Annotated in this window: 59 protein-coding genes and 1 tRNA gene (1 of these 60 only partly in view); 30 read left to right on the forward strand and 30 right to left on the reverse strand. The window is 70.3% G+C overall.

Annotated features, from left to right (window positions below; all coding sequences use genetic code 11):
* Positions 1-75: 75 nt before the first annotated feature.
* Together ASF25_RS18595 and ASF25_RS18600 are read right to left on the reverse strand one after the other, a co-directional pair.
* Positions 76-576, reverse strand: coding sequence for a hypothetical protein (locus tag ASF25_RS18595; RefSeq protein ID WP_156369069.1), 501 nt, complete (start codon positions 574-576; stop codon positions 76-78).
* A 425-nt stretch (positions 577-1,001) separates the two neighbouring features.
* Positions 1,002-3,542: a TonB-dependent receptor gene (locus ASF25_RS18600; RefSeq protein ID WP_056306417.1), complete on the reverse strand. Its 2,541-nt coding sequence runs from the start codon at positions 3,540-3,542 to the stop codon at positions 1,002-1,004.
* A gap of 465 nt (positions 3,543-4,007) precedes the next feature.
* Between ASF25_RS18600 and ASF25_RS18605 the strand changes: the two genes are divergently transcribed.
* The 5 genes from ASF25_RS18605 (at position 4,008) to ASF25_RS18625 (ending at position 8,419) form a co-directional block, all read left to right on the forward strand.
* Positions 4,008-5,033, forward strand: coding sequence for a helix-turn-helix transcriptional regulator (locus ASF25_RS18605; RefSeq protein ID WP_056306418.1), 1,026 nt, complete (start codon positions 4,008-4,010; stop codon positions 5,031-5,033).
* 61 nt (positions 5,034-5,094) lie between these two features.
* Entirely contained in the window at positions 5,095-6,093 is a 999-nt protein-coding gene (locus ASF25_RS18610; protein ID WP_156369083.1) for an iron ABC transporter substrate-binding protein, read from the forward strand.
* Positions 6,094-6,104: 11 nt separating this feature from the next.
* Positions 6,105-7,142: an iron ABC transporter permease gene (locus tag ASF25_RS18615; protein ID WP_082502979.1), complete on the forward strand. Its 1,038-nt coding sequence runs from the start codon at positions 6,105-6,107 to the stop codon at positions 7,140-7,142.
* A gap of 2 nt (positions 7,143-7,144) precedes the next feature.
* Positions 7,145-7,915, forward strand: a complete 771-nt coding sequence (locus tag ASF25_RS18620) for an ABC transporter ATP-binding protein (RefSeq protein ID WP_056306420.1) — start codon at positions 7,145-7,147, stop codon at positions 7,913-7,915.
* An 18-nt stretch (positions 7,916-7,933) separates the two neighbouring features.
* Entirely contained in the window at positions 7,934-8,419 is a 486-nt protein-coding gene (locus ASF25_RS18625) for an SAM-dependent methyltransferase (RefSeq protein WP_056306421.1), read from the forward strand.
* A 22-nt stretch (positions 8,420-8,441) separates the two neighbouring features.
* Here the strand turns inward: ASF25_RS18625 and ASF25_RS18630 are convergent, their stop codons facing one another.
* The gene (locus ASF25_RS18630) at positions 8,442-8,651 is read right to left on the reverse strand and encodes a molybdopterin-binding protein (RefSeq protein WP_056166023.1); all 210 of its coding nucleotides are present in this window, start codon (positions 8,649-8,651) and stop codon (positions 8,442-8,444) included.
* An 8-nt stretch (positions 8,652-8,659) separates the two neighbouring features.
* Positions 8,660-9,445 (reverse strand): molybdate ABC transporter substrate-binding protein, encoded by a 786-nt coding sequence (gene modA, locus ASF25_RS18635; protein ID WP_056306422.1) that lies wholly within the window; start codon positions 9,443-9,445, stop codon positions 8,660-8,662.
* 168 nt (positions 9,446-9,613) lie between these two features.
* Here modA and ASF25_RS18640 point away from each other — a divergent pair, with 168 nt between their 5' ends.
* Complete coding sequence (locus ASF25_RS18640; protein WP_056265050.1) at positions 9,614-9,955, forward strand: LysR family transcriptional regulator; 342 nt, start codon at positions 9,614-9,616, stop codon at positions 9,953-9,955.
* Between the two features lie 68 nt (positions 9,956-10,023).
* Positions 10,024-10,794 (forward strand): glucose 1-dehydrogenase, encoded by a 771-nt coding sequence (locus tag ASF25_RS18645; protein WP_056306423.1) that lies wholly within the window; start codon positions 10,024-10,026, stop codon positions 10,792-10,794.
* 80 nt (positions 10,795-10,874) lie between these two features.
* Here ASF25_RS18645 and ASF25_RS18650 read toward each other — a convergent pair whose 3' ends face one another.
* From ASF25_RS18650 to ASF25_RS18660, 3 genes are all read right to left on the reverse strand, one after another.
* Positions 10,875-11,546 carry a haloacid dehalogenase type II gene (locus tag ASF25_RS18650; RefSeq protein WP_056265244.1) on the reverse strand — a complete coding sequence of 224 codons (672 nt, stop codon included), beginning with the start codon at positions 11,544-11,546 and terminating at the stop codon, positions 10,875-10,877.
* A gap of 33 nt (positions 11,547-11,579) precedes the next feature.
* Positions 11,580-12,689 carry a catalase family protein gene (locus ASF25_RS18655; protein ID WP_056306424.1) on the reverse strand — a complete coding sequence of 370 codons (1,110 nt, stop codon included), beginning with the start codon at positions 12,687-12,689 and terminating at the stop codon, positions 11,580-11,582.
* A gap of 288 nt (positions 12,690-12,977) precedes the next feature.
* Positions 12,978-14,375: a TAXI family TRAP transporter solute-binding subunit gene (locus ASF25_RS18660; RefSeq protein ID WP_156369070.1), complete on the reverse strand. Its 1,398-nt coding sequence runs from the start codon at positions 14,373-14,375 to the stop codon at positions 12,978-12,980.
* 144 nt (positions 14,376-14,519) lie between these two features.
* Between ASF25_RS18660 and ASF25_RS18665 the strand changes: the two genes are divergently transcribed.
* Together ASF25_RS18665 and ASF25_RS18670 are read left to right on the forward strand one after the other, a co-directional pair.
* Positions 14,520-14,873, forward strand: coding sequence for a hypothetical protein (locus ASF25_RS18665; RefSeq protein WP_056166004.1), 354 nt, complete (start codon positions 14,520-14,522; stop codon positions 14,871-14,873).
* 108 nt (positions 14,874-14,981) lie between these two features.
* Positions 14,982-15,431 carry a hypothetical protein gene (locus ASF25_RS18670; RefSeq protein WP_056306426.1) on the forward strand — a complete coding sequence of 150 codons (450 nt, stop codon included), beginning with the start codon at positions 14,982-14,984 and terminating at the stop codon, positions 15,429-15,431.
* A 34-nt stretch (positions 15,432-15,465) separates the two neighbouring features.
* Here ASF25_RS18670 and ASF25_RS23300 read toward each other — a convergent pair whose 3' ends face one another.
* The 6 genes from ASF25_RS23300 to ASF25_RS18695 all read right to left on the reverse strand — a co-directional run bounded on the left by ASF25_RS23300 (position 15,466) and on the right by ASF25_RS18695 (position 19,554).
* Positions 15,466-15,639: a hypothetical protein gene (locus ASF25_RS23300; RefSeq protein WP_200918676.1), complete on the reverse strand. Its 174-nt coding sequence runs from the start codon at positions 15,637-15,639 to the stop codon at positions 15,466-15,468.
* A 42-nt stretch (positions 15,640-15,681) separates the two neighbouring features.
* Positions 15,682-16,188, reverse strand: coding sequence for a dUTP diphosphatase (gene dut, locus ASF25_RS18675; protein ID WP_156369071.1), 507 nt, complete (start codon positions 16,186-16,188; stop codon positions 15,682-15,684).
* Entirely contained in the window at positions 16,185-17,072 is an 888-nt protein-coding gene (locus tag ASF25_RS18680) for a CoA ester lyase (protein WP_056306561.1), read from the reverse strand. The genes dut and ASF25_RS18680 overlap by 4 nt, the downstream gene beginning before the upstream one ends.
* A gap of 99 nt (positions 17,073-17,171) precedes the next feature.
* Entirely contained in the window at positions 17,172-17,564 is a 393-nt protein-coding gene (locus ASF25_RS18685; RefSeq protein ID WP_162239281.1) for a phage holin family protein, read from the reverse strand.
* 89 nt (positions 17,565-17,653) lie between these two features.
* Complete coding sequence (locus ASF25_RS18690; protein ID WP_056306428.1) at positions 17,654-19,285, reverse strand: DEAD/DEAH box helicase; 1,632 nt, start codon at positions 19,283-19,285, stop codon at positions 17,654-17,656.
* A gap of 59 nt (positions 19,286-19,344) precedes the next feature.
* Positions 19,345-19,554, reverse strand: coding sequence for a hypothetical protein (locus ASF25_RS18695; RefSeq protein ID WP_056165982.1), 210 nt, complete (start codon positions 19,552-19,554; stop codon positions 19,345-19,347).
* 142 nt (positions 19,555-19,696) lie between these two features.
* On the opposite strand from ASF25_RS18695, the gene ASF25_RS18700 reads away from it, so the two are divergent.
* On the forward strand, positions 19,697-20,017 hold the full coding sequence (locus ASF25_RS18700) for a hypothetical protein (RefSeq protein ID WP_056306429.1): 321 nt from the start codon (positions 19,697-19,699) through the stop codon (positions 20,015-20,017).
* A 7-nt stretch (positions 20,018-20,024) separates the two neighbouring features.
* On the opposite strand, the gene ASF25_RS18705 is transcribed toward ASF25_RS18700, so the two are convergent.
* From ASF25_RS18705 to ASF25_RS18715, 3 genes are all read right to left on the reverse strand, one after another.
* The gene (locus ASF25_RS18705; RefSeq protein ID WP_056306430.1) at positions 20,025-21,467 is read right to left on the reverse strand and encodes a UdgX family uracil-DNA binding protein; all 1,443 of its coding nucleotides are present in this window, start codon (positions 21,465-21,467) and stop codon (positions 20,025-20,027) included.
* A 2-nt stretch (positions 21,468-21,469) separates the two neighbouring features.
* Positions 21,470-22,684 (reverse strand): putative DNA modification/repair radical SAM protein, encoded by a 1,215-nt coding sequence (locus tag ASF25_RS18710; RefSeq protein WP_056265020.1) that lies wholly within the window; start codon positions 22,682-22,684, stop codon positions 21,470-21,472.
* A gap of 85 nt (positions 22,685-22,769) precedes the next feature.
* Positions 22,770-23,300, reverse strand: a complete 531-nt coding sequence (locus tag ASF25_RS18715) for a RecX family transcriptional regulator (protein WP_056265241.1) — start codon at positions 23,298-23,300, stop codon at positions 22,770-22,772.
* A 278-nt stretch (positions 23,301-23,578) separates the two neighbouring features.
* Between ASF25_RS18715 and ASF25_RS18720 the strand changes: the two genes are divergently transcribed.
* Positions 23,579-25,009, forward strand: a complete 1,431-nt coding sequence (locus ASF25_RS18720) for a TAXI family TRAP transporter solute-binding subunit (RefSeq protein ID WP_056265018.1) — start codon at positions 23,579-23,581, stop codon at positions 25,007-25,009.
* A gap of 66 nt (positions 25,010-25,075) precedes the next feature.
* Here the strand turns inward: ASF25_RS18720 and ASF25_RS18725 are convergent, their stop codons facing one another.
* On the reverse strand, positions 25,076-25,321 hold the full coding sequence (locus ASF25_RS18725) for a hypothetical protein (RefSeq protein ID WP_056306431.1): 246 nt from the start codon (positions 25,319-25,321) through the stop codon (positions 25,076-25,078).
* A 117-nt stretch (positions 25,322-25,438) separates the two neighbouring features.
* Between ASF25_RS18725 and ASF25_RS18730 the strand changes: the two genes are divergently transcribed.
* The gene (locus tag ASF25_RS18730; RefSeq protein WP_056306432.1) at positions 25,439-25,984 is read left to right on the forward strand and encodes a PAS domain-containing protein; all 546 of its coding nucleotides are present in this window, start codon (positions 25,439-25,441) and stop codon (positions 25,982-25,984) included.
* Positions 25,985-26,069: 85 nt separating this feature from the next.
* On the opposite strand, the gene ASF25_RS18735 is transcribed toward ASF25_RS18730, so the two are convergent.
* The 5 genes from ASF25_RS18735 to ASF25_RS18755 form a co-directional block, all read right to left on the reverse strand.
* Entirely contained in the window at positions 26,070-27,482 is a 1,413-nt protein-coding gene (locus tag ASF25_RS18735; protein ID WP_244473111.1) for a carbohydrate porin, read from the reverse strand.
* Positions 27,483-27,630: 148 nt separating this feature from the next.
* On the reverse strand, positions 27,631-28,938 hold the full coding sequence (locus tag ASF25_RS18740; protein ID WP_056306434.1) for a Gfo/Idh/MocA family oxidoreductase: 1,308 nt from the start codon (positions 28,936-28,938) through the stop codon (positions 27,631-27,633).
* Positions 28,939-29,030: 92 nt separating this feature from the next.
* The gene (locus ASF25_RS18745; protein ID WP_156369072.1) at positions 29,031-29,399 is read right to left on the reverse strand and encodes a hypothetical protein; all 369 of its coding nucleotides are present in this window, start codon (positions 29,397-29,399) and stop codon (positions 29,031-29,033) included.
* Between the two features lie 84 nt (positions 29,400-29,483).
* Complete coding sequence (locus ASF25_RS18750; protein ID WP_056165954.1) at positions 29,484-30,248, reverse strand: phosphatase PAP2 family protein; 765 nt, start codon at positions 30,246-30,248, stop codon at positions 29,484-29,486.
* A gap of 22 nt (positions 30,249-30,270) precedes the next feature.
* A complete protein-coding gene (locus ASF25_RS18755; RefSeq protein ID WP_056306436.1) occupies positions 30,271-30,801 on the reverse strand; it encodes a 2'-5' RNA ligase family protein in 531 nt (176 codons plus the stop codon).
* Positions 30,802-30,882: 81 nt separating this feature from the next.
* Between ASF25_RS18755 and ASF25_RS18760 the strand changes: the two genes are divergently transcribed.
* From ASF25_RS18760 to ASF25_RS18790, 7 genes are all read left to right on the forward strand, one after another.
* A complete protein-coding gene (locus ASF25_RS18760; protein ID WP_056165948.1) occupies positions 30,883-31,815 on the forward strand; it encodes a hypothetical protein in 933 nt (310 codons plus the stop codon).
* Positions 31,816-31,891: 76 nt separating this feature from the next.
* Complete coding sequence (locus tag ASF25_RS18765) at positions 31,892-32,365, forward strand: hypothetical protein (protein WP_056306437.1); 474 nt, start codon at positions 31,892-31,894, stop codon at positions 32,363-32,365.
* 115 nt (positions 32,366-32,480) lie between these two features.
* Positions 32,481-33,374 (forward strand): thioredoxin, encoded by an 894-nt coding sequence (gene trxA / locus ASF25_RS18770; RefSeq protein ID WP_056306438.1) that lies wholly within the window; start codon positions 32,481-32,483, stop codon positions 33,372-33,374.
* Between the two features lie 79 nt (positions 33,375-33,453).
* Positions 33,454-34,122, forward strand: coding sequence for an LON peptidase substrate-binding domain-containing protein (locus tag ASF25_RS18775; protein ID WP_056306439.1), 669 nt, complete (start codon positions 33,454-33,456; stop codon positions 34,120-34,122).
* A 25-nt stretch (positions 34,123-34,147) separates the two neighbouring features.
* Positions 34,148-34,354: a Trm112 family protein gene (locus ASF25_RS18780; protein WP_056165938.1), complete on the forward strand. Its 207-nt coding sequence runs from the start codon at positions 34,148-34,150 to the stop codon at positions 34,352-34,354.
* Positions 34,355-34,451: 97 nt separating this feature from the next.
* Complete coding sequence (locus tag ASF25_RS18785) at positions 34,452-35,447, forward strand: asparaginase (RefSeq protein ID WP_156369084.1); 996 nt, start codon at positions 34,452-34,454, stop codon at positions 35,445-35,447.
* A gap of 278 nt (positions 35,448-35,725) precedes the next feature.
* Positions 35,726-36,118, forward strand: coding sequence for a hypothetical protein (locus tag ASF25_RS18790; RefSeq protein ID WP_056165932.1), 393 nt, complete (start codon positions 35,726-35,728; stop codon positions 36,116-36,118).
* Between the two features lie 3 nt (positions 36,119-36,121).
* On the opposite strand, the gene ASF25_RS18795 is transcribed toward ASF25_RS18790, so the two are convergent.
* Both ASF25_RS18795 and ASF25_RS18800 read right to left on the reverse strand, forming a co-directional pair.
* Positions 36,122-36,481 carry an STAS/SEC14 domain-containing protein gene (locus ASF25_RS18795; RefSeq protein ID WP_056166902.1) on the reverse strand — a complete coding sequence of 120 codons (360 nt, stop codon included), beginning with the start codon at positions 36,479-36,481 and terminating at the stop codon, positions 36,122-36,124.
* A gap of 54 nt (positions 36,482-36,535) precedes the next feature.
* A complete protein-coding gene (locus ASF25_RS18800; protein WP_056306440.1) occupies positions 36,536-38,827 on the reverse strand; it encodes a primosomal protein N' in 2,292 nt (763 codons plus the stop codon).
* A gap of 132 nt (positions 38,828-38,959) precedes the next feature.
* Between ASF25_RS18800 and ASF25_RS18805 the strand changes: the two genes are divergently transcribed.
* The 5 genes from ASF25_RS18805 to ASF25_RS18825 all read left to right on the forward strand — a co-directional run bounded on the left by ASF25_RS18805 (position 38,960) and on the right by ASF25_RS18825 (position 43,882).
* Complete coding sequence (locus ASF25_RS18805; RefSeq protein WP_056306441.1) at positions 38,960-39,673, forward strand: alpha/beta fold hydrolase; 714 nt, start codon at positions 38,960-38,962, stop codon at positions 39,671-39,673.
* Positions 39,670-40,731, forward strand: a complete 1,062-nt coding sequence (locus ASF25_RS18810) for an ABC transporter ATP-binding protein (protein WP_056306442.1) — start codon at positions 39,670-39,672, stop codon at positions 40,729-40,731. The genes ASF25_RS18805 and ASF25_RS18810 overlap by 4 nt, the downstream gene beginning before the upstream one ends.
* Before the next feature lie 150 nt (positions 40,732-40,881).
* Positions 40,882-41,904, forward strand: coding sequence for an extracellular solute-binding protein (locus tag ASF25_RS18815; RefSeq protein WP_056306443.1), 1,023 nt, complete (start codon positions 40,882-40,884; stop codon positions 41,902-41,904).
* Positions 41,905-41,929: 25 nt separating this feature from the next.
* Positions 41,930-43,654 carry an iron ABC transporter permease gene (locus tag ASF25_RS18820; RefSeq protein WP_082502943.1) on the forward strand — a complete coding sequence of 575 codons (1,725 nt, stop codon included), beginning with the start codon at positions 41,930-41,932 and terminating at the stop codon, positions 43,652-43,654.
* A 153-nt stretch (positions 43,655-43,807) separates the two neighbouring features.
* Positions 43,808-43,882: transfer RNA gene (locus ASF25_RS18825), tRNA-Val, on the forward strand.
* A gap of 145 nt (positions 43,883-44,027) precedes the next feature.
* Here the strand turns inward: ASF25_RS18825 and ASF25_RS18830 are convergent.
* A complete protein-coding gene (locus ASF25_RS18830; protein WP_056306444.1) occupies positions 44,028-44,735 on the reverse strand; it encodes an HAD family hydrolase in 708 nt (235 codons plus the stop codon).
* Positions 44,736-44,920: 185 nt separating this feature from the next.
* Here ASF25_RS18830 and ASF25_RS18835 point away from each other — a divergent pair, with 185 nt between their 5' ends.
* The 4 genes from ASF25_RS18835 (at position 44,921) to ASF25_RS18850 (ending at position 48,199) form a co-directional block, all read left to right on the forward strand.
* Positions 44,921-45,412 carry a hypothetical protein gene (locus ASF25_RS18835; protein ID WP_082478766.1) on the forward strand — a complete coding sequence of 164 codons (492 nt, stop codon included), beginning with the start codon at positions 44,921-44,923 and terminating at the stop codon, positions 45,410-45,412.
* 142 nt (positions 45,413-45,554) lie between these two features.
* Positions 45,555-46,265, forward strand: a complete 711-nt coding sequence (gene rpiA / locus ASF25_RS18840) for a ribose-5-phosphate isomerase RpiA (RefSeq protein WP_056306445.1) — start codon at positions 45,555-45,557, stop codon at positions 46,263-46,265.
* A 69-nt stretch (positions 46,266-46,334) separates the two neighbouring features.
* On the forward strand, positions 46,335-46,940 hold the full coding sequence (locus tag ASF25_RS18845; protein ID WP_056264992.1) for a DUF2059 domain-containing protein: 606 nt from the start codon (positions 46,335-46,337) through the stop codon (positions 46,938-46,940).
* A 41-nt stretch (positions 46,941-46,981) separates the two neighbouring features.
* Positions 46,982-48,199 carry an O-antigen ligase family protein gene (locus ASF25_RS18850; protein WP_056306446.1) on the forward strand — a complete coding sequence of 406 codons (1,218 nt, stop codon included), beginning with the start codon at positions 46,982-46,984 and terminating at the stop codon, positions 48,197-48,199.
* A 3-nt stretch (positions 48,200-48,202) separates the two neighbouring features.
* On the opposite strand, the gene ASF25_RS18855 is transcribed toward ASF25_RS18850, so the two are convergent.
* Positions 48,203-49,576 carry a PleD family two-component system response regulator gene (locus tag ASF25_RS18855; protein WP_056165909.1) on the reverse strand — a complete coding sequence of 458 codons (1,374 nt, stop codon included), beginning with the start codon at positions 49,574-49,576 and terminating at the stop codon, positions 48,203-48,205.
* Positions 49,577-49,632: 56 nt separating this feature from the next.
* Entirely contained in the window at positions 49,633-50,013 is a 381-nt protein-coding gene (locus ASF25_RS18860; RefSeq protein ID WP_056165906.1) for a response regulator, read from the reverse strand.
* Positions 50,014-50,088: 75 nt separating this feature from the next.
* Between ASF25_RS18860 and ASF25_RS18865 the strand changes: the two genes are divergently transcribed.
* Complete coding sequence (locus ASF25_RS18865) at positions 50,089-50,421, forward strand: DUF3572 domain-containing protein (protein ID WP_056165903.1); 333 nt, start codon at positions 50,089-50,091, stop codon at positions 50,419-50,421.
* A 247-nt stretch (positions 50,422-50,668) separates the two neighbouring features.
* Here the strand turns inward: ASF25_RS18865 and ASF25_RS18870 are convergent, their stop codons facing one another.
* A complete protein-coding gene (locus ASF25_RS18870; RefSeq protein ID WP_056165900.1) occupies positions 50,669-51,544 on the reverse strand; it encodes a cell envelope integrity EipB family protein in 876 nt (291 codons plus the stop codon).
* 400 nt (positions 51,545-51,944) lie between these two features.
* On the opposite strand from ASF25_RS18870, the gene ASF25_RS18875 reads away from it, so the two are divergent.
* Entirely contained in the window at positions 51,945-52,586 is a 642-nt protein-coding gene (locus ASF25_RS18875; RefSeq protein WP_056306447.1) for a GcrA family cell cycle regulator, read from the forward strand.
* A 66-nt stretch (positions 52,587-52,652) separates the two neighbouring features.
* Here ASF25_RS18875 and phoB read toward each other — a convergent pair whose 3' ends face one another.
* Together phoB and phoU are read right to left on the reverse strand one after the other, a co-directional pair.
* Positions 52,653-53,354 carry a phosphate regulon transcriptional regulator PhoB gene (gene phoB, locus ASF25_RS18880; protein WP_056165894.1) on the reverse strand — a complete coding sequence of 234 codons (702 nt, stop codon included), beginning with the start codon at positions 53,352-53,354 and terminating at the stop codon, positions 52,653-52,655.
* Between the two features lie 100 nt (positions 53,355-53,454).
* Positions 53,455-53,835, reverse strand: partial view of a phosphate signaling complex protein PhoU gene (gene phoU / locus ASF25_RS18885; protein WP_056165889.1) — the 3' portion only. The gene runs 360 nt beyond the window's last position; the window shows 381 of its 741 coding nt (coding positions 361-741); its start codon lies off the right edge, out of view — the gene reads right to left on this strand; the stop codon is at positions 53,455-53,457.

A 53,835-nucleotide genomic window follows, 5' to 3' on the forward strand; every position in this document is an offset into this window, starting at 1 on the left:
CTTAGCGACGATCTCTCCAGCCGTATGATTCTTCCGTCCCATAAAAACATCCTCCAAATGACCCAAGGCCATACATCAGGGAGGACCACTTTTCAGGGGGCAGGCCAGGCCGTTGCCGTTCTGCGTCACCGCGATGGTGCCGGAATTGGTCACCGTGGTGCTCTCGTACTGCGAGCCCGCCGGCGCGCTCGAATAGGCGCCGTAGACCCGGGTCGTGGTGTTACCGGCCGGCGCCGTGAGGGTGATCGTGCCGGTGTTGTTCAGGGTCGAGCGGTCACCCGCCAGGTTCACGCCGAAATTGTCGCGGTTCAGCGGCGCGGTGTTGCCGATGGTGCCGGCATTGTTGATGATACTCGTGCCGTTCACCCGCACATTGGTGAAGCTCGGTTTCGTGCCGGCGCTCGTCTGCTGCGAACCGATGGTGGCGCCCGGCTGGATGCTGACCGTGAGGCCGGTGGCGGCGGCCGGCGCGACGTAGCCGGTCGGCTGCGCATCGGTGCAGGTCACGGTCTGCCCGCTGGCGGGCGAAGCCGGTTGGCACGCCGCCGAGGCCTCGGCGATCAACATGCTCCACACGGGAACGCTCACCATCAGTGAGCGGCGCAGCACTTGACCTTGCCTCGACATCGTATCCCCCAGGATTTTATGATTTTGATTGGTCGGCCGCTCGCATGCGCTGCCAATGGAGCGACGATTACGGACAGCACGAGCAGAGTCAAAAATTAGTTCTGTGTTCGAGGGCCGGTGTCCGGTATTTGATTTTACGAGATGCAAATCAATCATACATTCTTCTTAGAACGCGGACTTTAGACACGAACATCACGGTATTCAGGCAGGATTTCTATTTAAAAAAGGCAGAACGGACAGGAAAAACTGGCAATTCGTGTCGAGAGCCCATGAATGCGAAAAGGGCCGGCCCCTGTTCGAGGCCGGCCCTTCGGACGGAGACCCGGTCGTCACCGATGCTTGGTGATGACCGGGCGTGGGTGACTGATGACGGCTCAGTACTTGCGCACGATGGGCTCCGGCATCGGCGCGGGCGCCTCGCCGAAGGTGTAGCGGATGCCGCCGTAGACCGAGAGCGGCTGAGCGAGCGTCGTCGTGCGCACGTCGTTGACGGGGTAGCGGTTGGCCACGAGGCCCGGCTCGAAGAAGGTGCCGAACGTGGTGTAGCGGTTGTTGGTCAGGTTGGTGACGTAGCCGAACAGCTCGAGGTTCCGGTTCACCCGGTAGCTCGTGTTGAGGTTGAGCACGTAGTACGCGGGCAGCTTGCGGTTCAGGTTCGACTCGTCGCCGCGATAGTAGGCGGACGAGAAGGCCTGCATTGCCATGCCGACGCGCCAGCGCGGCAGCACCTCGACGTCGAAGCCGACCTTGAACTGGTGGTCGGGGATCAGCGGGACCTTGTTGCCCGGGACCACATCGATCGCGCCGTCCACCGACAGGGGGTTGTTGGGCGAGGACAGCGTGCCGTTGAAGCGGAAGGTCGCGTCGATCAGGGCGTAGTTCGCGTAGACGGTGAGCCAGTCGGCGACGTATTCGAGGCCGACCTCGACGCCCTGGCGACGGGTCGCCGGCACGTTGACGAAGTAACCGCGTGCCGCGTTGCCCGGGGTGGCGAGCGACAGGATGTCGTTGGTCAGATCGGTGCGGAAGGCGCCGACCTTATAGTTGACCAGGCCGCCATCGTAGAAGTTCGGCAGCGCGCCGCGGAAGCCGACCTCGTAGGTCTGGCCCTCGACCTGCTTGAGCGGCGGATCGGCCACGAGGGAGTTCGGCAGCAGGCAGGGGCGGAGCGGGTTGGCGCAGGCGAGTTCGAGGGGCGTCGGCGCGCGGTTCGACTCGGAGTAGCCGCCGTAGAGGTTGAGGCCCGGGGCGAAGCGGTAGGTCAGACCCGCCACCGGGTTGATCTTGTTGAAGTAGTGCGTGCCCGTCACGTCGGGGGAGAAGCCCGTCTGGTCCTGGCTCGAGATGCGGGCGAAGTTGAGCCGCGCGCCGGCCGTCAGCGACAGGGCGTCGGTGATGTCGATGGTGTCGGTGGCGTAGAGGCCCATGTAGAGGTTCGAGCCCGTCACCGAGCTCGGCGCGATGCCGAGTGCGGCCGACGTGCGCAGGAAGTCGGTGCCGAGGCCCGGCACGGTGCCGTAGGCCGGCGTCAGCGGGTTCGTCGTCACCGACAGGTCGGGGTTGATGACGCCCAGCGTGCTCGACGACTTGTAGCCGTAATCCGCGACGTCGATGGAGCCGCCGACCACGAAGCTGTTGTTGAAGCCGAACACCCGGTCGCGGTTGGCCGCCTGGAGCGTGCCGCCGTAGCCCGTGGCCTCGGTCTTGGTGACGTCGAGGGTGCCGTAGGGAACGCCCGCCGTGAACGGGATGCCGTTCGGGGCGCCCCGGCCCACCATCAGGAACTGGTTACGGAAAGCGAGCTGCGACTGGCCGGCCGAGGGGCTGAAGCCGTCGTCCTCGTAGCAGAGCCGGCCGCGGAAGCTCGAGCGCGTGCTGCAGTTCTCGAAATCGCTGTCGTTGCCGTCGATGTAGCGCTGGCTGAAGCGTCGGAAGTAGGCGGCACCGGAGATGTCCCAGGTCGGCGAGAGATCGACGCGGCCGGTGAGCTGGATGGTGCCGACTTCGGAGGTGGTGGTCTGCGGATAGGTGAAGATCGCCCGCGGCTCGATGTGGGTGAAGTCCGTGGGTGTCGCGGCGGCGGCGCCGAAATAGGTCCGCGCCATCTGGCCGATGAGGTGGAACTCCGAATCCAGCGTCCGGTAGCCGACGTCGCCGTAGACCCGGCCGATGGTGCTCGGGCTCTGGAAGCGCCAGCCGCGGTCGCTGAGGCCATCACCCGCGAAGTAGATGCTCCATGGGCCGATCATCTTGCCGTGCTGCAGGGAGCCGGCGATGCGCGCGTCCGAACCGCCGAGCGCGGTGATCTCGGTGCCCTGCCAGTTGAAGCCGTTCTTCATCTGGATGTTGATCGCGCCGCCCAGCGCGTTGAGGCCGAAGACCGGGTTGCCGGTGACGACGTCGATGCGGTTGATGGCGACCTGCGGGATGAGATCGAGGTTGACCGTATCGCCGAAGGCTTCGTTGATGCGCACGCCGTTCTGGTAGACGGCGAGGCCCTGCGGCACGCCCGTCACCGGCGAGGCCTGGAAGCCACGGTAGTTGATGTCGACGCGGTTGTTGTTGCCCTGGCTATCCGACAGGTTGAGACCGGGCACGCGGCGGGCCAGGGTCTCGACGGCGTTGAAGGTCGCGCGGTCGAAATTCAGATCAGCGGCCGTGACCGTCTCGACTGTGCTGGGAATCTTGTTGAGCGGCAGAGCACCGCCACGCAGACGCGTGGTATCCGGAACCTGGAGAGCCGTTCCGCCCGGGGCCTGCAGTACCGGAATACTGGGCGCACCATTTCCGGCGGCGACACCGACCGGTGTGGTTGCAACAACGCTGATCTCGCTGAGCGAAACCGTGCTCTGTGCCTGAGCAACGCACGGCAGCAGCGCGACTGAAGCAAATAGGCTGTACCGCAGCGAGCGCATGATTCTTTCCCGACCCAGGATTGTATTTGTAACCGTCACCTTCTGGCGACGTGTTGTTCACTCATGGGCGAGGATGCGCGGACAGGGCAAGTCCATCCCGCATCATCATCGGGAATCCTGGGCTCCCTGGCAGCGGAATGGCGGACCCAGTGGTGTTCATGCCACATTTTTCCCTTATTCGACAGAGACTTAGAGGCAACAATGGCAATCTTGTTCGGGATCATTCGGCAATCGCGGCCTGCCTAACCACCCAAAGGCAATCGTCGTTCCGATGGAGAACCATTCATCCAGGATCCCCTGTCCGGACCGGTGGCAACCGCTCCGTCGAATCGAGGGCGATGGTGGACGAAACGGGCTCTGGACGTACGATCGTCCATTCGGCCGCTTCACCCGCGGCGTGCTATCCGTCCGTCGCCTCGGGTCACGAAACCGGAGGCATCGGATCAGCACTCGCGACGGTCTCCCATGACGCAAGACGCCGATGGACAACCGCTCAGCATCGCGCTCGGCATCGGCGGAACGATCCGCATCGGCGAGCAGCATCTCGGCGTCGCCGAAACCCTCGCCATCGTGGAGGCCATCGCGCGCACCGGCTCGGTCCAGGGCATCGCCACGGAACTCGGCTTGTCCTATCGCGCCGCCTGGGAGCGCCTGCGCACCCTCGAAAGCGCGCTCGGCCACCAGATCGTCCAGAAGACGCGCGGGCACGGCAGCACCCTGACGGAGACGGGGGTGGCGCTGCACGATGCCCTCGCGGAGGCCGCCGCGGCCCTGGCGGGGCCGTTGGCGCGCGAGGGCCGGTCGGTCCAGGCGCGCCTCGCCGGCCTCCTCGGCGACGCGGCCCCCACCCTCACCCTCGTCGCCAGCCACGACCTGCTGCTCATGACTGTGCTGGCCGATTGGTCGGGGATCGCCGTCGTCGTCGCGGGCAGCGCGGATTCCGTCGCCCGCCTCACCGAGGGCCGCGCCGACGCTGCCGGATTCCATTGCGGTCCGGGCGGCCTCGCCCTCGCCGGCCCCGCCTTCGCCGACCTCGGCGACACGCCCGGGATCCGCGTCCGCCCCCTGTTCGAGCGGGAGCAGGGCGTGATGCTCGCCGCCGGCAATCCCCTCGGCATCGAGGGGTTCGCCGACCTCGCGCGCCTGCGGGCGCGGACCATCAACCGGCAGAGGGGGTCGGGGACGCGGGTGTGGTTCGATCGCCTCCTCGCCGAGCACGGGATCGAACCATCGGACATCCAGGGCTACGCCACGGAGGAGTTCACGCATCAGGCGGTGGCGGCGGTCATCGCCTCCGGGGCCGCCGATGCCGGCCTCGGGGCCCGAGCGGCGGCCGAGCGGTTCGGCCTCGCGTTCCTCTCCCTCGGCTGGGAATGCTACTACCTCGCCTGCAGCGCCTCGCTGCCCGACGCCCTCCTCGACCGGGTCGCCGAGGCCGTGGCGGAGGGTGCGGATCGGACGGTCGGCTACCGGCGTGCGAAGGGCGACTGAACCGATGAACGTTTTCAGACACTTGCGGACGCGGGTCCGTGTTCTCGCGGGTGCCCTCCTCATGGGCGGCCTCGCGGTTTTCCCCGCCTCGGCGCGCCCGTTCACCGACGCGGCGGGACGGGTCGTCGAGATTCCCGAACGGGTGGCCCGCATCCTCGCCGCCGGCCCGCCGGCCTCGGTGATGCTCTACAGCCTCGCGCCGAGCCGGATGGTCGGCTGGGTGCGCGCGCCGACCCCGGCGGAGCGTCCGTTCCTGGCACCCGAGACGCGGGATCTGCCCGCCACCGGGCGCCTCACCGGGCGCGGCGGCACCGCCAACGTCGAGGCCGTGCTGGCGTTGAAGCCCGATCTCATCGTCGATGTCGGCAGCACGGGGCCGACCTACGCTTCCCTCGCTGACCGGGTGCAGGCGCAGACCGGCATTCCCTACGTGATCCTCGACGGCACCTTCGCGAAGACCGCCGCGACCTATCGGCAACTCGGCGACCTCATCGGCGACCCGTCCGCGGCCGAAGGTCTGGCCGCCTCTGCCGACGCGACCCTGAAGGCGGTGGCCGACACGGTCGCCACGCTTCCCGAAGCCCGGCGCCCCCGCGTCTACTACGCGCGCGGTCCCAGGGGCCTCGAGACGGCGCCGGCCGGAGCCCTCAACGCCGAACTGCTCGACGTCGTCGGCGCCCGCAACGTCGCCGTGGCGACGGGACAGACCGGCCTCGCCACCGTCTCGCCGGAGCAGGTCCTGGCCTGGAACCCGGACGTGATCGTGACCCAGGACCCGGCCTTCCGAAAGGCCATCGCCACCGATCCGCTCTGGGCCGGGGTGAAGGCCGTACGCGACGGCCGCGTCCTTCAGGCGCCGACCCTGCCCTTCGGCTGGTTCGACGCGCCGCCCGGGGCCAATCGCCTCATCGGCGTGCGCTGGCTCGCGGGCGCGCTCTATCCCGACCTGTTCCCGGAGCCCCTGACCGAGGTCACGCGCGACTTCTATCGGCGGTTCTATCATGTCGACCTCACGCCCGCGCAGGTCGATGCCCTCCTCGACGGCGCCGCGGCGCCGTGACGGCGGAGGCCATGGCCCTGCGGGGGGCGCGACGACGGCGGGCCCTCGTCCTCGCCGGATGGGCACTGCCGGTCCTCGCCCTATCCGCCCTCGCCATCGTGGCGCTCGGGCTCGGCCGCTACGCCGTTCCGCCGGGCGACGTGTTCGCCGTGCTCGCCGCCAAGCTGTTCGGCTGGCCGTCCGGCGCCGACGCGACCGTCGAGACGGTGGTGCTGCGGGTGCGCCTGCCGCGTGTCGCCGCCGCCCTGGTGGTCGGAGCGGCCCTCGCGGCGGCCGGGGCGACCTACCAGGGTCTGTTCCGCAATCCCCTGGTGTCGCCCGACATCCTCGGGGTCTCGGCCGGCGCCAGCCTCGGGGCGGTGCTCGGCATCTTCCTGTCGCTCCCCGTGGCGGCGATCCAGGGTCTCGCCTTCGCGGGCGGCCTCGGCGCCGTGGCCTGCGTCTATGCCGTCGGCGCCGCGGTGCGCCGGCACGATCCGGTGCTGACCCTGGTGCTCGCCGGCGTCGCCATCGGGGCGGTGCTGGGGGCGGCGATCTCCCTCATCAAGGTCCTGGCCGACCCCTACAACCAGCTGCCGGCCATCACCTACTGGCTGCTCGGCAGCCTCGCGTCGGTGACGCTCGGCGATGTCGGCGCCATCCTACCGGCCATCGTCCTCGGCCTCGTGCCCCTGGTGCTCCTGCGCTGGCGCATGAACCTGATGAGTCTCGGCGAGGAGGAGGCCCGGGCGCTGGGCGTCGAGACCCGGGCCCTGCGCCCGCTCCTCATCATGGCCGCGACCCTGGTGACGGCGGCGGCGGTCTCGGTGACGGGGGTCATCGGCTGGATCGGGCTCCTCGTGCCCCACGTCGCCCGTCTCCTGGTGGGGCCGGATTTCCGGCGCCTGCTGCCGGCCTCCCTGATGCTCGGCGCCGGGTATCTGCTCGCCGTCGACATCGTCGCCCGCACCCTCGCCTCCGTGGAAGTGCCCCTCGGAATCCTCACGGCGCTCATCGGTGCGCCGTTCTTCCTCTGGCTCCTCGCCAGCGGCCGGCGGGGCTGGGCCTGACGATGTTCGGCGTCGAGAATCTCGCGTTCGGCTACGGAGCCCGGAGGATCGGGTCCGGCGTGACCTTCACCCTCGCGGCCGGCGAGGTGTTGTGCCTGCTCGGCCCCAACGGCGGCGGCAAGACCACCTTGTTCAAGACCCTCCTGGGGCTGCTGCCGAAGCAGGCCGGGCGAATCCTGCTCGACGGCGCCGACGTGGCGGGCTGGTCGCGGGCCCGGCTCGCCCGCAGCCTCGGCTACGTGCCCCAGGCGCACGGCGCGCTGTTCCCGTTCTCGGTCCGCGACGTCGTCCTCATGGGGCGCGCCAGCCGGCTCGGCCCCTTCGCCGGCCCGGGCCGGGTCGACCGCAAGCACGCCGAACGGGCGCTGGCGACGCTGGGCGTCACGCATCTTGCCGACCGAATCTACACGGAGATCAGCGGCGGCGAGCGCCAGATGGTACTCATCGCCCGGGCGCTCGCCGGGGAGCCCCGCCTCCTCGTCATGGACGAGCCCACCGCGAGCCTCGATTTCGGCAATCAGACCCGCGTCCTCGATCAGGTCCGGCGGCTCGCACGCGGCGGGATCTCCGTGATCCTGTCGACCCACGACCCCGACCACGCCTTCCTCTGCGCCGACCGCGTCGCGCTCCTGCACGAAGGGCGCCTCGCCGCCCTCGGGGGCCCGGCCGAGACGATCACGCCCGCGAGCCTGGAGCGCCTCTACGGCGTCGCCGTCGCGGTGGTGCCGCTGCCCGGATACAGCCGCTCCGTCTGCGCCCCGATCTTATCCTGATTGCGAGAGGCCTTGCCGATGGTGCGCCTGAACGAGATCCGCCCCAACGAAATCGCCGTGGCCCCGCCCGCCGCCACCGATGCGGGCCTCGTCTATATCGGGCGGATCTCCACGCCCTGGACCGACCGCCTCGCCTGCCCGCGTCAGGGGCGGGCCGACGGCCCCCTGTGCCGGATCGAGGTGTTCGAGCCCTGGGTCGCCGCCCTCGACGGGCTGTCGGCCTACGCGCGGATCGAGGTGCTGTACTGGCTCGACGCGTCCCGGCGCGACCTCGTCCGCCAGTGCCCGGCGAGCGACGGGATCGCGCGCGGCACCTTCTCCCTGCGCTCGCCGGTGCGCCCCAACCCCATCGGGACGTCCATCGCGCGGCTCGTCTCCGTCGTGGGGCCGGTGCTGACCGTGCGCGGTCTCGACTGCCTCGATGGCACGCCGCTCCTCGACCTCAAGCCGGACCGCAGCCTGTTCACCCCCGTCGCCCCGCCGCAGCCGGGCGACTTCGAGTAGGGGCCGCGACCCGGACGCTCGCTCAGTCGACGGCGATCATCACGTCCGACGCCTTGACCACGGCGTAGGCCTGGGCCCCGACCGTGAGGCCCAGGGAGTCCACGGCCTCGTTGGTGATCGAGGACGTGATGATCGTGCCGTCGGCGACCTCGATCTTCACGTGGGCGGTGGTGGCGCCCTTCTCGACGGAAACGACTTTGCCCTTGAGGGTGTTGCGCGCGCTGATCTTCATCGTTGGTCTCATTGGCGGGGTGGAGTGGGGCCGAGGATCTGGAAGCCCTGGGTCTCGAAATAGGGCCGGGCCGCCGCACTTCGGAGGAAGGTGAGGAAGCGGGCCGCGCCGTCCCCCTTTGCCTCGGCGGTGACGGCGAACGGATACACGACCGGCGGGTGCGAGTCCGCCGGAAACACACCCACCACCTTCACGCCGGGATCGGACCTCGCATCGCTTTCGTAGACGACGCCCAACGGAGCCTCGCCGCGCGAGACGAGCAGGAGGGCGGCGCGCACGTTGTCGGCCTGGGCCAGACGCGGCTGCAGGGCGCTCCAGAGGCCGAGCGTCTCGAAGGCCGCCTTGGCGTACTTGCCGATGGGTACGGAGGTCACCTCGCCCGTGGCGAGCCGCCCGTCGGGGCCCAGCGCCGCGTCGAAGCCCGCCGGGGTGAACGGCACGGCGGTGATCGTCGCGTCCTTCGGCGCGATGACCACGATGCGGTTGCCGAGCAGATTCACCCGGGTTCCGGGGCGCACGAGCGACTTCTTCTCGAGGTAGTCCATCCATTCGAGGTCGGCCGAGGCGAAGAGGTCCGCGGGCGCACCCTGCTCGATCTGCCGGGCCAGGGCCGACGACGCGGCGTAGCTCGTCTTCAGGGCGACGCCGTTCTCCGCCGTGAACGCCTTGCCGGCCGCGTCGAGGGCGTTCTTCAGGCTCGCGGCCGCGAAGATCGTTGCGGTCTCGGCGGCCCGCGCGGCGGGGGCCGCCACGATCAGGCCGGCGAAGACGAGGGCACGGAGGGTGGCGCGCATGCGGGTTCTGTCCTGAGGAATGCTCAAACGTTCGAGCCGCCGAGCGTGTCGTGTGTGGCCACCTTCGATATATACAGCGGAACATAGCGAAGGCGACAGGCTCTCGTTCCGGGGGCTCCCTGTCCGAGCGGATCGGACGAAGGATGCGCCTGAACCAGAAAGACCACGATGGCGCGCCTGAGCATCCGCATCGATCTCGGAGACGGTCACCGCATCGGGCCCGGCAAGGTCCGGCTCCTCGAGGCGATCGCGGAGCACGGGTCGATTTCGGCGGCGGGCCGGGCGCTGGGTATGTCGTATCGACGGGCGTGGGTGTTGGTGGAGGCCATGAACCACGGCTTCGGGCGGCCCGTCGTCGCGACACAGGCGGGCGGCAGGGCGGGCGGCGGCGCGCATCTCTCCGACCTCGGGGCCCATGTGGTCGCGCGCTACCGGGCCGTCGAGGACGCGGCGGAGGCGGCAGCGCGGCCGTTCCTCGACGGCTTCGCGAGTCCGGAGGATGGCGCCTGACTCTCCGTCGCAGGAACCGACATTCGGAAGCGCCGATTGATCCCGCATCAGCGAAACACGGGATCATCATGAAGCTGCAAGGCAAGCGTGCCCTCATCACCGGGGCCGATTCGGGCATCGGCCAAGCGACGGCGGAGTTGTTCGCCCGCGAAGGCGCGGACGTCGCCATCACGTACAACACGGATGCGGAGGGCGCGCGGGAGACCGCCCGTTGCGTAGAGGCGCAGGGGCGGCGCTGCCTCGTCATTCAGGACGATGTCGGCAACGCGGCCTCCGTCGAGGCGACCTTCGCGCAGGTGGCACGCGAACTCGGTGTCCTCGACATCCTCGTCAACAATGCCGGTCAGGCCATGAGCGGCATGCCCGTGGCGGAGATGGAGGAAGCGAGGCTGGAGCAGATCCTGCGGGTCAACCTGATGGGGCCGGTCTTCTGCGCCAAGGCTTTTATCGCGGTGCGCCGCGCCCAGGGCGGACGGGGCAAGATCGTGACCGTCTCGTCCGTGGCCCAGCACCTGCCGACGCCGGGGAGCGCGCCCTACGGCATGTCGAAGGCCGGCATCGGCTCCTTCTGCCGCAGCCTGTCGCGGGAGCTCGCCGAGGACAAGATCAACGTCAACAACGTCGCGCCCGGCCTGATCGAGACCCCGATGACGAGCGACCGGTTCGAGGATCCGAAGAAGCTGGAGGCATCCCTGGAGCGGATTCCGTGGCACCGCGCCGGCCAACCCGACGAGATCGCAAAGGCTGTCCTCTATCTGGCGTCCCACGACTCCGACTACGTCACGGGTCACACCCTCGTGGTCGATGGCGGACTGACCATGCAGTGGGGCGGCGCCTGATCGCCTCATGACGGGAAGCCGGCCCCCACGGCGGGCTTCCCACGACGCCGCGGCCTGAGCGCCGCAATGTCCGCGCCGGTCTACGGCGCGGCGAGCTGTCGGGCGACGTCCAGCAGCGTCTCGCCGGTCACGTCCGGCGCCCGCAGCACCGGCGAGAACGGACGCCCACGCGCGACGTATCCGCCGACGAGCCCGACGGCCTTCGCACCGTGGATGTCCCAGGGATGGGTCGCCACCAGGGCCATCTCACCCGGGGCGACACCGGCCTCCCGGACGGCATAGCGGTATACTTCCGGGCGGGGCTTCGCGAGACCGACCGCCTCGACGGACAGGACCCGTTCGACGAGCCCGGCCAGGCCCGCCGCATCGAGGAGCCCCTGGGTGGTCTCGGCGGCCCCGTTGCTGAGGGCGACGATACGCAGGCCGGCCCCGGCGAGCACTTCGAACGCCGCCCGTGCGTCGTCGTGCGGCGGCAGGGTCTTCATCAGGCCGAGCACCGCCTTCTTCTGCTCAACCGACGCCGTCACGCCCTGCATGGCGAGCAGTTCGTCGAGGCAGCCGGCCATGACGGACCGGAAGGGTGCGAAGGCCCCCGTCACACCCAAGGCGAACGTATCCCGCAAGGCGGCGGTGTAGAGGAAGTCGAGGGCGAGGGCGGGAAGCCCGAGTCCCGTCAGCGCGGTCCGCATCGGCGCCATGCTGAACACCGTGCCGATGATGTCGAACGCGACGACCTTTACGCGGGGCGGCAAGCCGGCTCCGGCTGGCTGAGCGTCGGCCATGGGTCAGACCACCCCGTCCCGGACTTGTCCGATCGGCCCTTGTCCGGTCGGTTCGTGGATGGGGCATCCGTTGAAACGCTGGCGGAAATCGGCCGAGTGCCGGTAGGGCGCGTTGCGCGCGCGGTTGATGTTACCCAGCGGCCGATGCGCGGCGAGTCCGGTCCAGACGCCGAAGCGCATGCCTTCGTCGACCGCCGCGACACGGCCCGCGTCCCAGCTGTCCTGCGGGCGGACCGTGATGGTCGCGACGGTGTGGAACGGCGCCTCTTCCTCGTTCCAAACCACGGTCGGGTCCTCGACGGGCTGGCGTTCCAAGTCGCGGCAGAGTTGAACGCGGAACGCCCACACGGCCTCGATACCCCGCATCTCGGATCGGACGGTCTCGCGGATCGCGTCGGGGCGGCCGGAGGCATCGATCTCCCGGCCGGTCAGGGCCCGGAGCACCGGGGCCATGGGGCCCAGGGAGAACTTGGCGATGTGGTCGCCGTACCGGAACGGCGTGACGCTGTAATAGGTCTCGCCCAGGGGATCGACGTTCGGCGCACCGCCCAGCGACCCGAGGGTCGTGCTCTCCACGCCCACCGCCTGCAGCGCCTTGTTGACGCCGCGCAGCACCGTCGAGGCCGCGACCTTCAGGGATTCCGCCCGGTCCGTCGTCTTGGCCAGCAGCTTGAGGCTGCCATGGAACGCCTCGGCGGTCTTGGCCTGGAAGCTCGGGGCGTTGACCATAATGAAGTCCTGGCTCGTCCCCTCGGCCCCTTCCAGACGCGCGCCGGGGGCATCCAGCACCTTGAGGGCGAGGCCGCGCGGCAGCGAGACGGCGTCGGGCAGGAGATCGCCGGCATTCGTGGACAGGCGTAGGTAGACCCGGTGCTCGCCCGGCACCGCGAACAGGCCCTGCGCCAGTTCCGGGGGCAACCCGGCCGCGATGGTCATCGTCCCCTCCAAGATGCCGTGCGCCTTGGCGTGCACGGACCGCACGGCGTGCCCGTAATCCTCGGCGGTCCGCTCCAGAATCGTATCGAAGGTCCGGCACAACCCCTCGATCGTCTGCCCCTCATCGGGTTTCACGTCCTCGACATCGGCGCTGTAACGGACGGGGCTGTCGGGCATGCGAAGGTCTCCGGATGGTCTCTGCGCACAACCGGCTCAGTCGAGACCCGTTCCAGACTGGGTGGGTGGCGCGCGTTCACGATGGTGCCAGATGGAATCCCGCGCGATTTCTGAGACCGGACCGTGATCTTTCTCGTGAAAGTCCAAGTATTCGGAGCGCCTTCAGTATCTCTCACAAAACGCCCGTTGCGCCGTCGTGCTCGGAGTGCGAACCGACGATGAACGCGAATTCTGTGAGGCACTCCAAGCCGGCGGCGCGCGGCGAGGGATGCCGGATCGCCGCCGCGATCAGGCGATTTCGGGGGCGGACAGAGCAGTGGCGGGCGGCTCCGATGCGTCCGGTTGCCCAGACCGGCCGTCGCCCCTGAGGGTCGTGCGCCGCACCGTCGAGCGGGCGGCGTCGATGGCGATGGCGGCGGCGCTCATGGTGCGGGCCTCCGTCGGGCGCTCGAGGGCGTGCCGGGCGATTTCCCCGGCGAGATCGTCGATCTCGGCCGCGAGGGCATCGAGGCCGGCGCGGTCGGTGGTCTCCCGCGCCTCGGCCCGGATGGCGAGGAGCCGGTCGGTGGCCTCCTCGACGCGCTCGCGGCGCACCCGCGACAGGCGCTGGCGGATCCAGGCCAGGGCCGAGCCGAAGCCGCCGCCCAGGAAGGCGACGAGGTAGATCCAGGTCTCGTAGCGCTCGATGAAGCCCTGCTGCTCGCGCTCGAAGAAATCGATGGCGCCGGGATGGATCGGCAGGCGGGCGCTGGTGGCGGCGGCCGTGGTCTCGTAGCTCGGCGCCAGCATGTAATCGGCCGCCGCCGTGGCGTTGGACAGGCCGCTGCGCAACTCGAACAGGTGCTGGGTCACGTCCGCCGCCACCGTGCGCGACAGGCCGGCCCGGGCCATGAGCCGGTAGGACGCCCCGATGGTGCGGACATCGTCGGCGGGCACCTTCGGGGCGCCGCCGAACAGCCCCGCCGGGATCGTCACCGCCTGGAGCCGGGGCATGCGCTCGATGATGGCGGTGCCGTCGGCGACATCGACGAAGGCGACCTTGCGGGTGCGGCTCGCGGCCTGGACGATTCCGACGATGCGCAGGGCCGTCGGTGCCGCCGGGGCGATGACCGAGACGACGGCGTCGATCCGTTTCTTCGCGAAGGCCTGGGCCAGGTCCGCCTCGTCGAGCTGTACCAGGGCGACGTGGCGGGCGGGCACCGGGCCGTCCGGGGCGCCGTCGAGGAGGGTGAGGCCGTAATGCTCCACCAGGGCCTTGATCAGTGTGTGGTCGGCGTCGCGGTGGGCCAGGATGGCGAGGCGCTTGCGGTCGAGGTCGTCGAAGGCCGTGATGCCGGAGGGCTCGGGCGAGGCGATGATCATCGCCTGATCGCGCAGGATCGCCAGGGTGAGGCCGTTCTCCGGCAAGGCGACGTCGGGGCGCACCACGGCCAGATCCGCCTTCCCCGTCTGCAGGGCGGCGGCGGAGTCGCGCACGTCGTCGAAGGGGACGACCTTCAGGCGGATCTCCTTGCGGCTCACCTTCAGGGCGTCCGCATAGGCCCGGATCAGCGCGGGTTCGGTGCCGTCGCTCGGCGCCACGGCCACCGTCAGCGTGGTGGCGCGCGACAGGTAGAAGGCGCCCGCCGCCGCGAGCACGAGGAGCACCGTGAGGGCGAGGAAGACCAGCTCGCGCCGGATGGGCATCGCTGGCAGGTGCATCCTCGGGTCCGGCTCCCATGAAGCTTCGCGGCTCGGGTATCGCAGCACCGCAACGTATCGCGCGGCGTGACGGTTGCGGGGCCGGGGCTTCCCTTGTCAAGGATCGGTCGGATCGGCGATATCGGGCCCATGCGAATCCCCGCGCGACTCGTCCTCGGTCTGGCCCTCGGCCCGCCCCTCGTCCTGCCCCTCGGCACGGTTCTGGCCGCGCCCGACGTGGCGGCCCTGGAGCGGGCTTGGACGACCTGCGTGCGCGACTCCTTCGCCGAGCAGCCTGCGCTCCAGGGCAAGGCCGGCGCACAGCGCAACGCCCTTGATGCCTGCAAGGAGCGGGAGGACGCCTACGTCGCCGCCCTCATGGCCGAGCGCGCGGGCGGGGACGGCAATCGGACCATCGTGGCACGGGCACGGGAATGGGCGTCCTCCATGGCCGCCTATGTGGTCGATCCGGTTTCCTCCTGGATCGCCATGCTGCGGCGCTGAGCGCCGCTGTTTGGGCGAGGGCCGCCGCGCGGGTTCAATCGAAGCCCGGCCCGCGATAGGGTCCGCTCCCGCCGCCCCGCCTCCCGGGGGGCTCGACCGGAGACCCGAATGCCCGGCATCGCCGCCCGTCGCACCCAGCGCCTCGTCCTCGCTGCCGCCCTCCTCGCCGCACCGGCGGCCTTCGGCCAGGGCGCCGACAATCCCGATTCCGTGAAGCCCCAGGTGAGCGTCGCCGCCGGCAAGCCGGTGCAGATCGCGGTGCTCAATCCGTTGAAGCGCGATTGCAGCCTGGGCGCCGCGCCGACCCTGCGGGTGCCGGGCCTGCCCAAGCACGGCCGGGTCATCGCCACCACGGCCAGCATCGCCACGGGCAAGAGAAACCGCTGCCCGGACCAGAAGGTGTCCGGGCAGGTCGTGGTCTACCAGGCCAACGCCCAGTTCACCGGGTTCGACGAGGTCCAGATCGAAGTCGAGACCGCGGAGGGGGAAGTCCGCCGGGCGACGATCCGCATCGAGGTCACGCAGGCGGGCCTGCCCGCGGGTCAACAGCGGCTGTGAGGGAGCCCGGGGGCTCGCCCCCGAGTCGCGCGCGTCAGGCCTCCGACTCGATCCGGTCGACGTTCTGCTCCGCTTCGTCGGCGGTATAGCCTTCGAGCCAGTCGGCGCTGTTCTGCGAACCGGCCGGGTACGGGTTGGCGTCGTCCGACAGGCCGGCACGCTTGGCGGCCAATCCCTCTTCCATCACCGTCTGCGATACGAATGCCATGAGGGTCCCTCGCTCGATGCTTGTTCGAGGGGTGAACACCGCTCAGGGCGTTTGGGTCCGTCCGACCCCCACGCCCGTCGAACCGAAGCCGCCCGCGCCGCGCCCGGACCCGGTCTCCACCGGGCCGGACACGAGGGTGAAGGCCGGGCGGACGATGCGGGTGAAGACGAGTTGGGCGATGCGGTCGCCGGGAGCGATGGTCAGGGCCGGGCCCGGTGCCGGGTTGCGGTTCCAGGCCGAGATCATCAGCGGGCCTGTGTAATCGGCGTCGATCACCCCGACGCCGTTGCCGAGCACGAGCCCGTCGCGGTGGCCGAGACCGGAGCGCGGATAGATCAGCGCGCACCAGGACGGGTCGCGGATCGCCACGGCGAACCCCGCCGGGATCAGCACGGCCGGCCCCTGCGGCGCCAGGGTCAAGGGCGCGTCGAGGCAGGCATGCAGGTCGAGGCCGGCGGCCCAGGCCGATCCCCAATGGGGAAACCCCCAGCCGGTCAGGCGCGGGTCGAGCAGACGCAGATCGACGGCGAGTTCGGGCGCGGGAATCACGCCGCCCGCGCCGCGATGGCCTCCGCCATGGCGACGACCCGCGCCGCCTCGACGGCGTGCAAGCGCTCGATCATCCGCCCCTCGAACGCCACCACGCCGCGCCGGGCATTCGCCGGATCGGCGAAGACCGCCATGATGGCGCGGGCCTCGGTCACGGCCGCATCCGTCGGCCCGAACACCGCGTTGGCGGGCGCGATCTGGTCGGGATGGATCAGCATCTTGCCGTCGAAGCCGCAATCGCGGCCCTGCTCGCACTCGGCCAGAAAGCCGTCGGCGTCGCGGAACGCGTTGTAGATCCCGTCGATGACGTCGATCTCGTAGGCGCGGGCGGCGGCGATCACGGTCATCAGCCACGGCAGCAGGGCCGGACGCCCCGGCACGCCGAGGCGGACACGGCTCGCCTTGGCGAGGTCGTTGGGGCCGACGATGAGGCAGGCGAGCCGGGTGTCGACGTCGCGGGCGGAACTGGCGATCTCGCCGATGTGCAGGAGTGCCATGGGGCTCTCGATCATCGCCCACACGCGGGTACGCTCGGGCGCCCCGAGGCGGCGCAGGCGGGAGCCGACGGCCACGAGGGCATCGGAGTGGGTGACCTTCGGCACCAGGATCGCGTCGGGGCCGGCGGGCGCGATGGCGGCGAGATCCGCCTCGCCCCAGGGGGTGTCGAGGGGATTGATCCGGACCACCACTTCGCGCCGGCCGAAACGCCCCGACCCGACCGCCTCGGCGACGGCCTGACGGGACGCCTCCTTCGCCTCGGGCTCCACCGCGTCCTCGAGGTCGATCATCACCACGTCCGTGGGAAGCCGGGCCGCCTTCTCGAGGGCTCGCGCATTCGAACCCGGCATGGACAGGACGCTGCGGCGGGGGCGAATCTCGGTCATGGCGGTCAACCCTGTCGCTCGAATCCGTGCATCGGCCGGGAGCGGTACCGCCCCCGGCGCCGTGATTCAAGGCGAGCGCTCACGTACCCAGCGCGCGTGTCAGCCGCGCGGGCGCGTCGCCATGCGGGCGTCGCGGACGACCTGCCGTTCGAACCGGCGCGGCGCGAGGTTGTCGCGGGACATGCGCCTGATTCCCAGCACGGTCAGGACGACGGTGGCGAGGGCGAAGGGCCCCCCGACGACGAGGGCCCCGGCGACCTCCGAGCCGAGCAGGGCGCCGGCCGCCTTCACCAGGAAGACGACGAAGAGCATCAGGGCGGCGAGCACGAGGAGCGACGCCGTGCCGAACGTGGCGATGAGGCCCAGGATCGCCCGGATGTTGCCGTCGGTCTCCCGGCGCAGGAGCTCGAACTCGCCGCCGACGAGGTCGGCCGCATGGCGCACACTGTCACTCAACAGGGCGCCGACACCTTTCGCCGACGGATCTCGCATGGTGGTCCTCGCTGAGACTCCCCGGGGAGCCGAACGGTGCAACCGTGGCGGGGCCATGCGTGTTCCGCGAAATCGCCGACCCCGGGCAATCAGGCGCTGGCTCCGTCGAGGCGCCGCGTATCGACGAAGGTGCGCCCATCGGCGAAGCGGTAGCTCACGCTCTCGGACAGGCGGCCGTTGGTGCGAATGAGAATCGCGGCGGGGCGGGTGAGGTCGTCGGCCCGGTCGAGGGCTTCGGAGACGCTCATGGGGACATCGCGGCCGCCGCCGAACTGGCGCCACCACTGCACCGCCTTCTCGCGGGGATAGCCGGTCTGTTCGAGGCCGATCCGGACCCGGTGGGTCAGCCCGTCCTCCGTGCGGAACACCACGTCGAGGCTGCCCGACGCGATGTGGCGGGCAAGCTGCCAGCCCCGGATGCCGCGCCACACCGGCACGGCCCGCGATAGGATCGGGTGCTCGTCCTCGGCCGCCGCCTCGTGGCTCGGCCCGTCGTCGGCCTCGTCCTCTGGCTCGACCCAGCAGCCCTCGCAGGTGCTGGCGTTGAGGGGGATCAGCGCGCCGCAGCCCGGGCAGGCTTTCGCCCGCACCTCCCCTTCGCGGCCCTTGATCAGCGCGGCGCTGCGGGCGGTGACGATGTCGACGGGGCCGTGCATCCGCACCAGCCCGGCATAGTCGAGGATCAAGGCATCGGTCTTGCCCGGCGCGGTGCGCAGCGCCCGGCCGACCTGCTGGACGTAGAGCCCGGTGCTCTGGGTCGGGCGCAGGAGGGCGATGAGGTCGACGCGCGGCACGTTGAAGCCCGTCGAAAGCACGCCGACGGAGGTCAGGCAGCGCACGCGGCCCGCGCGGAAGTCGCGCACGATCCGGTCGCGCTCGCGCTTGGCCGTCTCGCCCGTCACCATCTCGCAGGAGACCCCTTGCGCCCGCACGGCGTCGCGCACGGCCTCGGCATGGGCCACACCGGCGCAGAAGGCGAGCCAGGCCTTCCTGTCCCGGCCGTAGCCGGCCATCTCCTCCACGGCCGCGCGGGTGATCCAGTCCTGGTTCACCGCAGCCTCCAGGGCGCTCGGGATGTAGTCGCCGCCACGCTTGCCCACGCCGGAGACATCGAGCGCTGTGGCGGTGGCCTTGCAGATCAGGGGCGACAGGTAGCCTTGGTGAATGAGGTCGCCGACATTGGCCTCGTAGACGATGCGCTCGAACAGGCGGCCCGCGCCCTCGTCGAGGCGGCCGCTGTCGAGGCGGTAGGGCGTGGCGGTGAGGCCGACGACGCGCAGTTCGGGCCGGGCGGCCCGCAGGGCGGCGAGGAAGCGGCCGTAGCGGGTCTCGGCGGCACGCGGAATCAGGTGGGCCTCGTCCACCACCACGAGGTCGAAGGCGCCGATGGAATCGGTCTGGTTCCAGACCGACTGGATGCCGCAGAACAGGATCTGCGTCGCCGTCTCGCGCCGGCCGAGCCCCGCCGAGTAGATCCCGGCCGGGGCCTCGGGCCAGTACGCGAGGAGTTCGCGGTGGTTCTGAGCGATGAGCTCGCGGGTGTGGGTGACGACGGCGATCCGCGCGCCGGCCTCGCGGGCAATCGTTTCCCGCACCAGGGCCGCGATAACGAAGGCCTTGCCGGCGCCCGTGGGCAGGACGATCAGGCCGTCGCCGGTCTCGGTGCGCCAGGACGCGTAGAGGGCGTCGAGGCTGGCGCGCTGGTAGGGTCTGAGCTCCATCGCCGGGTCTCTACGGCGGTTCGCACGGATGCGGAACACCGGGCGCGCGCGAGGACCGGCTAATCGGTGCCGCGCACCACCCGGGTGATGCGCTCGACCATGCCCTGCGACAGGCGCACGAACTGCCCGGTGCCGTGGCCGCGCCCGTCCAGCAGCTCGGCGAAGACGGGTTTGGCCGGCTCGCAGGTGAGCGCTTCCACCGGCCGGGTGTTGCGGCGCTTGGCCCGCAGGCGCTCGGCCAGCGCGTCGGGAACGAAGGGATCGCGCAAGCGGGCATCTCCTGTCAGGGCCGTCCTGGGGGGGTCGACGCGGGCCTAAGCGCCCCGGGTTGCGGAGGCCTTAAGGCGGCGAAACGGAACTCCCCCTCGCGCCGCCGTGTTTGGCTCAAACCCAAGCGGAGATGGAGATTTCATGTCGGACAGCGTGCTCGCCTCGGTTGCCTTTCCTTCCCTGAACCAGGCTCGTTCGGCGCGCGACCGTCTCGCGCGGGCAGGGTTCGCCCGCAACAGCATCGACATCATCCGCCACGACGACGACTTCTCCGTCGCCATCAACACGCGGCCCGAGAACAAGGCTCGGGCGGAGCGCATCCTCACGGGTTCGCCGCTCGCCGACGACCTGCGCCGCGCCGGCGATTCCGTGGCGACGGCGGTCAGCGGCAACCGGGGTCTCGCCCTCGGCCTCGCGGCGCTCGCGGGGTTCGCGTTGTTCGGATTGACGCGACGGCGTTGAAGACCCGTCAGGCCGCCAGCCGCGTCGCGAGTTCGCCGACGCGGCGCAGATCCTGGACGAAGGCCGCATAGGCCTCGTCCTTCGCCCCGTCAGGCAGGCGCAGCAGGTAGGACGGGTGGACGGTGATGAACCCGGCGTAGCCCTTGCCGAATTCCGCCGGGCCCCGCGCCCGGGTGACGGGGATCGCCCGACCGGCGAGCGCCAGGACGGCGGTGGCGCCGAGGGCGACGACGAGGCGGGGCGCGACGAAGTCGAGTTCGCGTTCCAGCCACCAGCGGTAGTGGCTGACCTCGCCGGCGGTGGGGTTCTGGTGGATGCGCCGCTTTCCACGCTCCTCGAACTTGAAGTGCTTGACCGCATTGGTGAGGTAGGCGTCCCCACGCACGAGGCCGGCTTCCGCCATGGCCTTCGACAGGAGCTGGCCCGCGGGTCCGACGAAGGGGCGCCCCTGTCGGTCCTCGTGATCGCCGGGCTGCTCGCCCACGAAGGCGATGGCCGCGCCCACCCGTCCTTCGCCCAGAACCGCTTGGGTCGCCCCCGGCACCAGGGGCTCGGAGCGCCGGATGATGGCGTTCAGGGCGTCGAGGGATTCCGGAGCCTGATCCGCCATGGCGGCCACCGCCCGGACGGGATCGCGCTTGATCGGCTTCTGAGGCGCGCGCTCGATCATCGAATCCGTGCGCGACGCCGCCGCCCGGACGAGGCCCGGAATCGCGGCGGTCTCCGGCATGTTGCGCCAGTACTTCTTCGGCATCTCCGCCCGCATGGCGGCGAGATTCGTGCGGGCGGGATTGAAGGTGCTCTCATAATAATCGCGCCAGCCCGCTTCGAACCCGTCGCTTGTCGGCGCGTCTTCCCGCCGTCCCGGTGGGCCGAAGGTGAGCGCGGCGGTGTCCCACAGGGCAGACCCCTCGGGGGTGAGAATCGTCCAGTGCAGACTGCGGAAGCGGCCGACGAAGAACGGGGCTGCGGCCTGCAGGATATGGTGATCGGGCTCGAACCAGGCGACGAAGCGCTCCGGCCCCTCACCCTCCACAAGGCGGAAGCGCAGGAAGGCGTGCATCTTGTGCAGGTCGCGGGCGATGGCCTTGGCCATGCGCTCCAGGCGATGAACCAGAGGGTCGCTCGACACTTCGAGCAGGCGGCGCTCGCCGTGGAGGACACGCCAGACGAGGGTGTAGAGCAGGGCGTACCGCTCGGGGTCGCGATGCGGCACCACCCGGGTCACGAGGTCGGCGACCCCGCGCGGCAGGGCCAGCGGCGGCGTCTCGCCCGATTCGTCCGTTGCCCCGAACAGGCCGGGCGCCTCCCCGACGGACCAGACCACGCGTTCGGGTGGGACATCGCCGGCGACGAGGCGCCGGACGGCATTGCGGAATCCCGTGACATCCGCGCCGGCCGCGAGGGACACCGCCCGTGGGCCGGCCCCGAACAGGTCGCCCGGATCCATCGTCAGAACAGGCTCAACTGCTTCGGCGGGTCCGCGAGCCGCGCGCGCAAATCGAGGCGATCGGTGAGCCCACCGCTTGGGCGATAATCCTCCGTGATGAGGAACGGCCGGGCGCGCTTGAGGCCGGAGGTGAGGCGGGCGACGTCCTCCAGGCGCAGGCGCGTGTGGCGCCGTGCCCGAATGATCTTGTCCACGGCGCGCGCCCCGAGACCCGGCACCCGCAAGAGCCATTCCCGATCGGCCCGGTTCACGTCGAGGGGGAAGTGCGCGCGGTGCTTGAGGGCCCAGGCGAGTTTCGGGTCGACGTCGAGGGCGAACATGCCGTCCTCGGTGGCATCGGCGACGTCGTCGGGGGTGAAGCCGTAATACCGCAGCAGCCAATCGCCCTGGTAGAGCCTGTGCTCGCGCTGGAGCGGGGGCGACTTCAACGGCAGGATGGTCGAGCCATCCGGAATCGGGCTGAAGGCCGAGTAATAGACCCGCTTCAGGTTGAACGACCCGTACAGATGCGCGCTCTTGCGCATCAGCGCCTCGTCGGTGGTGGCGTCGGCGCCGACGATGACCTGTGTCGATTGTCCGGCCGGCGAGAACCGGCGCTTTTCGGCCTTCGCCTCGACGATCCGCTCGCCGATCTGCTGAATGGCGTTTTGGATGACCAGACCGTTCTTCTCCGGCGCCAGCCGCTCCAGGCTCACCTCGGTCGGGAGTTCGACGTTGATGGAAAGCCGGTCGGCGTAGAGGCCCGCTTCCTCGATCAGCCAGGGACTCGCTTCCGGGATCGATTTCAGGTGGATGTAGCCGCGAAAGCCGTGGTCGCGCCGGAGCGACTTCGCCACCCGGGTCAGCAATTCCATGGTGTGGTCGGGCGACTTGATGATGCCGGACGAGAGGAACAGGCCCTCGATGTAGTTGCGCTTGTAGAACTCCACCGTGAGGGTCACGACCTCCTCGACGGTGAATTTCGCCCGGGCGACGTTGGACGAGCGCCGGTTGACGCAATAGGCGCAGTCGAACAGGCAGTAGTTCGTCAGCAGGATTTTCAGGAGCGAGATGCAGCGCCCGTCCGGCGTGTAGGCGTGGCAGATGCCCGCCCCCGTGGTCGAACCGAGCTCACCCTTGCCGGCCGTGCGCTTGGGCGCCCCGGAAGAGGAGCACGAGGCGTCGTACTTGGCGGCATCGGCGAGGATGCGCAGCTTCTTCGCGAGGGCTTCGTCCATGGAAGAGAGATGCGCTCCGTTCGCGGTTCGTTCAATTTTTTCTTCGACGAAACACGATCGTGTGCGCTGCCGGATCGTCGCAGCCTCAGGAATCCGCGTCCGGCTCCAGCTCCGCCTCGACGATGCGGCGAGCGAGTCCGTAGGGGAAGCCCGCCCGGGCCATGGCGGCGAGATCGCGGTCGCGGTGGGCCTCGCGGGTGCCGGGCCGGCGCCAGGGTCCGAGCCGCCGGCGCTTGGCATAGGCGTTGGCGGCGGCCTCCTCGGTGTCGGTCCCCTCGGCTTCGGCCTCGTCGCGCTCCGCCGCCATGGCCTCGTCGACGAGGCCGCGCGGCACCCCCTTGGCGGCGAGCTTGGCCGAGAGGGCTCGGGCCGAAGTGCCGCGTCGGCGCAGGGCCGCCATCCGGCCGGCGGTGAAGCGAGCATCGTCGACGAGGCCGGCGCTGACGGCCCGGGCGACCACGGCGTCGATGGTCTCGGCGTGGACGGAGGGGTCCTCGTCGCGCAGACGGCAGCGCTTGTCCACCCGCCGCTGGAGAGTCCGCCGCAGCATCGCCACCGAAGCGCTGTAGCGCTCGAGGTAATGCAGGGCGGCCCGTTCCAGATAGGCCGCGCTCACGGGCCGGGTCGGCTTGACGACCGCCGGCGTGTCCCGGCTCGACCTGTCGAAAGGCGACGTTCCTTTCATGGAAGGCTTGTCATGGAAGGTTTGCTCTCAAAAAGGGCCTGCTCTCAAAAAAGGCTCGCTTCCCAGGGAAGGGGTTGCCCCTCCCCGGCTTGGGATTTGCAACGTTTGAGGCATTCATCGGTTCTTTACGCTTCGGACAGGTTTCCGGTTCAGACTCCCAATAAGGATCCGACCCGGATCGCAAGGATGGACGAGGGCTCGAGCATGCTATGCCGGCATTCCTCCTGAGACGCGAATGGCTCCTCGTCGTGCTGGCCCTCGGCCTCGCGGCCCTGGCCGGAGCGGTGGTGTACCTGTCGCGTCCGACGACGCTCACCGTGGCCGTCGGTCCGCGTGACGGTGCCGAGGCGAACCTGCTCCAGACCTACGCCCGTGCGCTGGCCCGTGGCCACGAGGATGTCCGCCTCAAGGTCATCCCCTATGACGACGTGCGCGATTCCGCCGAAGCCCTCCAGCGCAGCGAGGCCGACCTCGCAGTGGTGCGCCCGGACGTACTGCTGCCCGAGAATGGCCTGACCCTGGCGATCCTGCACGACGAGGCGCTGCTCATCGTCGCCCCCGCGGCGGCGGCCATCGAGAGCTTTCCCGATTTGTCGCGCAAGCGCCTCGGCATTGTCGAACGGCATCAGGCCGACGTGCCGTTCGTGACCAATCTGCTCGGCTTCTACGACTTCACCGCGGAGCCGATCGGCGACGCCGGACCGGACAGGGTCATGGGCCCCGCCCGCGTCGCCCTGGTGCCGTTGAAGCCGGCGGACGTGACGAGCGCCCTGCAGGAGGGTCGCGTCGACGCCGTCGCGGTGATCGCCGCCCCAGCGTCGAAGGCCGCCATCTCCACCGTACGGGCGGTCGAGGCGGCCGCGGCGGACAAGCAGGTGACGTTCGTCTCGGTGCCCGACGGCGAGGCCATCATCCAACGGATGCCCGAACTGCAATCCGTGACGATCCCGGCCGGCACCTTCGGCGGGCGTCCGAAGCGCCCGGAGGAGGACGTGAAGACCGTCGGGGCGTCCTACCGGTTGATGGCTCGGGGTAGCATCAGCCGCATCACCGTCGCCTCCGTCACCCAGCACCTGTTCGAGTGGCGCTCGAAGCTCGCCCCGCAAGCCCCCATCGCCAAGCTGATGAAGGCCCCGGATTTCGATTCGAGCGTCGCCGCCACCAGCGCGCGCCTGCCGAACCATCCGGGCGCGGTGGACTATTTCGAGCGCGAGCAGCAGACCCTGTTCGAGCGCTACGAGGATTACATCTACCTCCTCGCCTTCTTCGGCGGCACCATCGGCTCGGGTATCGCCTGGCTCGGTCAGCGCCTCGCCCGTGAGCAGCGCGAGCGCATCGATGTGGTGCTGGATCGGCTCCTCGATCTCCTGCGCGAGGTGCGGTCGGCGCGCACGCGGGAAGACCTCGACGGTCTCGTGCTCGAGACCGACAGCCTGGTGGCCGACGTGGTCCAGCACGCCCGGGCCCGCAACATCGACACCCGGACGATCAGCGCCCTGATCCTCGCCATCGACGCCGTCCATGCCGCGGTCAACGATGCGCGACGTACCCTGGAAGGGCGCGAGCCGGACGCCGCGCGGACGGCGGCCCGCACCCGCACGGCCCGCCTGCTGGCGCTCAACACCCCGGCGGCCGAGTAGGTACGACCCAGGGCCTGCGGCTGAGCCGTCTCCAAGGATGACGCCGCAACCATTGCACGGACATCCCTACGGCTCTTCGCCCTCCGCCAGGGCGCGCAGGAGGGCGAGGGCCCGGCGGCGGCGCTCCGGCGTTTCGATCTGAAACCACAACCGCAAGCATTCGTTCGCCTCCGCGGCACTGCTCTGTGCCGTGGTATCCGCGTAGAAATACTCCGTCGGGACGTTGAGTGCGTCGGCGATCTGCCCGACGCGCGCACGAATTCTCTCGTCCCGATCCGCCCGGCGCTGTTTCTCGACCATAAGTCGCACCATGGAACCATTGTGATGGACGACGCCATCTATCAAAAGACATAACCGCGCGGGCCGCAGGCCCGCGATCGCATACGCGATACATCCGCGATGATGCTGAATTGAGGCAGGAGCCGCTCAGTGATCTTCGCGATTGATCCGGTTGGCGCATTGAGCCATGTCAGCCCGGAATGGACCAAACTCACGGGCCAGCCCATCGCCGCCGCCCTGAACGAGGGCTGGCTGTCGTGCCTCCACGACCATGACCGTCCGATCGTCAGGCGGGTCCTGGTGCAGGCGGTCGAGACGGCGTCCGAGTTCTGCATCCAGTTCCGCCTGCGCTCCACGGATGGTGGCGTACGCTGGATCGGCGCCGGCGGTGTTCCCTCGTTCGGCCCGCCGGGCCGCACGTTTCTGGGCTACCTCGGGTCGATGACTGAATTGTCGTTGGACGGGGCGGAGACACCGGCGGCGTTCGGCAACATAGGCCGTTTCGTGCCCCCGCCGCCGCACCCGATGACCACGACGAGCGACCACCTCGAAACCATCGCCGACCATCTCCTCATCGCCAACGCGCTCATCGAGAACGACGGCGCGAAGGCGGCCCTCCCGGGCCTGCGCGAGGCCCTGTACGAGGTGGGGCGGGCCTTGGCCAAGAAGGTCGAGGCGGAACGCAGGCCCAACTGATCCGTCGCGGGCGCGGACGAACGGGAAATCCGACCGGCCATCGGGTTCGCTCCGAAAACCGGCGCCCCCTTCAGGACCGATACCCCTAATATCGGATCGTCGTCCGCAGGCCGAACACCGCAGCGTTGCGGATGCGCCCGGCATCGGGATCGCGCGGGTTGGCGATGCCGCCGCTCGGCCGGAAGATGTACTGCACATCCGGCTGCACGGTCACGCCGGGGCCGAGGACCGCCTGATAGGTCGCCTCCAGCACCGCCTCGCTGCTGCGGCGCGGACCCGGGGCACCGGTGGCCAGGATCGTATCGGTGTCGAAGGCCCGTGCCGTGCGCGACACCCGTGAGAGCGCGAAGGCGATGCCGACGGTGTCGTCGGAGCGTCCCGGCACCAATCCCTTGTAGGCGATGCCGGCATCGACATAGAGGTCGATGAGGTTTCGGTCCGAGGGCCCGCCGGCCACGCGAACGAACACGCTGGCGCCGTCGTTGGGGTCGTCGGGTTCCCGGTAGATCGTCTGGTCGATGATGCCGTAGAGGCCGCTGTCGCCCCGGAACCGGCGGGCGATGCCGGTGCTGTCGGGTGAGGCCAGGGGAACGCGGTTCCCGTCGAAGCGCAGGCTGTCGAAGCGCCCGAAATGGTGCCAGCCGCCGAGCGTCACGGTTCCGGCCTCGCCGGTGCTGCCGGGTTCGATGTTGTAGGCGTAGGCGGCCTCGGCGATGACGAGGGCGGGGTCGTTGGTGCGAAAGTTGGTGCCGGTGCGGTTGCGCCGCTGCGGGTCGGGATCGGCGCCGGAGCGGGCGGGACCGGCCGGATCGCCGTCGAACACGCCGACCTGCAGCGAGAAATTCGCGTTGGGCACGACTTTCGCCCGGACGCCCGGGACCGCCAGGGGATAGATCGGGCCGCCGCTCGGGATCACCACGGCCATGTTGTTGGGCCAGCCGAAGGTGGAATTGACGAACACGGTGCCGGTCTGGGTCACGGCGAATTCCGTGTCGGCGGCGAGTTGCCCGAACCGCAGCGAGAACCGGTCGTCGAACAGCTTCTGCTCGAGGGAGAGTTCGTAGACGCGCGAGGACGGCAGGGCCTCGATGCCGCTGACCGTGATGATGTTGTCGAGGGTGCCGCGCGACAGGCCCGCACCGTGGATCTGGAACAGGTTGGTGTGCAGGAGCGCCCCCTGCCAGCCGACGAGGGGCCCGAGATCGACATCGATCTCGAGGTCGAGGAGGCCTTCGAGGATCGCGCGCCGCCGCAATCCCCCGGTCGCATTGCCCAGGCCTTCGCCGATGTAGGTCAGGCTGTAGGTGATGCCGCGGGTCTTGAGGAAGGCCCGCAGGCCGAACGGATCGCCGGAGGGACCGAGCTGATCCTCGATGGACGTGTCGAGGTTCGCCGAGGGCCGGGACGAGGTGACCGACTGCGCGACCGAGGTCTGCGGATCGCCGCCGGCCCCCCGGGACGACCCGATGGCGATGGGTTCGGCCGCGATTCGCGCCAGCTCCTCGGCCGGGCTCTGTGCCTGGGCGCCGCGAAGGCTCGCGAGACCGAGCAGGCAGAGGGCGAGGCGAAGGCGGGAGATGGGCGATCTTTCGGGTCGGTGTTCGAAACCGACCCTACCCTGCTTTCATGACGATCCGGAGGGCTCCTCAGCCGGCGTCGTCGAGTTCCGGGCCACGCGTGACATCGAGGCCGCCAGCGCTTCCCGGGGGAGGCCCGACGGTGACGGGACGACCCGATCGCGCAGCTTCGTAGATCGCCTCCATGAGGACGTGGTCCTGCAGGCCCTCCTCGCCGGGGGTACGCGGGCGCCGGTCCTCGAGGATGCACCGGGCCATGTGGTCGATCTCGAGGGCGAACTGGTTCTTCGCCGTCAGCATCCGCGAATCCTGCGATTCCACGGCGCCGTCCGGGTGCGACACCACGAGGTGCTGGCCGCGATACGCGAAGGCGTTGCGCAGGTCGATGTCGGCCCGTTCCGTATGGAGCTGGAGCCGGCGCGACTCGTGGATGCCGTAGCCGGTCATGCATTGGGCGATGAGGCCGGAGGGAAACCGCAAGGTGAACGAGACGGTCTCCTCCACCTCGGCGAACTTCGGATCGCCCGGTGGGGAATAGACGCTCGCCTCCACCGAGACCGGCTCCTCGCCGGTCAGCGCCCGCACGCCGTTGAGGCAGTAGAGACCGATATCCGGCAAGGCCCCCCCACCCGCCAGGGCTTTGCGCAGGCGCCACTGCTCGGGCAGTCCCGTGGTCTGCCCGTTGAAGGCCTGGATCAGGCGCGGCTTGCCGAACTCGCCGGAGCGGGCGAGGCGCGTCACCTCACGGTTGTAGGGCTCGTACTGGCAGCGATAGGCGATCATGAGCTTGAGGTTGGCCTTGGCGCAGGCCTCGATCATCTCGCGTGCCTCGGCCGAGGAATTCGCCATCGGCTTCTCGCACAGCACGTGCTTGCCCGCCTTCGCGGCGGCCACGACGTGATCGCGGTGCAGGCCGTTGGGCGTGACGATGTAGACGGCCCTCACGTTCGGGTTCTGCGCCAGGCGCTCCCACCCGTCGTAGCCGTAGACCGCATCGGCCGGTACGCCGTACTGTTCGGCGACGAGGCGGGCCTTGGCTGGCGTGCCCGACATCACGGCCGCGAGGCGCGCGCGTTTCGTCTCCCCGAAGGCCGGCAGGATTTCCTCTAGGCTGAGGCGCCCGAGGCCGACCACGGCGAAGCCCACCCGCTGAGCCGGGGGGAGGGGCGCGGGCGGCGGTGGCGGCACCCGATCGCCGGCGCCGCGCCAGTTCGGAAACATCACCTTGCCGCCCTGCACCGCGCCCGTATCGGCTGGCACGGATGGACCGGGCAGCCCTTGCGCAGCCCCGGTGCCGAGGCCGAGGGCCGCGCCCGTGACCGTCAGGCCGCCGGCGCGCAGAAGGTTTCGTCGGGAAACGGGAAAGTCTTCGCTCATGAATTCACGCCGCTGAAAGCCTCGGACAGGTCGATGACTGTCCGGGAACGCCATGCGGCAGCGCGTGTTCCTGCGTGTGGATGTTTCGGCGGTCAGTCGTCCAGGCCGGCGGCGGCGAGGCGTCCCCGCAAGCCGGAATTCTCCGCCCGGACCGCACGCAGCTCCCGCACCAGATCAAGGGGAACCGTGACGCCGGCGGACTTCTCGGGCGCGAAGCTGATCCCCATGGCGTCGCCCTCGCGCCAGACGAGATGCGCCGTCCGGGTCTCGCGCCGGACGTCGATGGTGACCGGGAAGGTGGCGGGCACCGGCACGGCCGCGCTCACGATGAGCTTCGCTCCCTCCGGACCGACGTTGCGCACGAGGCAGGTGGTAATCGATTCACCGGGGCCGACCTGAAGGCTGGCACCGAGGAGGCTTCGCTGGCGCGGGTCCCGTCGGCGTTCTCGGGGTTCGGTCAAGCGGATCTCCATGGGTTGCGCGACCATACAACCACAACCGCGCCACAATTGATGCGTGCCCTCGTCGCCGTTCCGTCCGCAGCGTTAACGGGGTGCCGACGCCGTGCCCGGAGCCTCGACCTCGCCGCGGCGCTGGAGTTGCAGGGCGATGAACCAGCACAGGGCTGCCCAGGCCGCGCCGACGCACCAGCCGGCGAGCACGTCGCTCGGCCAGTGGACGCCGAGATAGACCCGGCTGAAGCCGACGAGCAGGGTCATGGACACGCCGACCAGCATCACCAGCACCTTGACGCCGCGCTGGCGATCGACCCGGGCGACGAGGGCCGCGAGGGTGAGGTAGGCGATGGCCGACATCATCGCGTGGCCGCTCGGAAAACTCGCGGTGAACACCTCCATGCCGTGGGGCACGAGGTCCGGCCGGGGCCGGTGGTAGAACAGCTTCAGCACCGTGGAGGCGAGCTCGCCCCCGCCGATGGCGGCGACCACGAAGACGGCGATCCGGCGCCGCCCGGTCATGGCGAGGTAGGCCACGGCCGCCACCGTGACGAACACGATGGTGAAGATGCTGCCCAGTCCCGTGATGTCCCGCATGGTCTCCTCGAGCCAGCGCGGCCCGATGGGGTCGGAGAGATCAGCCGGATTGCGCAGGGACAGCAGGATCTTGCGGTCGAGGGCCGCGGTGGAGCCCTCGCCGACCTCGCTCGCCAGGGCGAAGAAACCGTAGCCGAGCAGGCTCACGGCCAGGAGCGCCACGACGGCCCCGACCTCGTTGAGGCGCAGCGCCAGCCGCAGGGCGTTGGCCCGGCCGATCAACGGGTCGATGCGCCCGAAGGCCGTGAGGGATTTCATCGCGCCGTCGTCCTGTGCTGGCTCACCGGTTCTCTCCAAACGCGAAGGCGGCGCGGCGTTCCCACGGACCGCCGAGATAGCGCCATAGCACGAGGCCCGGCGCCGTGAAGGTGAAGGGCGCGAAGGCGGCCTCGCGCTCGGCCAGCAGCGCGCGGGCGACACCGGCAGTCACCTTGTTCTGGATGGTCACGTGCGGGCGCCAGCCCTGGGCATCCTGGGCGGTGAGGACGGACGCGAACTCATGGGCGAGGCGTCCCCGGAACGCGGAGAGGCCGGGCGCATCGAGCCCATAGGCGACCCCGCGCCCGAGGAAGCGCAGTCCCGTCACGGCCACCTCCGGCGGCGCCTGCGTCCGGGCGAGGGCCGCCACCGTCTCGGTGATGCCCGCCTCGTCGAGCCCGGGCAGGTGATGGAACAGGGTGACGTGGGCCGGGATGTGGTTGAGGGCGGCGGGGAAATGCCGTCGGCGCAGGCCGTCGAAATGCGCGAAGGTCTGCGCATCCATCTCCAGGGTCAGGATCAGGGGATCGGACGTGGCGGGGGTTCGCGTCATGGAAACGGCAGATGGCGCAGGCCTAGCCCCGGGTCCAGGGCCTCCCTGTTCAGCGGCCCCTTCGGCGTCTAAGGACCGCGCATGCGGCGAAAACACCGGGAGATCGTTCATGTGGGCCGGGACGGCTGGCTCTTCCTGATCGGGGGCAGCAACGGCGTGCTCGCGCAGTACCGCGCGACCCCGTCGCGCTGGTGGCGCCTGCGCGCCTGGGCGAAGCTCATCGAAGCGCGCGCCGCCCGGGCGCGCTCCCTCGGTATCCGCTACGTCCACACCCTCGTGCCGGAGAAGCTGTCCGTCTACGACGACCGCACGGACGGGCTCGGGTTCGATCCGAAGCGCTCGCCGGCCCGGCGCTTGGCCGAGCGGCTGCGAAACGACGCGGCGTTCGTCGATCTGCTCGGGCCGATGCGGGCGGCCCGCGATGGCCCTGTGCCACTCTACTACCGCACGGACACCCACTGGAACTACGACGGCTGCCTCTTCGCCTATCGCACCCTGCTGCGCGCCTGCGGTGCGGTGCCGCCGCCCGATCTTTTCGACCGGCCGCGCTTCGAGACGACCCGGGTGCGCGATCTCGGCGACAAGCTTCCGGGCCTGCCCGAGGAGACGGCGAGCCACGGGGTCATCGACCGCGACGCGCGGCGCCACTACGCCAGTCCCCTGGTGGAGGCCTACGAGGCGGCGGGACGCGCCCCCGATCTGCATGTCGGCGCCCACGTGATCTATCGCAACGACACCCCCGGCGCGGACCCGCGCACGGTGGTGCTGTTCGGCGATTCCTACGCCCATTTCGCGCCGATCATGCTGACGGGCCTCCTCGCCGAGACGTTTCGCGAGGTGCATTTCGTGTGGTCGTCGAGCCTCGACTGGGGCTACGTCGAATCCGTGCGACCGGACCTGCTGCTGTTCGAGATGGCAGAGCGCTTCCTCACCCGCGTGCCGGACGATGCCTTCGACATCCGTGCCTTCCAGAAGGAGGCACCGCCGGGGCAAGCGGCACCGCAGGCCGCCTGACGGACCGTTCGTGGTGGCGAGGTCCTCTCGACCCATCGCCCCTCGACAGATCGGGACGCCACCATACATCTGCCCCATGACGCACTTTCCGATCTTCCGACTCGCCCTCGTCCTCGCACCCGTCCTGCTCGCCGGCCCCGCCCTGGCGCAGACGGCGGTCAAGCTCGAAGGCCGCTGCGAGAAACTCGTGATCGCCGGGCAGGACCTGACCTCGACGTGCAAGGGCACGCTGATGAACACGGTCTCGCGCAGCCGCACGAGCTTCGACTTCGCGGCCGAGGGACGCGCCCTCAGCTTCAGCGGCAACGGTGCCCAGCAGGAGCGCACGGAAGAGACCGATCCCCTCCAGCCCATCAACCTCGTGATCCCGAGCGAGACGACGAAGGACGGTGTGGTCCAGGGGCCCCTCGTGGCGGTGGGCGCCTGTTCGTTCAGCATGCCGACGCCGGGCAAGACCGCGATCACCTGCGAGGCCAACGCCGCCAAGGGCGCCTACGCGGGCACCTTCGTCACCGACACCAAAGCGCCCCCCGGCGCCCCGGCACAGTAGGACGCGCTCGGGACTGGTTCCGGCACCCGCGCGCGACCATCTCTTGACGGACGGGCGTCCGGATGGACAGACCCGGCTCACGACCGAACATCCCAGACGACGTTTCGAGGAACCGATGCTGAACGACGCGCCCCAGGCGGGCGAACCGACCAAGGACGTGACCACGGCGAGCTTCCGCCAGGACGTCGTCGCCGAATCCATGCAGCAGCCCGTGCTGGTGGATTTCTGGGCGCCCTGGTGCGGCCCCTGCAAGCAGCTCGCCCCCGTGCTGGAGAAGGTGGTCCAGGCCTCGGCTGGGGCCGTGAAGCTCGTCAAGATGAACATCGACGAGCACCCCTCCATCGCCGGCCAGCTCGGCATCCAGTCGATCCCCGCCGTCATCGCCTTCGACAAGGGCCAGCCGGTGGACGGCTTCATGGGCGCCGTGCCCGAGGCCCAAATCAAGGAGTTCATCGAGCGCCTGGCCGGCCCGGCAGGCCCCTCCCCCATCGAGGAGGCCCTGGCCGAGGCCGACGCGATGCTGGGTGTCGGGGACACCGCCGGCGCCGCCCAGCTCTATGCCGCCGTCCTCACCGAGGACCCCGGCAACGTCACCGCCATCGCGGCCCTGGCCAAGCTCCAGCTCGACCTCGGCGCCATCGACAAGGCGAAGGAAGTCCTCGCCCTGGCGCCGGCCGACAAGGCGACCGACCCGGCGCTGGTGGGGGTTCGGGCGGCCGTGGAACTCGCCGAGAAGGCCGCCGAACTCGGCGATCTCGGCGCCTTCCAGAGCCGCATCGACGCCGACCCCAACGATCATCAAGCCCGGTTCGACCTCGCGCTCGGCCTCAACGGCCTCAACAAGCGCGACGAGGCCGTGGATCAGCTCATCGAGATCGAGCGGCGGGACCGGACCTGGAACGAGGGCGCGGCGCGCAAGCAGCTGCTCACCTTCTTCGAGGCCTGGGGCCTGATGGACAAGGCCTCGATCCGGGGCCGGCGCCGATTGTCGACCCTGGTCTTCGCGTGAGGCCGACACTCGGCATCGAGCCAAGGTTTCGCGTGAGGCCGGATTTTCGCGTAAGGCAACGAACCGACGGGGCGACGCGATGAGCACGCATGCGGGCTATAAGGGACCGGGCGACTGCCCCGGGGTGATCCCGGTGTTTCCCCTGCCAGGCGCCTTGTTGCTGCCCCGCGGGCAGATGCCGCTCAACATCTTCGAGCCGCGCTACCTCGCGATGGTGGACGACGCCCTGCGCACGGACCGGATCATCGGCATGATTCAGCCCGACATCGAGAGCGGGACATCGCCGATGACGCCGAAGCTGTTCCGGGTCGGCTGCGCCGGACGCATCACCCAGTTCGCCGAAACGGGCGACGGGCGCTACCTCATCTCGCTCACGGGCATCGCCCGGTTCCGGGTGGAGAGCGAGATGGCCGTGGCCTCCCGCTACCGCCGCTGTCAGGTGTCCTACGACGATTTTGCCGCCGATTTCGAACCCCGTGCCGGTGAGGACGCGGTGGACCGCGAGGGCGTCCTCAAGGCTCTCAAGGATTTCGTCGAGGTCAACGACCTCAAGGTCGATTGGGCCGGGATCGAGGAGGCGCCCAACGAGGCGCTGGTCAACGCGCTCTGTATGATGAGCCCGTTCGGCGCCCGCGAGAAGCAGGCGATGCTGGAAGCGCCCGACCTCAAGACACGCGCCGAGGTCTTGATCGCCGTGACCGAAATGGAGTTGGTGCGGGGCTCGGGCTCCGAGCCCACCCTTCAGTGACCGTTTCCATCGAGGATGAACGCCCATGGCCGATGACACCCAGAGCCCGGTCGAGGCGACCCGCGTCGACCCGAAGCTCCTCGAACTCCTGGTCTGTCCCCTGACCAAGGACACGCTGGATTACGACTTCGCCCGGCAGGAGCTGATCAGCCGATCGGCCAAGCTCGCCTACCCGATCCGCGACGGCATCCCGATCATGCTGCCCGAAGAGGCGCGGCCCCTGACCGACTGACCCCTCCCCTTCCTCGAAGCCCGGGCGTGCCATGACGAAACCTGCTTTCCTCCGTCGCGCCGTCCTGGCTCTCCTCGCCTGGACCTTGACCGCCAGCATGACCGCCACAGCCGCCGAGCGCCCCCTCGTCGCCATCGTCGCAACCGGCGGCACCATCGCGATGAAGAACGATCCGGCGACCGGGGCGCCGGTGCCGGCCCTGTCGGGAGCCGACCTCGTCGGCGCCGTGCCGAAACTCGGCGAGATCGCCCGGATCGAGGTGACCGAGTTCAGCAACGTCCCGAGCGACTACATGGGCCCGGAGCTCTGGCCCGGCCTGTCCGCCAAGGTGGACGAACTGCTCGCCCGGCCCGACATCGTCGGCGCCGTGGTCCTGCACGGCACCGACACCCTCGACCAGACCGCCTACTTCCTCGACCTCACCCTGCGCAGCACCAAGCCGGTGGTGATGGTGGGGGCCCAGCGGAACGCCTCGGATGCCGACGCGGACGGCAGCCGCAACCTCCTCAACGCCGTCCGGCAGATCCTGTCGCCGGACGCCGTCGACATGGGCGTCACGGTGACCCTCAACCACCGCATCAATGCCGCCCGCGAGGTGCGCAAGACCCATACGAGCAACGTCGAGACCTTCAACTCGGGCGATGCCGGCACCCTCGGCTACGTCGACGAGGACAGGGTGATCTTTTCGCGCAAGTCCCTGCGCCGCCAGACCTTGGCGATCCCCGAGCGCATGCCGCGCATCGATCTCGTGTCGATGTATGCGGGGGCGGACGGCACGCAGGTGCGTCAATCGGCCGATGGCGGCGCCGAGGCCATCGTGGTGGAGGCCTACGGCTTCGGCAACGTGAATGCGGCGATGCACGACGCGATCCAGTACGCCATCGCCAAGGGCGTGCCGGTGATCGTAGCGACCAAGGTCTACAACGGCCGGGCCCTGCCGGTGTACGGCTTCAAGGGTGGCGGCAACACCCTGCTCAAGGCCGGGGCGGTCTTCGCCGACGACCTGACCCCCGACAAGGCCCGGGTGCTCGCTCTTCTGGCGGTGCCCCTGACCAAAGACCGGGCCGCACTGCAAGCGTATTACAACCGCTGACCGTACCCCCGACGGCATCGGCGTGAGGCAGTGCCGAACCATCAACCGGCTCGCCCCCTCGCCCCCCCCCAAATACCGCCAAGGTAACTCGCCGTCCCGCGCCAGTCATCGTGGGTTCAGGCCGCGTGTGACATGTCTCTCACCTTGAAACGGCACAGTCCGTCATAATCCTGCCGCTTGCGTGCGTATCCTACGATCACTCTCGATTGATCGTCTGCTTGGAACCCCCGCGCCAACCGCGGCCGGGGCTGGCCGAGCCTTTCGCCAAAGGATGACGCATGACCAGACTCGTCGCACTGTTGACCCTCGGGACCGGCCTTGTCGCCCTCGCGCCGCTGCCCGGTCAGGCCCGTGAGGCCGGCAACTTCAACGGTGCGTGGTCCGTGGATCTGGTGACCGAATCCGGCATGGTCTGCGACAGCCGCTACAGCTACTCCGTCTCGGTGCAGGAAGGCCAGGTCCGCCTCGTCTCGGGGCAGAACGCCAGCATGAGCGGCCGTGTCGGACCGGACGGGACCGTCGGCCTCAGCGTCACCAACGGCACCGCCACGGGTGCGGTCTCGGGCCGGCTTCAGGCGAGCTCCGGCGGCGGCACCTGGAAGGTTTCCTCCCTGTGCTCCGGCCGCTGGACGGCGCGGCGTCACACGACGCGCACCGCCCAGGCGGATTGATCTTTAGTTGCCGGCGAGCCAGGTGCGCGCCTCGTCGATATGGGCGCGGTCGAAGGTCTTGATCGTGGCCGGAGAAACCTTGCCGAAGGTGTCGGCGATCATGCGCAGCCAAGACGCGTCGGTGACCAGCGCCACATGGCTGACGCCCTTCATCATGGCGAGGCCGAAACGCGGGTCTTTGAAGAACGCCGCCGGCTCCATGCCCTTGAACTCACGGATATCCTCGAGAAGCTTGAGCTTGCCGCCCTTGTCGAGGTCCGCCTGCATGGCGGTGATGACGGTGTTCATGTCCGCATCGGTGATCTGGCCGTCGACCACGATCTCGGCGACGTTCGAATCCGGCTTCTTCGTATAGGTCAGCACGTGCAGTACTCCTTGAGGGGTCGAGGGCGACCCCGAGAGAACGTCGAACCCGCGTTATAGGAAACTCTGCGGGTCTACGTCGATGGCGACCTTCACGTTGCCGCGGACCTTGGGCCCGCGCGCGATCCAGTCGCGCAGGTAACTCTGCAGATCGACGGACCGTTCGGTCTTCACGAGTAGGCGGAAGCGATAGCGGCCGCGAATTAGGGCGAGCGGCGCCTCGGCCGGTCCCAGCACCATCACGCCATCGGGCGGTTCGGATGCCCGCGCCAGGGCCTGCCCGTGGGCTTCGGCCACCTCGCGCTCGTTGGCCGAGACGATGAGGGCGGCGAGACGCCCGAAGGGCGGCAGGCCGGCGGCCTCGCGGGCGGCGATCTCCTCCTCGTAGAACCGCGCCGCATCCCCCGACAGCAGGGCCGCGATCACCGGATGCTCCGGCTGGAAGGTCTGGACCAGGGCGCGCCCCGGCTTCTCCCCGCGCCCGGCCCGGCCGGTGACCTGCTGGAGCAGCTGGAAGGTGCGCTCGGCCGCGCGCGGGTCGCCCGAGGTCAGGCCGATATCGGCATCGAGTACGCCCACCAGGGTGAGGTGCGGGAAATTGTGGCCCTTGGCCACGAGCTGCGTGCCGATGACGATGTCGCAGCCACCCTCGGCCACAGTCTGGAGTTCGGCGCGCAACCGTTCGGCCCCACCGGGAAAATCGCTCGACAGGACGATGATGCGCTTGTCGGGAAACAGGGCCGTGACCTCCTCGGCGATGCGCTCGACGCCGGGGCCGCAGGGGGTGAGGTTGTCGAAGGTGCCGCATTCCGAGCAGGAATCCGGGCGGCGCTCGGCGTAGCCGCATTGATGGCACACGAGCGCCTTGCGGAAGCGATGCTCCACCAGCCAGGTCGAGCAGTTGCGGCACTGGTAGCGGTGGCCGCAGGCCCGGCACAGGGTGAGGGGCGCGTAGCCCCGGCGGTTGAGGAACAGCAGAGCCTGGTCGCCCGCGGCCACGGTCTCGCGCACAGCGGCGATGAGGGCGGGCGCGATGAAGCTACCGCGCTCGGGCTTGTCGGAGCGCATGTCGATGGCGGCGATGTCGGGCAGGCGCCGGCCACCGAAGCGTTCGGGCAGGACGATGTGGCGGTAGCGCCCGCGCTCGGCGTTGACCCGCGTCTCGATGGAGGGCGTGGCCGAGGCCAGCACCACGGGACAGTTCTCGATGCGCCCGCGCACCACCGCCATGTCGCGGGCGTGGTAATGCACCCCGTCCTCCTGCTTGTAGGCGGCCTCGTGCTCCTCGTCGACGACGACGATCCCGAGTTTGGCGAACGGCAGGAACAGGGCCGAGCGGGCGCCGACCACCACGGCGATCTCGCCGGCCGCCACCCCGGCGCGGATGCGCTCACGGCGTTTCCCCCCGATGCCCGAATGCCAGGTGGCCGGACGCACGCCGAAGCGCTCGGCGAACCGGTCGAGGAACTGCGCCGTCAGCGCGATCTCGGGCATCAGGATGAGGGCCTGGCGCCCGCGCCGGACGCAATCGGCCACGGCCTCGAAGTACACCTCGGTCTTGCCCGAGCCGGTGACGCCTTCGAGGAGGATGGTCGGCGCGCGGAAGGTCTCGTCGCCCACACCCATCGTAAGTCCGCGGCGCGTTTCGACAGTCGGGACGGGCTCCCTCTCCTGGAAGGAGAGGTTTGGGGTGAGGTGTGGGGACCCGTGCTCGTCCCCGGGCGGAGACGCCGGGTTCATCATCGCGATCAGCTCGCGCACGGCCTCACCTTGCGCCTCCGACAGGGGCACCCGGGCGTGGTCCGGGTCGGGCGGCAGAGCCACGGGCTCGGGCGCGAGGGCCGTCGCTTCCAGGGCGCCGTCGTCGATGAGGCCGTCGACGACGCTGAGGGAGACGCCGGCCTCCTTGGCGAGCGCGCTCTTGCCCCGCATGATTCCGTCGGCGGCCACTGCCAGCACCTTCAAGCGCGCCGCCGTCGGGCGGGCGGGCGGCTTGCCGGAGGCGCGCACGCCGATGCGGACGGTCTCGCTCTGCGCGGCCTCGTCCGGCAGACGCAGGGCCATGGCGAGGGCCGAGCCCTTGGGCGCCAGGGTGTAGCGGGCGAGCCAGTCGACGAGTTCGCGCAACGGACCGGACAGGGGCGGCACGTCGAGACGGCCCGTCACCGGGCGCAGGTTCGAGCCCGACGGACTCTGGCGCACGCCCCAGACCACGCCCACGGTCTCGCGGGGGCCGAGGGGAATCTGCACCACGTCGCCCACCGTCAGGGTGAGGCCGGCGGGCACCGCGTAGCTGTAGGCGCTGTCGAGCGCCAGCGGGATCAGGATCTCGGCGACGCTGGGCATCGGCGCGGGCTGTGCTGGAACATACCCGGAATATAAGCATGATCCGGCGATTGCGCGACTGGCATGCCTCGACCATTCCATCGTCCGACCACCCGACGAATCCGCCGCCCGACGCCGTGCCGTGAGACCCCGATGCGCCATCCAGAGCCAGGGACGATCCCGGAGACCGCCGCGCCGGAAGGCGTCCTGCTCCTGCACGGCATCGGACGCCGGGCCGCGTCCCTGGCCCGGATGGAGCGCGCCTTCCAGGCACAGGGCTATGCGACGCTCAACCTCGACTATCCGGCCCGCACGGCCGCCCTCGTGGACCTCGCGGCGCGCGTCGCCCCGACCGTTGCGGCCTTCGCCGCGCGGGTCGCCCGCCTGCACGTCGTCACCCATTCCATGGGCGGCCTCGTCGCCCGCGCGCTCCTGACCCGCCATCGTCCGGACAATCTCGGACGCGTGGTGATGCTGGCGCCGCCCAACGGCGGGAGCGAGGTCGCCGACCGCCTCCACGGCATGGCCGCCTACCGGCGTTTCTTCGGCCCGGCCGGCGCAGAATTGACGACGCGGCGGGACGCGTCCCTGACGGCGCTCCTCGGGACCGTCGACTATCCCCTGGGCGTCATCGCGGGGGACCGCACGCTCTACCCCGTCGAGTCCTGGCTGATGCTGCCCCGCCCCAATGACGGGCGGGTGAGCGTCCACCGCACCCGCGTGGCCGGAATGAGCGCCCACGTGACCCTCCACACGACCCACGGCCTGATGATGTGGAACGGCCGCGTCATCGGGCAGGCCTTGCACTTCGTCCGGAACGGGCGATTTCTCGTCCCCGACGCGAGGACGCCCGAAGGATGCCCATGACCCAGTCCGACCCAGGCCGCGGCATCCCACCCCGCCTCGAACTCCGGGATGTCGGCCTGCGCTTCGGGGCCGTGCGCGCCCTCGACGGCATCGATCTCGCCGTGCGGCCCGGCGAGATCGTCGCCCTGCTGGGCGATTCCGGCTGCGGCAAGAGCACGCTGCTTCGCGCCATCGCCGGGCTGGAGCAGCCCGAGCGGGGCACGATCCGCCTTGATGGCGCCGATGTGGGAGACGTGCCGGCCGAGGCCCGCGGCGTCGGGTTGATGTTCCAGGACTACGCCCTGTTCCCGCACCTGACGGCCGCCGAGAACGTGCGGTTCGGCCTCCACGCCCAGCCCGGCAAGGCGGCCCGCGCCATCGCGACGGCGCGCCTGGAGCAGGTTGGCCTCGCCCACCGCGCGGCGAGCTATCCCGGCACCCTGTCGGGCGGCGAGAGCCAGCGGGTGGCGCTGGCCCGCGCCCTGGCCCCCGGGCCGCGCATCCTGCTCCTCGACGAACCGTTCTCGAACCTCGACCGGCGCACCCGGGACCGGGTCCGCGCCGATACCCTCGCCCTCCTGCGCGAGACCGGCACCACGGCGATCCTGGTGACCCACGATCCGGAAGAAGCCCTGGGGTTCGCCGATCGCATCGCCCTGATGCGGGGCGGGCGCATCGTCCAGGTGGGCACGGGGGACGACCTCTATCGCCGACCCGCATCGCGCTTCGCCGCGCGCTTCTTCGGGGACCTCGTCGAGGTTCCGGGTACCTGCCGCGACGGCTCCGTGGCCACGCCCTTCGGCCGCTGCCCGGCGCCGGACCTGTCCGAGGGCAGCCCCGTCGTCGCCTGCTGGCGCCCGGAGGCGATCCATCTCGGGCGGGCGGGAGTCGGCGTGCCCGGCCGGATCGCCGCCCGGCGCTTCCTCGGTGCCGCCGCCTGGCTCACGGTCGAGGCCGAGGGCTTTGCCGATCCGCTGGCCCTTCCGGTATCCGGCACCGACGGGCGCCGGCCGGGCGAGGCCGTGGGGCTGGCCTGCGACGAGGGACAGGCTTTTCTTTTTGCAGGGAGCCCGGATTAAAACCCTGAGCTTGGGTTTTTCCAGCACAGCGCCTGCAGAGACCGGAGAACTCTAGTTTTTAACTGTTTTAAATCAAAGACATCGTGCTTGCCTTTTGAGTCGCGATCCGTCTGAACCTCGTCCCGCAATAGTCTGGAGAGGGACGGGATCATGGTCGGTGCGGTCAAGCGGTTCGCTGTGGCGGGTCTCGTCGCGTGGGCGGCCCTCGGGTCGGCGCGGGCGGCGGAGGTCAACCTCTACACCACCCGCGAACCCGGTCTGATCAAGCCGTTGCTGGACGCCTACACGGCCCGCACGGGAACCACCGTCAACACGGTGTTCGTGGAGAAGGGCCTCGCCGAGCGCGTGGCGGCCGAAGGCGCGCGCGGTAAGGCCGACGTGCTGATGACCGTCGACATCGGCAACCTCATCGAACTCGTGGACCGCGACCTCGCGCAGCCCGTGCGCTCGCCCGCCCTGGAGGCGGCGATCCCGCCGGCCCTGCGGGATGCGGACGGGCGCTGGTTCGCCCTCTCCATGCGCGCGCGTGTGGCCTACGCAGCCAAGGACCTGAAGGACACCAAGGGCCTCACCTACGAGTCCCTCGCCGATCCGAGCTGGAAGGGCGGCCTGTGCCTGCGCTCCGGCCAGCACCCCTACAACACGGCCCTCGTCGCCCATTATCTCGTCCGGCACGGGGCCGAAGCGACGGAGACCTGGCTCAAGGGCGTGAAGGCCAACCTCGCCCGCAAGCCCGCCGGCGGCGACCGGGATGTGGCCCGCGACATCCTCGCCGACACCTGCAAGATCGGGCTGGCGAACTCCTACTATGTCGGCCTGATGCGCTCGGGCAAAGGCGGCCCGGAGCAGAAGGCCTGGGGCGACGGCATCGCCGTGCTGATGCCGGCGTTCCTCGGCGGCGGCACCCACGTCAACGTCTCGGGCGCCGTGGTGGCGAAGTCCGCGCCGAACCGCGACGAGGCGGTCAAGCTCCTCGAATACCTCGTCTCCGACGAGGCGCAGGGGCTCTACGCGCAGGGCAACTACGAGTACCCGGTCAAGGCCGGCGCCCCCGTCGACCCCCTGCTCGCGGCTTTGGGACCCCTGACCATCGACACGACGCCGCTCGCCGAGATCGCCCGCAACCGCAAGGCGGCGAGCCTGCTCCTCGACAAGGTCGGCTTCGACAACTGATCGGGCAATCCTTGGTCAAGCAGCCATGAAAGGGGCCGCGCCGGCGATCGACGTCGGGGCATTGGCGGTGCCAAGCCCCACCGGACGGGTGGCGCGGGCGTGGCCCCGGACCCTCGGCTGGGCCGCGGCCGCCCTGGCGCTGGCCGCCCTGGTCCTCAGCCCCATCGCGTCCCTCGTCCTCGCGGCGGCCCGGGGCGACGGCACCCTGTGGCCGCACCTCCTCGCCCACGTGCTGCCTCGGGCCCTGGTCGATACCGGCCTGCTGCTCGCCGGCGTCGGCATCCTCGTGGTGGTGCTCGGCACAGGTGCGGCCTGGCTCGTCTCGGCCTACGCCTTCCCCGGGCGGCGCTGGCTCGAAGCCGGCCTGCTCCTGCCCATGGCGGTGCCGACCTACATCGTCGCTTACGCCTATCTCGACCTCATGCACCCGATCGGCCCGGTGCAGACGGCCCTGCGGGAATGGCTCGGCTACGCCCGCCCCCGCGACTTCGTCCTGCCGGAACTGCGCTCCCTGCCGGGCTGCATCCTGCTCCTCGGCTTCGTGCTCTACCCCTACGTCTATCTGCCGACCCGCGCCCTGTTCCTCATGCAGGCGGCCAACCTCATCGAGGCCGGGCGGATGCTCGGGCGCCCCCCCGCCTCGGTGTTCCTGCGCGTCGCCCTGCCGCTGGCGCGCCCGGCCATCGCGCTCGGCGCCAGCCTCGCCCTCATGGAGGCGTTGAACGACATCGGTGCGGCCGAGTTCCTCGGCGTCCGCACCCTGACGGTACAGGTCTACGCCACCTGGGTGAACCGCTCCGATCTGCCCGGCGCCGCCCAGATCGCCCTGGTGATGCTGGTCGCCGTCCTGGGCCTCGTGGCGATCGAGCGCTGGGCCCGGCGGGGACGGGGGTTCGCCGGCACCGCCCAGCGCCCGCGCGACCTCGCTCGCCGGCCCCTCCGCGGCTGGCGCGGCTGGGCGGCCCTCGCGCTCGGCCTCGTGCCGGTCACCCTCGGCTTCGTGATTCCGGCGAGCTATCTCGTCCACGCGGCCGTGGCGCGGGTCGCCCGCACCGGCTGGCCCGCAACCATCCTGCCGGAGATCGGCAACACCGTGCTGTACGCGAGCCTCGCCACGGGGCTCGCCGCCGGCATCGGATTCCTCGTCGCGGCCGCCCCCCGCCTGCTGCCCGGCCGCCTCGGGCGCGGCATGGTCCGGCTGACGGGCCTCGGCTACGCCCTGCCGGGCGCCATCCTGGCCATCGGGCTGCTCGGCCCCCTGGCCCTGGCCGACACGATCCTGTCGGAGGGGCTGACGCGCCTGTTCGGCGCCGCCCCCGCCCTCATCGGCCTCGGCACCGGCGGCGCCCTGGTGATCGCCTACCTCATCCGCTTCCTCGCCGTCAGCGTCGGCACCTGCGAGGCCGGGCTCGGCCGCATCCCGCGCAGCCTGCCCGACGCCGGGCGGATGCTGGGGCGCGGACCCGCCGCGACCCTCGCCCGGGTGCAGTGGCCCCTGGCCTGGCCGGCGGTGCTCAGTGGAGCACTCCTCGTCTTCGTCGATTGCGTGAAGGAACTGCCCGCGACCCTTCTCCTGCGCCCCCTCAACGTGGAGACCCTGGCGACCCACCTCTACGGCGAGGCCGCGCGCGGCACCTACGAGGACGGCACGGTCGCGGCCCTCCTCATCGTCCTCGTCGGCCTCGTGCCCGTCATCGTCCTGATGCGCCTCGGCACCCGGCGCGAGGTCGCCGTGGCGGCCCGTCCGTGAAAACCTCACCCGGTGAAATTCCCGCCTTGACGGGCCGGGGGGCCGCGCCCTAGAACGCCCTCGGTTCCGGCGGCATCGCCCACGGAACGCCGTTCGCTTCGACCCTTGGTCTGCTCGCGAGAGCCGACCACGCGAACTGGCAAGAATGGCAGCGGGCGGTTGGCTCAGCGGTAGAGCGTCCCCTTCACACGGGGAAGGTCACAGGTTCGATCCCTGTACCGCCCACCATTTCCTCCATCGAAAACACACCATACACCAGATTTCGCCGCCATGCCGTGCGTGATCGGCTGTCCGGGCCGGATCCATCTCGGGTCCTCATCCCGAGGCGGCCCCTCGGGATGAACAGGTTTGGCTGGGGCCATTCGGGCTCGGATTATCCCCGCGCCGCCGGCACAAGCGCCTCCACGGCCGCCACCAGCTCATCGAAATGCGCGATCACCCGGTCAGGGCCGAAGGCCTCGACGGGCAGGTCGGTGTAGCCGAACGGCACCGCGATCACCGGGATGCCGGCGGCCTTGGCCGCGTCGATGTCCGCGCGCGAATCGCCCACCATCACCGCACGGGCGGGGTCCCCGCCCGCGCGTTCGATGGTGAGGGTGATATGGCGCGGGTCCGGCTTGTAATGCGCGAACGTGTCCCGGCCGCAGATGGCGGAGAAGCGCCCCGACACCCCGAGGAGTTCGAGGAGCGTGAGGGCGTGGGCCTTGACCTTGTTGGTGCACACGGCGAGGGTGAAGCCCCGGGCCGCGAGGGTGTCGAGGGCCTCCGTCACGCCCGGGAACAGGTGGGAATGGTCGCACAGGTGGCGGCCGTAATGATCGAGGAACGCCACGAACAGGGCTTCCAGGCGGTCGTCGTCGAGGTCCGTGCCGGATGCCTCGAACCCGCGCCGGATCAACGCCTTGGCGCCGGCGCCGATCATGTCGCGGGCCTGCGCGAGGTCGAGGGTCTTCAGGCCCTCCTGCGCCAGGATGGCGTTGAGGGTTCCGACGAGGTCGCCCGCCGTCTCGGCCAGGGTGCCGTCGAGGTCGAACACCGCGATGGGCGGCAGGCTGGACGGGGATCGGCTCGGCGCGGACATGGGCTGGCTTTCTGCGAGGGCTCGGCGTTGGAGATCGGGGCCAAGCGCTATCGGGGCCGCGCGGCAGGGGCAAGACGCCCGCGCGGATGTGCGGTTTGGGCAAGACGCTGGCGCGGGGCCACGGTTGCGCCGCAAGGCGGCGCTAACGCTCGCGCGATCCTCAAAACCGAGACATCGGGACACCCATGCGTCTGACCCACATGCGTCTGACCCAACAGGCCTCACACCTTTTCCGCGCGGTGGGGCTGCTGGCCCTCCTGACGACGACGGCCTGGGCGAGCTCCTACGAGTTCGTGCCCGCGCCGCAGATCGACCTCAACCGGGTCTACCGGGTCGACAAGGTCACGGGCGAAGTCACCTCGTGCCAGTACGGCCTGCGCGAGGGCGCGGTCGGCAGCGTCGGCCTCACCGTGTGCTACGGCGCCGGCGAGGGTGCGAGCGCCCAGGCGCCTTCCGAATACGGCCTCGTCGCCTCCCGCCACACCCGCGAGGCGGGGGTGTTCCGGGTCAATTATCGCACGGGCGAGATGAGCATCTGCTACGTCCAGCTCCAAAAGGAGGCCGTGGTCTGCACGGCGCAGGCCAATCCCACCGGACCGGAGGAAGCGGCGAGCCCCGTCCCCGGCCGGGCGAGCCCGAGCGTGACGCCCCCCCAAGGTGGTTCCGCGCGCCCTTGATCGCGCTCGTCCGCGTCGCGTTTGACGGCGCGGTCAGCCGTGCTAGGGCCTGCCGACGCCCGAAGCCCCGAGCCCGTTCCATGCGCCCTGCCGTCCCGAGCCGTCCCGTCGCCGCCGAACGACCGGCCCCCGGACGTTCGGCATGAGCGGGTCCGACCTGCGGCGCGCCGCCGCCGAGCGGGCCGTCGCCCTCGTGACGGACGGGATGCGCTTGGGGATCGGCACCGGCAGCACCGCCAACGCATTCATCGAGCTGCTCGGCGTCCGCGTCCGCGCCGGCCTCGACGTCGTCGGCGTGCCGACCTCCGAGGCGACGCGGGTCGCGGCGGAGGCCGCCGGCATCCGGCTCGCCACCCTCGAGGAGCTGCCGGAGCTCGATCTCACCATCGACGGGGCCGACGAGATCGACGGGCACATGCGCCTGATCAAGGGCGGCGGCGCCGCCCTCCTGCGCGAGAAGATCGTCGCCTTCGCGAGCCGCCGCATGGTGGTGATCGCCGACGCGGCCAAGCGCGTCGCGACCCTCGGCGCCTTCCCGCTGCCCATCGAGGTCAACCCGTTCGGCCTCGGCGCCACGCGGCGCGCGGTGGAGGCGGCCGTCGCGGCCGCCGGTTGCGCGGGCGCGATCGTCCTGCGCACGGGCGCGGACGGGGCACCGCTCCGCACCGATGGCGGCCATCACATCCTCGACGCGCATCTCGAGCGCATCCCCGATCCCGAGGCCCTCTCGGCCGCCCTGTGGGCGGTGCCCGGCGTGGTCGAGCACGGCCTGTTCCTCGGCCTCGCCACGGGGGCGATCCTGGCCGAGGCGCGGGACGGGACGGCGCACGTGACCTGCCTCGGCGCCGTCTGACCCATCCCCGATCCCTCGCCCGATCCCTCGCCCGACCCGCATCGTCGAAGACTTCCCGGAGCCTCCTCCATGTTTCGCCCCCTGGCCTCCAGCTCCCACGCCCTGCGCGCCGCACTGGCGGGCGCCGCGCTCCTGATCGCCCCGGCGGTCCACGCCCAGGCGCCGCAGAAGCCGGCCGCCCCGCAGAAGGCCACGCCGGCCAAGCCCGCGCCCCCGGCGCCCGCGACACCGGCGGCGAACAACCAGGCCCCGGCTTTCGCCCCGTCGCACATGGCGCTGGCCCGCGAGGTGATGCTGAGTTCGGGCATCGCCCGTTCGTTCGATTCCATCATCCCGGCCTTCAGCGAGCAGATCCGGCAGAACGCCGTGACGCGGCCCGAACTCGGCAAGGACCTCGACGAGGTGCTGGTCGGTCTCCAGCCCGAGATGGAGTTGCAGAAGCAGGCGATGATCGACACGGCGGCGCGCATCTACGCCACCCGCCTCACCGAGGCCGAACTCTCCGACATCGCCACCTTCTTCCGGTCGCCCGCCGGCAAGCGCTACGTCGAGACCCAGCCCCAGGTTCTCGACGGCATCGTCCAGGCCATGCAGGGCTGGACCCAGGAGGTCTCCGAATACGTCATGGTGCGCGTGCGGGCCGAGATGGTGAAGCGCGGCCACCAGCTTCAGTAAGGCGCCTCGGCGCCGCGGTGCGATCAGGCTTCTTCCCGCGCATGTCCCCGCGCATGTCCCTCGGCGAGCGCCTGCGCGGCACCGGAGCCCTCGCCCTGGCCGCCCTCCCCCTGGCGATGGTGGCGGCCAACCGCTCGAGCCCGGCGGTGATCGGGCTTGCCGCCCTCCTCTTCCTCGCCGCCACCCTGATCGAGGATCGGCGCGCCGCCTGGACTACCCTCGCGGCCCCCTTGCGCACGGGAGCGGGGCTCACAGCCCTCGCCTTCCTCGGCTGGTGCCTCGTCTCCATCGCCTGGAGCCCGTTTCCCACCCTGTCCTGGCGCACGACCGGCGAGTTCGGGCCCACCCTCCTGGCCGCCTACCTGCTGGCACGCCTCGCACCGGGCCGGATGCCGCCCGGGACGGCCATGGCCGCCGCCTGGATGCTGGGCCTCGCCGGGCTGGTTCTCGTGGCGGACCTCGCGACCGACCTCGCTCTGCGCAAGGCGCTGGGCACGCGGGTGGCCTACTTCATCTACAACCGCCCGGCCCTGACGATCCTGCTGGTCGCCGGCCCCTTCGTCGCCCTGCTCCTGCGCAGTGGGCACCGGCTGACGGCCGGTCTCATCGGGGTCGTGTCCGCCGTCGCGATCCTGCGCTCCGTGAGCGGCGCCGCCGCCCTCGGGCTCCTCGCCGGCACCGGCATGGCCCTGGCGGCGTGGGGCCTGCCCCGGCGTGCCGGCCTCGGCCTCGCCGGGGTCGCTTTGGCGCTGGCGGTGGCGCTCAGCCCCGTGGAGGGCGATCTCCTCCATCGCCTGATGCCGGAGGCGGCCCATGAGCGCCTCGTCCAGAGCAGTTCGCGGGCGCGCGTCGCCATCGCGCGGAGCTTCGGCGCGGCGGTGGCAGCCGATCCGTGGCGCGGGGCCGGCTACGGCACGGCCGGGCGCTTCGCCTGGACGCCCGCGGCCGACGGCATCGCGCCGGAATGGCACCGGATGCTGGCGGTGGGCCATCCGCACAACAGTTTCCTGCAAGTCTGGGCCGAACTCGGGGTCATCGGAGCCGGACTGATGGCGGCCCTCCTGTTCCTGACGCTCCGCGCCATCGCGGCGATGCCCCGCTTCCAGGCGGTGACGGCGCTCGGCCTCCTCGGCGCGGCGGCGGCGGTCGCCTTCGTCGAGCACGGCGCGTGGCAGGCCTGGTGGGTGGCCGGTCTCGGGGGCGCCGTGACCTGGTTGCGCGAGGGGTGGCTGCAGGAAGGCGGGGCCGAGACGGGCTGAGGCTCAGGCCGCCGCCGCCTCGACGCGGTTGCGGCCGGCATTCTTGGCCCGGTAGAGGGCGAGGTCCGCGCGCTTGAGCATGTCGGCCGGTCCCACGTCCTCGGGCCGGCGCCAGGACACGCCGATGGACACGGTGACGCCGATGGCCCGGGTGTCGCGCTGGATCGAGAACGGCACGGCCTCGATCCGCTCGCGGATGCGCTCGGCGATGGCGTGAGCCTCGGGTGCCTCGGCGTCGGGCAGGATGATCACCACCTCCTCGCCGCCGTAACGGGAGACGATGTCGATGCCCCGCGTGTGCGTGCGGATGCGATCGGCGAAGGCGCGCAGCACTTCGTCGCCGGCCTCGTGGCCCCAGGTGTCGTTGATGGTTTTGAACCGGTCGATGTCGAGCATAAGCGTCGCCACCGGGCGGCCGCGCAGCGCCGCCTCGGCGAACAGGGCACCGAGATGACTGTCGAGGTAGCGCCGGTTGTGCAGGCCCGTGAGCCCGTCCATGATCGCCAGCTCCATGGAGGCCTGGACGGCGCCCCGCAGGGTATCGGAGAAGCGGCGGCGGCGCACCTGCGTGCGGACGCGGGCCACGAGCTCGTTCCGGTCGACGGGGCGCATGAGGTAGTCGTGCACGCCGAAATCGAGGCCCCGCACCACGCGCGCCTTGTCGTGCGGCTCGGCGATCATCACCACCGGCATGGCCCGGGTCCGGTCGAGGGACCGTAGCTGGCTGCACAGGCGCAGGCCGTCGAAATCGGCGAGATCGAGGCTGACGAGGGCGAGGTCGAAACCGCCCTCGGTGGCCAGCACCAGGGCCTTGTGCGGATCGGCCTCGACGGTGACGCTGTGGTGCTGGCCGAGCGCCGTCGCGAGGCGGTCGGCGGAACTCGCGCGGTCCTCCACCAGCAGGATCGTGGCGTTCTGCCCGGTCTCGGCGGTGGCGAGCGCCAGGGGGTCGCCCATGCCGAAATCCCGGGAGGCCAGGGCGCGGCTGCGCAGCTCGTCCGTCACCGCCTTCAGCCGCACGAGGCTGCGCACGCGGGCGAACAGGGCGATGTCGTCGATGGGCTTGGTCAGGAAGTCGTCGGCGCCGGCATCGAGGCCGCGCAGGCGGTCGGAGGGCTGGTCGAGGGCGGTGACCATCACCACGGGCAGATGGGCGGTGTTGGGGTCGTTCTTGAGCCGGCGACACACCTCGAACCCGTCCATGCCGGGCATCATCACGTCGAGGAGGACGAGGTCGCACAGACCCTTGGCGCAGATCGCCAGGGCATCCGGGCCGTTCATGGCCGCCAGCACGTCGAAATACTCCAGGGAGAGCTTGGTCTCCAGGAGCTTCACGTTGGGGAAGAGATCATCGACGATCAGGATCCGGGCCGACATCTGTCCTCACGCGTTCGGATCGAAGGGGACACGCCCGATCAGACGGATATGCCGGGTCACGACGACTTGCCGTCACCGAGATATTGACGGACGGTGGCGAGGAACTTGGCGACCGAGATCGGCTTCGACAGGTAGGCCTCGCAGCCCCCCTCGCGGATGCGCTCCTCGTCGCCCTTCATGGCGAAGGCCGTGATGGCGATGACCGGGATCGACTTGAGGTCGTCGTCCTCCTTCAGCCACTTCGTGACTTCGAGGCCGGAGACCTCGGGAAGCTGGATGTCCATCAGGATGAGATCGGGCCGGTGGGCGCGGGCGAGTTCGATGGCCTCGATCCCGTTGGCGGTCTTGAGCGTTGCGTAGCCGTGCCCTTCCAACAGGTCGTTGAAGAGCTTCATGTTCAGCTCGTTGTCCTCGACGATGAGCACCGTCTTTGTCATGGCCCATTGTTCCCGGCGTTCGAGCGGCTCATTGTTCTTCGAGGCATGGCCCGCGCAATGAGATGTAACGGATACATGTTGACGAAACGCAAATCCGCCAATGACCGTGATTCGGCCGAGCGCCTCGCCCTGGCGATCCTCGCCTGGATGGCCACGGACGACGAGCGGCTCTACCCCTTCCTCAACGCCACCGGGGTGACCCCCGACACCCTGCGGGCGAGCGCGCAGGATGCCGGATTCCTGGCCGGGCTCCTCGACCACGTCATGGGCGACGAAGCCACCCTGATGGCCGCGGCGGAGGCCCTGGCGGTGCCGCCCGAGCGGATCGCGGCGGCCTGGGGCCGACTCTCGCCCATGGAGTTCGACGACGGATTTTCGGATCAGGGGACGCGGGGCGACGACGTCTGACGGCGCCCCGCGTCCGCCCATTCGAGGCAGGTCCGCCCGACCGATCGATCGGAGCGGTGGACGGGCCACTCCCGTCGCGGTGAGAGGGGCGCCTCCGCATCATCCGCCCTGCCGGCGGATCGACGCCGCTCCGGGAGCCGATGCCCTCGCGCTGCGCCCGACCGCGTTGGGTCGGGCCACATCGCGAGGCCTTCGCTTTGCCGCGCTCTTTTGCGCCGAACCGGCATCCACTTCGGCGGAGAGTGCTCTAGGACTTGCAGTCGGTGGCGGCCGGGAGCTTGTCGAGGCGGCTGAGATTGCCCGCCACGGCGAATTCCCCGTAATCGAGGCGCAGGTTGCCGCTGACGCCGTTCTCGTAGAGGTCGAAGGTCAGCACGTAGATCGGCGTGCGCTCGCCTTCGCCGGCGGTGAAGTAGCTCAGGGTCACCGGCCAGTGGGTCATGCCCGCCATCTCCCCCTCGCGCAGGGGCTTGTCGCGGTCGGCTTTCGGCTTCGCGGCGCCCTCGCCCGCGGCTTCCTCCTGAGGCGCCCCTTCCTTGACGGAAGCGGTCGTGGCCGGGCGCCCGATCACCGCCAGGGTGTCGTAGACCTTCCGGCCGTCGTCGGTGCCGTCGTAGACCTTCACCGAGAGGGTCGTCCGGCCCTCGCGCGCCGCCGCGATGAGGCGGCGCATGTGGACCGTCGGGAACAGCACCTCTCCGCTCGCCTGGAACCCGTCGCGCTTGGGCTCCTTCAGGCGAACCTTGAGGGCATCGGCCACCGTCTCGGCGGTGCCGTCCACGGATTGGCCGGGCGTGCCGTTGAGCAAAGTGCTGACCTTGAAGCGGTAGCTGCGCCCGTCGGCGCTCTCGAAGGTGGTGTTGCGCAGGTCCGAGGTGCGGCTGCCGGTCTCGCCGCTTTCCAGCACCGTCACCTGCCGGGTCTGCATCGTGTAGCCCTTGCAGGCGTCGCCCGAGAAATCGATGACGATGCGCCCGCGCGCGCTCTCCACCGCCCGGGTGCCGCCGCTCTGGGCGAGCGACAGGTCGTAGACCGCGCGGTGGCTGGCGAGGGGCACGGGCTCGGCGGCCGACGCCCCGCTGGCGGACAGGATGAGGCAGGCCGTGGCGCGGGACAGACGCATGAAGTCTCCTGCCGGGGGGTTGGCGGGGTCGGACCGGCGCACCGTTCGGCACGCATGGACTGCCCGTCAGATAGGCCGCCCGTCACCCACCGGCAATGCGAGTCCCTCGCGGCGGAGAGAGCCGGGCACGGCTTTGCGAACTCGTCCTTGCAAACCTGGGTTTGCAAACTTGGCTTTGCCAACTTGGCTTTGACGGTGAAAACCCCGTCGCCCGCCCGAACGCGGTCAAGGCCGCTCTTGCCTCGGACTCGGGCGCTCCTGTACGGTTCGACCGTCGCCGAAGAGAGCCCGAGGCGAACGTCACCTGTCCGGTCCCGGGACCTTACGCTGCGGAGCTCCGCCGCCGGTCCTTCGCGCCCGTGATACATGCGGTGATCGGTGCACGATGTCGGAGGGGGCGATGACCGAAACGGTTCCGAGCTGGTCGGACGAGCGCGTCGATCTCCTGCGCCGCCTGTGGCAGGACGGCCTGAGCGCGAGCCAGGTCGCCACGCAACTCGGTGGCGTGACCCGCAACGCCGTCATCGGCAAGGTCCATCGTCTCGGCCTGTCCGGCCGCGTGGCGAAGGGGCCCGACACCCTTCCCCGCAAGAAGCCGGTCCGCGAGGGCGCGGGCCAGGAGCCCGGACAACCGGAATCCGCGGACCACGAGACCGGGCATCGGGACACCGAAATCCAAGGGCTCGGGATCGATGCCCCCATGCTCGGGACCGTGGGCCGGGACAGCGAACCGTCCGGAACCGCGGCGGTCGAGGCCGGATCCGTCGTCGCGATGCAGCCCGCTCCCGCGGATACGCGCGCCGCGCCGGTGCCCGTGGCCCGGATCGAGGCCGTGGGCTTGGCGGCCTCGCGCAGGGTCACGATCATGGATCTGCGCGAATCCATGTGTCGCTGGCCCCTCGGGGACCCGACGTCGCCCGATTTCCACTATTGCGGCGACCGCGCCATCACCGGCCTGCCCTACTGCACCCACCACGCCCAGATCGCCTACCAGCCGGCGGCCGAGCGCAAGCGCGACCGCAGGGTCGGCGGATTTCGCTGAGGCGATCGCGATCGTCGTGCCGCCGGGACCCCGAGCGGGTCACGCTCCGCGCTTGCGGCCGGCGCGTCACTCGGTGCCGGCGAACATCTCGTCGAACGAGTAGCCCGAGCCCCGGACCGTGCGGATCGGGTCGCTCTGCCGGGGCCGGTTCAGGGCCTTGCGCAAACGCCCGACGTGCACGTCCACGGTACGCTCGTCGATGTAGACGTCGTGCCCCCAGACGCCGTCGAGCAGCTGCTCGCGCGAGAACACGCGCCCGGGACTGCGCATGAGGAATTCGAGGAGCTTGAACTCCGTCGGACCGAGATGGATCTCGCGGCCCTCGCGGCGGATGCGGTGGCTGAGACGGTCGAGCTCGATGTCGCCGGCCACCAGCAGGTTGGCCACGTGGGCCGGCTTGGCCCGGCGCAGGAGGGCGCGCACGCGGGCGAGCAGTTCCGGCACGGAGAACGGCTTGACGATATAGTCGTCGGCCCCGGTGCCGAGGCCACGGATGCGGTCGCCCTCCTCGCCCCGGGCCGTCAGCATGATCACCGGCAGGCGCTCGGTCTCCCGGCGCGCCCGGATCCGGCGGCACAGCTCGATCCCCGACAGGCCGGGCAGCATCCAGTCGAGCAGCACGAGGTCGGGCACCTGCTCCTGCATCCGCAGGTCGGCCTCGTCGCCGCGCGCGGCGGAATCGACCTCGAACCCTTCGGCCTCGAGATTATAGCGCAACAGGAGGGTCAGGGCCTCCTCGTCCTCGACGATGAGGATCCGCGTACTCATCACAACCGCCCGCTCATGCGGCCCGGAACCCCGCCCGACCCATGGCGGGGCGGGCAGGGCTCGAACCCTTGGTCTTTCGCGCCCTCGACGAGGGCTCCCCTCAGGCGCCCGTGGTCAGGCCGAGGGGCGGCATGTCCACCGTGGCGTAGTTCGAAGCGTCGTTCTTGGGACGATCGCTCTCCGCCAGGCTGTTGGCGCCGGTGACGAGGTAGTGAATCGTCTCGGCGATGTTGGTGGTGTGGTCGCCGATACGCTCGATGTTCTTGGCGACGAACAGCAGGTGCGTACAGAACGAGATGTTGCGCGGATCCTCCATCATGTAGGTCAGGAGTTCGCGAAACAGCGAGTTGTACAGGGCGTCGATGGCGTCGTCGCGCTCCCATACGTCGAGGGCCGCCTTGGTGTCGCGGCTGGCATAGGCGTCGAGGACGTCCTTGAGCTGCTCCTGCACCAGGTCGCTCATGTGCTGGACGCCGATGAC

Source organism: Methylobacterium sp. Leaf100 (genome assembly GCF_001422845.1).
In the GTDB taxonomy this organism is placed as follows: Bacteria; Pseudomonadota; Alphaproteobacteria; order Rhizobiales; family Beijerinckiaceae; genus Methylobacterium.

Excerpts from the sequence above, each read along its gene's own strand:
- ASF25_RS18660 (WP_156369070.1), bottom strand. The coding sequence starts at position 14,375 with ATGCCCATCCGGCGCGAGCTGGTCTTCCTCGCCCTCACGGTGCTCCTC.
- ASF25_RS18690 (WP_056306428.1), bottom strand. The coding sequence starts at position 19,285 with ATGGAGCTCAGACCCTACCAGCGCGCCAGCCTCGACGCCCTCTACGCG.
- ASF25_RS18625 (WP_056306421.1), top strand. The coding sequence starts at position 7,934 with ATGGTGCGCCTGAACGAGATCCGCCCCAACGAAATCGCCGTGGCCCCG.
- ASF25_RS18655 (WP_056306424.1), bottom strand. The coding sequence starts at position 12,689 with ATGCCCGACAGCCCCGTCCGTTACAGCGCCGATGTCGAGGACGTGAAA.
- ASF25_RS18870 (WP_056165900.1), bottom strand. The coding sequence starts at position 51,544 with ATGCGTCTGTCCCGCGCCACGGCCTGCCTCATCCTGTCCGCCAGCGGG.
- ASF25_RS18755 (WP_056306436.1), bottom strand. The coding sequence starts at position 30,801 with ATGACGCGAACCCCCGCCACGTCCGATCCCCTGATCCTGACCCTGGAG.
- ASF25_RS18600 (WP_056306417.1), bottom strand. The coding sequence starts at position 3,542 with ATGCGCTCGCTGCGGTACAGCCTATTTGCTTCAGTCGCGCTGCTGCCG.
- ASF25_RS18875 (WP_056306447.1), top strand. The coding sequence starts at position 51,945 with ATGACCGAAACGGTTCCGAGCTGGTCGGACGAGCGCGTCGATCTCCTG.
- ASF25_RS18685 (WP_162239281.1), bottom strand. The coding sequence starts at position 17,564 with ATGCGAGATCCGTCGGCGAAAGGTGTCGGCGCCCTGTTGAGTGACAGT.
- ASF25_RS18845 (WP_056264992.1), top strand. The coding sequence starts at position 46,335 with ATGTTTCGCCCCCTGGCCTCCAGCTCCCACGCCCTGCGCGCCGCACTG.
- ASF25_RS23300 (WP_200918676.1), bottom strand. The coding sequence starts at position 15,639 with ATGGCATTCGTATCGCAGACGGTGATGGAAGAGGGATTGGCCGCCAAG.
- ASF25_RS18750 (WP_056165954.1), bottom strand. The coding sequence starts at position 30,248 with ATGAAATCCCTCACGGCCTTCGGGCGCATCGACCCGTTGATCGGCCGG.
- ASF25_RS18780 (WP_056165938.1), top strand. The coding sequence starts at position 34,148 with ATGGCCGATGACACCCAGAGCCCGGTCGAGGCGACCCGCGTCGACCCG.
- ASF25_RS18790 (WP_056165932.1), top strand. The coding sequence starts at position 35,726 with ATGACCAGACTCGTCGCACTGTTGACCCTCGGGACCGGCCTTGTCGCC.
- ASF25_RS18725 (WP_056306431.1), bottom strand. The coding sequence starts at position 25,321 with ATGGTGCGACTTATGGTCGAGAAACAGCGCCGGGCGGATCGGGACGAG.
- ASF25_RS18665 (WP_056166004.1), top strand. The coding sequence starts at position 14,520 with ATGCGAATCCCCGCGCGACTCGTCCTCGGTCTGGCCCTCGGCCCGCCC.
- ASF25_RS18740 (WP_056306434.1), bottom strand. The coding sequence starts at position 28,938 with ATGAGCGAAGACTTTCCCGTTTCCCGACGAAACCTTCTGCGCGCCGGC.
- ASF25_RS18605 (WP_056306418.1), top strand. The coding sequence starts at position 4,008 with ATGACGCAAGACGCCGATGGACAACCGCTCAGCATCGCGCTCGGCATC.
- modA (WP_056306422.1), bottom strand. The coding sequence starts at position 9,445 with ATGCGCGCCACCCTCCGTGCCCTCGTCTTCGCCGGCCTGATCGTGGCG.
- ASF25_RS18700 (WP_056306429.1), top strand. The coding sequence starts at position 19,697 with ATGTCGGACAGCGTGCTCGCCTCGGTTGCCTTTCCTTCCCTGAACCAG.
- ASF25_RS18850 (WP_056306446.1), top strand. The coding sequence starts at position 46,982 with ATGTCCCCGCGCATGTCCCTCGGCGAGCGCCTGCGCGGCACCGGAGCC.
- ASF25_RS18630 (WP_056166023.1), bottom strand. The coding sequence starts at position 8,651 with ATGAAGATCAGCGCGCGCAACACCCTCAAGGGCAAAGTCGTTTCCGTC.
- trxA (WP_056306438.1), top strand. The coding sequence starts at position 32,481 with ATGCTGAACGACGCGCCCCAGGCGGGCGAACCGACCAAGGACGTGACC.
- rpiA (WP_056306445.1), top strand. The coding sequence starts at position 45,555 with ATGAGCGGGTCCGACCTGCGGCGCGCCGCCGCCGAGCGGGCCGTCGCC.
- ASF25_RS18775 (WP_056306439.1), top strand. The coding sequence starts at position 33,454 with ATGAGCACGCATGCGGGCTATAAGGGACCGGGCGACTGCCCCGGGGTG.
- ASF25_RS18765 (WP_056306437.1), top strand. The coding sequence starts at position 31,892 with ATGACGCACTTTCCGATCTTCCGACTCGCCCTCGTCCTCGCACCCGTC.
- ASF25_RS18805 (WP_056306441.1), top strand. The coding sequence starts at position 38,960 with ATGCGCCATCCAGAGCCAGGGACGATCCCGGAGACCGCCGCGCCGGAA.
- ASF25_RS18670 (WP_056306426.1), top strand. The coding sequence starts at position 14,982 with ATGCCCGGCATCGCCGCCCGTCGCACCCAGCGCCTCGTCCTCGCTGCC.
- ASF25_RS18860 (WP_056165906.1), bottom strand. The coding sequence starts at position 50,013 with ATGACAAAGACGGTGCTCATCGTCGAGGACAACGAGCTGAACATGAAG.
- ASF25_RS18865 (WP_056165903.1), top strand. The coding sequence starts at position 50,089 with ATGTTGACGAAACGCAAATCCGCCAATGACCGTGATTCGGCCGAGCGC.
- ASF25_RS18830 (WP_056306444.1), bottom strand. The coding sequence starts at position 44,735 with ATGTCCGCGCCGAGCCGATCCCCGTCCAGCCTGCCGCCCATCGCGGTG.
- ASF25_RS18810 (WP_056306442.1), top strand. The coding sequence starts at position 39,670 with ATGACCCAGTCCGACCCAGGCCGCGGCATCCCACCCCGCCTCGAACTC.
- ASF25_RS18615 (WP_082502979.1), top strand. The coding sequence starts at position 6,105 with ATGGCCCTGCGGGGGGCGCGACGACGGCGGGCCCTCGTCCTCGCCGGA.
- ASF25_RS18815 (WP_056306443.1), top strand. The coding sequence starts at position 40,882 with ATGGTCGGTGCGGTCAAGCGGTTCGCTGTGGCGGGTCTCGTCGCGTGG.
- ASF25_RS18705 (WP_056306430.1), bottom strand. The coding sequence starts at position 21,467 with ATGGATCCGGGCGACCTGTTCGGGGCCGGCCCACGGGCGGTGTCCCTC.
- ASF25_RS18710 (WP_056265020.1), bottom strand. The coding sequence starts at position 22,684 with ATGGACGAAGCCCTCGCGAAGAAGCTGCGCATCCTCGCCGATGCCGCC.
- ASF25_RS18680 (WP_056306561.1), bottom strand. The coding sequence starts at position 17,072 with ATGACCGAGATTCGCCCCCGCCGCAGCGTCCTGTCCATGCCGGGTTCG.
- ASF25_RS18855 (WP_056165909.1), bottom strand. The coding sequence starts at position 49,576 with ATGTCGGCCCGGATCCTGATCGTCGATGATCTCTTCCCCAACGTGAAG.
- ASF25_RS18820 (WP_082502943.1), top strand. The coding sequence starts at position 41,930 with ATGAAAGGGGCCGCGCCGGCGATCGACGTCGGGGCATTGGCGGTGCCA.
- ASF25_RS18610 (WP_156369083.1), top strand. The coding sequence starts at position 5,095 with ATGGGCGGCCTCGCGGTTTTCCCCGCCTCGGCGCGCCCGTTCACCGAC.
- ASF25_RS18720 (WP_056265018.1), top strand. The coding sequence starts at position 23,579 with ATGCCGGCATTCCTCCTGAGACGCGAATGGCTCCTCGTCGTGCTGGCC.
- ASF25_RS18800 (WP_056306440.1), bottom strand. The coding sequence starts at position 38,827 with ATGCCCAGCGTCGCCGAGATCCTGATCCCGCTGGCGCTCGACAGCGCC.
- ASF25_RS18620 (WP_056306420.1), top strand. The coding sequence starts at position 7,145 with ATGTTCGGCGTCGAGAATCTCGCGTTCGGCTACGGAGCCCGGAGGATC.
- ASF25_RS18760 (WP_056165948.1), top strand. The coding sequence starts at position 30,883 with ATGCGGCGAAAACACCGGGAGATCGTTCATGTGGGCCGGGACGGCTGG.
- phoB (WP_056165894.1), bottom strand. The coding sequence starts at position 53,354 with ATGAGTACGCGGATCCTCATCGTCGAGGACGAGGAGGCCCTGACCCTC.
- ASF25_RS18645 (WP_056306423.1), top strand. The coding sequence starts at position 10,024 with ATGAAGCTGCAAGGCAAGCGTGCCCTCATCACCGGGGCCGATTCGGGC.
- ASF25_RS18835 (WP_082478766.1), top strand. The coding sequence starts at position 44,921 with ATGCGTCTGACCCACATGCGTCTGACCCAACAGGCCTCACACCTTTTC.
- ASF25_RS18785 (WP_156369084.1), top strand. The coding sequence starts at position 34,452 with ATGACCGCCACAGCCGCCGAGCGCCCCCTCGTCGCCATCGTCGCAACC.
- ASF25_RS18640 (WP_056265050.1), top strand. The coding sequence starts at position 9,614 with ATGGCGCGCCTGAGCATCCGCATCGATCTCGGAGACGGTCACCGCATC.